Source organism: Alkalihalophilus marmarensis DSM 21297, assembly GCF_000474275.2.
Taxonomy (GTDB): Bacteria; Bacillota; Bacilli; order Bacillales; family Bacillaceae_D; genus Alkalihalophilus; species Alkalihalophilus marmarensis.
The window spans coordinates 1-56,243 of record NZ_ATAE01000018.1 but is presented as its reverse complement, the minus strand read 5'-3'; the positions used below and the strand labels follow the sequence as shown (position 1 = coordinate 56,243).

Here is a 56,243-nt window from a genome sequence, read left to right as displayed (position 1 = left end):
AATCATTCCGGTTCTTATCTCAGCTCTGAATCTTATCGTTTTTTTCGTGCTTACCTATAGCTTGGTAAAGATAAAAAAAGATGAAATAAAAAACATCCTTACCTGGCGTATAGCAGGTATTTTACAATTACTCATAGCTATTGCATTATTTCCTATGCTCACCGAGTTGGTTGGTGTACCCTGGCATACGGTTAAAGCTTTTGCTCCTGATTTCGCTTTTTTTATATACATGTTCTTTCTTCTTTTATTACTAAACTCATTTATACACATTTTCTATTCGATTAAGAAACCTCTAGAAACCTTTAATCTGAGAGGTTTTTAATGATAGTTAAAAATACAATTTCACTAAAAACAATATGGTATTTAATGTTAAAGTGCTAAGATAAAACTAACTCATTTAAGCTTACAAAGGAGAGGGTAACCAATGGATCCATTGCTAGCATTTATGTTGCTTTTCTTTTTCGGCGGATGGCTGGTTCTTATTTTAATAAAAAAGAAAATAGATAAGAGGGAAAGTTCAAATCCTGAACCTGTAGTTAGATGGATAATGGCGGTAACTGGCTGGGGAGTGATCAGTCTTTTTTTAGTATCATGGTGGTTTAATAAAACGATGTAACATTCTCAAACTTTTGATCTAGGATTTTTTTGTATAGATAGGAGCATTCTCCCGTCTTTTCATCGAAGTTTGTCGAATGTATTCGGATTGGCATGAAGATTTGGTATGATCTACGGTGGAAAGTGACTGCTAATCAGTGTGTAGTTTTCACACTTGTTGGCGCGGATATAGGAGGCACAATATAGAATGAAAAAAATAGTATGGATTACGGCAGCTGCGTGCATGTTAGCAGCCTGCTCAACGGAATCATCTGAAACACAAACGGACGAAGTGCAAGATATAGCTGTAGAAAATGAGGAGAGTGAACCATTAGAAGAAGGAACGACCGATAAAAGTATTCAAAAAACAAACGATTATTCATTTAATCAACCTGAAGTCCCTTATGTCCCAGAGTCTATGGAGGATGTGCTCACATACCCTGTGGGTGAATTTGCCCTTGTTGATCCTTCAGAGTCTGAAGAATTCCAAGACGTACTGGCAGAACTCCCTATCCTCGGAGAAGAAGCCACATCAGAAGAAATTCGTACATACATCATTCACTTGTCAACGTTAACATCACCAGCGTATCCCGACCCTCGCTTATTAGCGAATCGCTGGGAGCAATTAAGTTTCTTAGCCCCAAATGAAGAGGGAGAGTTAGGTCCAGAAGAAAAGGAATTGAATGTCGAGATTTTACTCGATGCAAGCGGCAGCATGAGAGATCAAGTCGATGGGATTGATAAAATGACTCTTGCACGAGAAGCGATTCAAGGGTTTGTAGAAGAGCTGCCTGACCAAGCAAATGTGGCGCTTCGAGTCTATGGACACGTAGGAGAAAGTCCTGAGAAGTCATGTGAAGGTATTGACCGTGTGTATGATCTTCAACCATATGATGAGAGCAGCTTCACGAGCGCGATCGATGGGGTGATGGCTAATGGCTGGACGCCTCTTGCAAAGGCAATCGAGGTGACAAGTGACGATTATCGAAATGGTTCAGAAGATGCAACAAATATGGTGCTAGTTGTAAGTGATGGGATGGATACGTGCGGAGGTGATCCTGTACAGGCAGTAAAAGATCTAAGTGAACTCGATGTGACACCGCTTATTTCGATCATTGGTTTCGATGTGCCTGCAAACGAGCAGCAGCAGCTAAGAGAAATGGCACAAGCTTCTGGCAGTGCGTTTGCTACGGTAAATGATCAAGCACAGTTAAGAGCGGAACTCGACCGAAGTGCCGAACTCGCAAAAGCATGGATGATGTTTCAAACCGACGCTAGAGTAGAAATTGAGGCAACACGTACCGAACAAGCTGTCGAAATTATGGATGAACGAGTTAAATGGCGCCTTTTAACTCAGGACGAACGTTTATACATGGTAGATCTAGTTAAATACCTTAATGATATCGATAAAGTCGCTCCAGTTCATACAATTGAAATATGGGATATTTTACTCGAAAGACAACAAGCTGCCTATGATATCGGTGAAGAAGTGTATGATGAACTGTATAACGCAAATGAAGAAAATAGAGAGCAGATGAGAGAAAAAATTGACGAGCTGGTCAATGAAAAGACAGAGTAATGAATGATAAAATAAAAAAGCTCATACTCTGAGCTTTTTTATTATGCATTTTGACGGCTTTTCGGAATCAACAACGTAAGAAAGACTCCTAAAAGTATAAATACAGCTGAACCTATGATTACTTTCGGTGGAGAAATCTCGTAGAAGCTTGGGTCTAGAATAATGGTTATATGATGAGGATCATTATGCTTCTCCGGTAAGGTCCATACCGACCACCAATATCCAGCAGCTGAGTGATGACTTGAAACGTACAACCATATTAAAAAGCCTAATACAGCAAACAAATAACCGATTATTTTACGATTCACAGCACTCACATTCTCACCTCAGCTCCTTTTATTTAGTAGCAGTAAGCTTCCGACTAATCTTTGAAAGCAGTCTAATCATTTCTGCTATTCCTAATAACAGCAGTCCCGCCACTAAACTCCCTACACTTACTAGCAAAATCAATCCGTCACTTGATGTATCAAACTGAACCTGAGCATAAACCCCGAAAAAGATTGCGCACAAAGCAGTGAAGTACAATAGAAGGGCGATTGTATTTACATTTTTCAAAAAACACCTCATTAAGAAATATTAGATATTTGGTTTATTAAGATCGTTATACCTTTCATTCGACATCAGTAAGTTAGTTAACCATTAGTCATGAACCAACCCTCACAAAAATAAAATGGAATGATCAGGTTTATTTTACCATATTTAGATCCCAATTAAGGGAATTTATGCTATATTAATAGAATCGTTAAGGGGCAGGTGAAGTATTTTATGGAAAAGGTACCAGAGAAAAGCATCGATATTCAAAATAAAAAAAGGCTTGAGCTCATTGCATTCATCACAGGCATTCTTTGCTTCAGTCTGGTTTTCATTCCTTTTACCAGAATCACGATGACAGGTCATGCGTGGGGGGATACGATTTCTATTACCCTTATGTTCATTGGGGTTACGTTATCAAGCATCTTGCTGAAAAAATATGGCCGCAGCCCGTTATTGATCTTTTCCATCATTCTATCTTTATCATTTCCAATCTACTTAGTTATTCTTTTCGTTGCATTATTTACGGGTTTGATTGAATTCGGACCTTAAGAGGGGAAACGTATGAAAATTTATTCCTTTTTCGTAGGTGTTATCTTTGTTTCTTGGGTGATCCTCTCCTTCTTATACCCAGAACCAAGCTGGTGGTCGATTTTCTCATCAGATCGATCGACTCACACGCCGATGGTTGAACAAGTATCACTCGTAAAAGTGACAATTGTTGCTTTTATTATTGCCGTTCCTATCCTTTTAAGGAGGCTTGGAAAATGAAGAAAACACAACTAAGTACAATCCTTTATGTATGCTCATTGATCCCTGTTATTTCAAACACCATGATCTATTATGTTTATAGAGGACCAACTATTGATATTTATTTTGTGATCTTAACATATGGGGTGCTTGCTGCTCTTGGAATCGCATTCGCTTCAGTTTCTTGGTATTTGAAGAGACGTCATTTATTATTTATCTTCAGCCTGCTGGGTAATGGCTTTTTTGTGGTTATAGCTGCATTATTACTGCTAGCTATGGGGATCAGTGAACCGTAATGAATAAGAAGGAGGATTTGAATGTTTAGAGTCGTAGATGGATTTAAAAATAGTTTTCTCGATCTATTTTCAATGGGAAAAGGGTTTCTTTATGGATTTGTCATGATCGGGTTGTTCATTGTGATTGGAACGACTCTAATATATGGAACGATATTGTTGTACAATCTATAATTTTAACAATTAAATAAGGCAGGAGTCGTTGTCGTGATTAAGTTTTTAATGTATGTCGTGATTTTCTTTGTTATTGGTTATAACTATGCAATTATTACAAAAGGTACTATATTTGATCATTTTTTAATTATGCTTTTAAGCTTGTTTGTATTCATATTCTTAGTTGAATGGTTATTTAGCATGATTAGAAAAAGAAAAATTCGGAATCAGAACAGTCAAATAGAAGAAAATGCAGAGAATGGAAAAGAGCAATCATTAGAAGATTTAATGCAAGAATTAAAAACAGAATTTAATAAGACATGGGAAATCCCATATAAAGACTACCAAATAAAAGTCGTCAATAAATATAATGAAGAACAGTTATATATAAACGATAAGCTTGTTGACTCTAGAAAGCGAACGTCTTGGTATTCATTTCTCATCCCCTTCCAGTCACTTAAGGCACCCATTGAAGTTGATCATCAACCGATGGACATCAAGGTGAAGTTAGGCGGCTTAGTAAGCTTGCAATGCAAAGTGTATATTAATAAAGAGTTAGTTTTCAAAGAGAAAATTAAGTACGACTGGTTAAGAGATAATATCAAAGAAAAGGATTGAGCATGAAATAAAAGGGATACCACTTACATACTTTACTACTAAGGTAAATCTTTCTTCCTACTAATGTTAAGCAATCCTTGTCGCTCCCTGGATTGGGGGGACGCTTTCCGCAGGCTTGCGCTGAACTAACGGCTTTGCCAGTGGATTTCAGCCTGCCCTCTAATCCTGCAGGAGTCGGCCGCCCACTCCCGTCCGCTTTAGTTTCATTTCTGGCTTAAGGCTTCTTCTCCTCTTAAGAATTCCAAACAACCCTTCAATAACTTACTACAATTTGTAAAAGGACTTCCGTTCCACTTTCCAACTTTTAAATCCTTTCCTTAAATCTATTTCCTTTTATTCCAACGTTTAGTAATCTATGTTACCATCGTAAATGTGTCTTTTTTTGGCACAGTCATTATTGCTTAGTTGGAGGGATATTTTTGGAGGTTTCACTTTACGTACCGATGAATGTGATTGATCTCATTGGTACGGTTTTATCGTGGGGAATTTTTATTTATTTCATTTATTATTTTTATCAAAAACAAAACAAGGCACTAAAGCTTTGGAAGGCATGTCTTGCCGCGTTTGTAGGGGTTATCAGCTTTAACATTAATACAACGATGTTGAACACCGATCTCAGTCTGCCTATTTTACCTATCGGTGTATGGCTGCTGCTTTGGTATGCCTCAACGAGAAAAAATGGCGCATGGGAGAGGTATCGTCCATTTGCCTGGCTTGGATTTTTAAGTAATTATGTAACGATTGTCGTTATGATTTTATCACTAGCAATACATAATTTGATTTACCCGAAAGATGATCTGACAACATTTATAGCTAACTATGAACATGCTGAATTGATGGCAACCCATCCCTCGGCAGATGAGGTTACGTTAGATATTGAGAGCTTAGAACGACAAATCCCTATGTTTGAGGAATCATCATTAATAGATTTGAGCTGGTACGAAGAAATAGCCTATGGGGAACGATCAGAACAAAACGAGCAATTTCCATACATGCTTACGGGCACAAATACGAAATGGGGAAGCGGACTGCCTGCAATACTATATGTGGAGAGAGATGGAAAAGGTATTTTAATTGAGTTGCCCGACGAGCAGAGATATTTCCGAGCGGATGACTCCGTGTTGAAGGGCGGGGGAATCGAATGATGAAGAAACTATGGATCTCACTTAGTGCCATCATAGCTATGGTCATTGTAGCTAGTGTATATTATAACTACTTTTCAAACCCGTCGGAGTTTTTATCAGAAGATGAAATGATCGACATCATAAATGAACCACAATATGGTTTTGACTCATTGGAGATTCTAGATACGATCTACTTAGATGATACACATGTGTTTGTACCATTTGCACAGGATCAAATTTACGGAACTAGCTTTTGGATATGGGAGAAACGTAATTGGGAAATGAAAGGATTTAATACAATGTCAGATCCATATTTATGGAAGCTTGATCCTAACGACCCGAACACCTTCTATGTTACCTGGAATCTTGATCCAGCCAATGACCTTTCACAAATCGATTTGTACCTCATGAATCGCAGGGGATTTAGATCAAGTGACTATTATCAAACAAATACCTATACACCCGGAGTCCAGCTGCAGCATCAGATTGAAACTAATCTTGATGAGGCATCTTACGGTGTAGAACGCCTGCCAGAAGAGTGGATAGCTTTTCTTGATTCGTATATAGAAGTTGAAGACGCCAAAAGCACAGATGACTTTTTCTCACAACACTTTCACGTAAGCAGCCTAAGCTATGGCTGGATTCCTCGTAATGAGCACGGCGTATTAAACGACCTCAACCTACAAAATGGTTATTCCAGCAGATCTGGAAGGTTTTATGGAGAAAGTATCTTCTCGATAAGTGAGGATGAATTGGAGTAAAACATTTCTTGAAAGGAGAATAATTGATGGATATGGTAGGAAGTTTGCTGATTAGTTTATTCATGTATATATGGTTTGGTGCATTGGCCGTTGTTGTGATAGCTGTCGGTGTTTACACAGGAATGCAAATGCATGTAAAAAAAGAGGAGAAGAAAAGAGCTAAGAAGAATCAATAAATAGTACATGCAGCTTGACATTGCAGGAGGATGATCAGATGAACACGGCCCCGACAATACATGGAGAGAATGTTCTTTTACGACAGCCAATTGAAAGTGATTTAAGGGATTACATGAATGTTGAAGAAGACAACGAGCTGAAAAAAATGTATGGCATTGAAGCAGTGGATATCACACCAAAAACCTTTGAAAGAGCGAAACGATTTATTGAAGCCATTGCTAATAATCAATGGGAATGGTGTGTTGTTTATCAGAACCGTTTTGTTGGCCAGGCAAGATTGACGGTTAATCAAACAGACAACCGTGCGCGCTATGCTGTTGGGCTGTTTGATCCTTCTGTATGGAATAAGGGGTTAGGAACAGAGGTAACGAACCTCGTTTTAGAATTTGCTTTTAAAACACTTAACTTACATAGAGTAGACCTACGAGTGCTTGAATATAATGTTCGCGCCATTCGATGCTATGAAAAATGCGGGTTTATAAAAGAAGGAATAGAACGTGAAGGCGCACTTATAAATGGAAAATATGAAACGGATCTCTTTATGAGTATCTTAGATCGCGAATATGAAGAAAAGTAAAAGAAGAGTTCACTTAAGTAAGTGGACTCTTCTTTTATTACTCATCTTTTACCTTAACTTCCGTTGGTACTTCAGAAAATATAAAATGCGTCACTGTGCGGGCATAGGGATTTACGTTTTCAATGAATTGTTCAGCATCTTGAAAGCTAGCAAAATGCAGCTTCATCATATAGCAAGCCTGACCTGCAATGCGGTAACAAAACTCTACATTTGAAAGAGACTGAATATAACGTTTAAAAGCATCATAATCTCCATTTTTAACCGTTGCCTCAATCATGCACTGAATAGGTTGTCCTAATCTTTCAAAGTCAAGATTAACGGTATAACCCTTAATAACCCCAAATGATTCCATTTGCCTTACGCGTTCTGTGACTGATGGGGATGAGAGGTTCACTCGTCTTCCAAGCTCGCTCATTGACAGGCGACTGTCCAGCTTTAATTCATCTAAAATCCTCCGATCAATCTCGTCAATTTTCATTTGAAGTAAACCTCCACTAACTCATTAAATTGCAAAAATTAATTAAAATAATACGTTCATAGTTTAATGTGAATCGACATCTTAACTTATTATAATGAATCATACAAGGAGGAGATCATTATGGCAAGGATTACAGAATCAAATACAGGATGCACACCGTTTGAACGGCTGTTAGGACATAACCCCGATGTGATGAAGGCATGGTCACAGTTAGGACGTGTGTTAGAACGTGAAGCAACCCTTTCTGCCCAATTAAAAGAGCAAGTCAGAAGAACATTAGCACAGGGCAACGGGTGTGAGTATTGTAAGGCAAAGGGAAAGCCGGACAATGTTCATTGCGATGAAAAAACATCCGTTGCAGTCGCGTTAGCTGAAGTATTTTTAAAGCAAAAAGGTACAATCTCAGATCCGCAGTTTCAAATACTCGAAGAATTTTTTACAGCAGGAGAAATAAGCGAACTGTTTGCATTTATTTCGTTTACGACCGCATCACAATATTTTGGAGCAATGATGATGTTGGAAGGTTGATGACTATTACTTAGAATACTCGGAACTAGTAGTAAGTGAAGCACCTTATTATATATTTTTAGATACAAATGGGGTAGTTTTTGAAACAAATGATGAACGAGAGGCAAGGAAATTTTCTATTGAACATATTCAATTCATTTAAATTGATATGCAAGCTAAGAGTAAATTGCTCTTAGCTTTTTTTGGATTAAGATGAAACCAATTTAGCAAATCCTTCGTAAAGGTATAAATTAGAAATAAAGTAAAATTTAATACCTTCAAGGAAGGAGCTGCGATGAAACGAATACATAATGTTTTAGTGTACACATTACTGCTTTTGTTCCTTGCTGGATGCATAGAAACTCAAACCTCCTCATTACCAACTTCAGAAGATTTACCAGCTGAAGCAGTGAAAACGCAAATAGACAAAGAAAGAGATTATTATCCTACGCAAAATTGGAAGATGAAATCTCCTGCTGAACTTGGTTTAAACGAGAATGTGCTAGAAGAATTAATTGAAGAAGTCCGTCAAGAAGATGTGTACAGCATGCTGTTAATCAAAGACGGCTATCTAGCTGAAGAATATTACAAATCGATCACCTTTAATGATTCAAGAACTCCTATCAATTCGATTGCAAAAAGTATCACCTCTTCGTTAATTGGCATAGCAATCGACCAAGGCTATATTGAGGGAATCGATCAGAAAGCCTCAGACTTCATCCCAGAAATACTTGAGCAAGAAGACATTCGTAAACATGAATGGACAATTGAGCATTTTATAACTTTAACAGATGGATTGTATTGGCCGGAGACAACCCGATGGAATGATATCATGTTCCCATTAGAGTCTAGTGATAACTGGGTGGATTTCATTATTTCTCGTGAGCTGGTAAATGATCCTGGAACTCAATTTAACTATAATACAGGGGCCTCTCATTTATTGTCTGTCATACTTGAAAGAGCTTCAGGTCAGTCAACAAAGCATTTTGCTGATAAGCATTTGTTTTCGCCGCTAGGCATTGGGACAATGGATTATTTCTGGGATATTGATTCAAATGGTTATTATACAGGTGGATATAAAATGGAAATGGTTCCAGCTGACCTCGCAAAAATCGGCTATTTATTTTTAAATGGAGGCAGGTGGGATGGAGTTCAGATCATCCCTTTAGAATGGGTGGACGCCTCAACCAGTTATCACACCACAACTGAATTAAATGAAGCAGGCTTTGGAGATTATGGGTATCAGTGGTGGGTCAAGACGCTGCAACTTGATTCAGGCGAATTAATTCATAGCTATTACGGGTCTGGCGCCTTTGGACAGAAACTGATCGTCATTCCTCATTTCGATTTTACAGCTGTATTTACAAGCAACTTGCCAAACGATTCGTATGGTCTGTATTTTGAACAAATTACGGAGCAATTTTTATTAAAGTTATTTGAAGAGTGATCGTACATATTTGAAACTAAAAGAAAGGAGAAGTTGAATGAAGCCTTTAAAAAGTACGAACCGTATGCTTATTCTCGTCGTATCTGCGTTAATTGTTTCAACGTTCATTTTTGTTGCGATGATTCGCTTGACTCCAGATACAGTGGCTCATGTAGATGAAGATCAGATCGCAATGGGCGTGGCAGCTACCCAGATTCTTTTACATGAAGAACAGCTTTCTTCTTATTTTGATCAACAAGTATATCTACCTCATATGTACAGCTATCCTCTAGGAATGATCTGGACTGCAGACAAAGAGATGAATGATGAGTTAACTGCTCCTAAAAATGCAATTATTGTGTACATTAACGATGCTATAGATGAACCTTTTATTAATGAAACTGAGCGTGAGTTCTTGATAGAAAATGGGGACTTTCTTTATCTCAATCATTTAAATGAAGAGGATGCTACAATCGTTATTCATATATCTGAATTTGATCCTAACCTCCCACTAAATGGAGAGAGCATTGAACTGGCTGGCACATCTGTAAAACATCAGCTAATTGAACAGGATAACCATAATATTAATAGACTAAGTTTCCAAGAATCTGGTATGGTTTATGATATAGATTTCCATTTGCTCGATTATAATTCCCGCGAGGAAGCCATTCATATGGTCGAAGCATTTGTTAAAAAAGTGACAACTAAGTAGAGAGAAACATAATAGAGGAGTGATTAATGTGACAAAGATATTTGAAGCAACGTATGAAGGACGTCAAATACGAGTGGAAAATAGCTGGTTTAACGGGGAAAAGCTGTATGTAGATGGGAAATTACAAGATCAGAACCTAGGTCTTGCTTTAAGGTCAACGTTACAAGGCCAGTTAAAAGCAGCAAACGGGGAAGTTAAAACGATTAAAGTAACTCTTGGCGGAACTGTAAAAATTCAATGCAAAATCTTTGTTGATCACAATTTAGTCTATCCTGAGGAACAGAAGTAATGGCAGACTGGCTAAATGTAGGGAGCCTCGTGCTTGGACTGACTGCGTGGTTTCTGCCCGTAATCAGTATTATGCGTGATAAAAGAAAGCCAAATAAAAATTGGGCTAGTTATTCGATCATGAGTTTAAGCGCGTGTGCCATCGCCCTTTTTTGTCAAATCCTGTATAGCTATCATCTTGTTAGAATTGAAGATATAAGTGCCATTTATGATACAGCTGGTGGTGTCGTGGTTGCTGCTACGGTGCTGCTTATCATCACATTTATATTAAATATAGTTAATGTGAGAATAAACCGCATTAAGGGGTAGATAATTGGCGCAATTAGTCAGGAAGTAGAGACAATTAAGCTTTTAACTGACGCATACTTGAAATGAATAGGCGCAATTGAGTTACATAAACGCATATCAACATTTAACTGACGCATTAAACCAATAGACCAGAGAAATAACGCTCTCAAGCAACGCAATTAACCTCTCAATAGGTGCAATCAACAAACCTAAAAAGAGCTGACACGCATCAGCTCTTTTTCTAATGCAAAACATGCTGATCCTTCAAGACTATTCCTTTGAATATCTAGTAGAGCTAACGTATACTATACTTATACTTTGCGCAAAGTAATTTTAACAAAGTAAAATAGACGTCCAGGGGGATTAAAAATGAGAGTAAAAGATAAAGTAGCGATTGTAACAGGTGGAGCATCAGGAATTGGAAAAGAGATTGTACGATTATTTCAACAGGAAGGTGCAACGGTAATTGCTGCTGATATCAATGAAGTAGCCTTAAAAGAAGTGGCAAAATGGGATCTTGTCCACGCGAAGGTACTTGATGTGTCTTCTGAAGAATCTTGGTCAGCACTCGCTTCGACGGTAGAGGATGAATTTGGTAGAATAGATATATTAGTTAATAATGCGGGTATCTCAAGTGAAAAGCCTTTAGAAGAAATTTCAATTAATGATTGGGATATAATGATGCGTATTAACAGCTTTGGTCCATTTGCAGGGATTAAGCACGTGGCACCTATTATGGAAAAACAAAAAACAGGATCAATCGTAAACATCTCTAGTTATACAGCTCAAATCGGACTCGGGTTGAATGCATATTCCGCTTCAAAAGGGGCGGTGAGAGCCTTATCTAAGGCAGCAGCTACTCACTACGGCCGCCAAGGAGTACGAGTAAATGCCATTTTCCCAGGAGTGATTGAAACACCGATGACCCAAGCGTTGCAATCATCAAGTCAAATGTTGAACCAGCTTATTCAAGCAACACCACTAGGCAGATTAGGAACACCAGAAGACATTGCTAATACCGTTCTATTCTTATCTTCTGATGAGTCATCCTATATTACAGGAGCTGAAATTGTAATTGACGGAGGTTTCTCTGCTCAATAATTTAAATAAGGGAATGTTCTTATGTCCATGCAAATTCTAGTGTTGGCTACACTTAAAAAGAAGCCGAATCACCCATATGAAATCAAACAAACGCTTTATAAAGATGGATGGAATAAATTAATCCTGATTACAGATGGCAACCTCTATCAAGCGATTCGAACGTTAACTAAATTAGAATGCATTCGTGAAGTGAAATCGGAAAAAGAGAATAATCGACCCAACCGCACGATTTATGAAATTACTCCAACTGGGGAAAAACATCTACAAGCATCTATTGTATCAGTATTTGAAAAGCAGCAAACAGACGCAAGAACCCTTTATCCAGCTCTCGCTTATATTGAGCATGCAGATAAATCAAACGTGCTGCAGCATATTGGAAGATGGATGAATGAATTAAGTGAAGAGTTGAATCAGCGCAAAGAGTACAATGATAAAATCAATCAATTGATTCAAGAGCATTATTATGAACAATTAGAGCTGCAGTACAATTGGTTGAAGCGAGTAAATGAGGTTCTAAGAGAGGAAGATTCTTAAATTAAATTAAATTAACAGGTAAATTAGTCACTCTTAAAGAAGCAACCGATAAAGATCTAGATGAGCTTTATTATTTGAAGTACGAAGAAACGTTTTCACAAGAAGAAATAAGCGTAGATATGAGTAGGCCACACTGCTCCCGCAATCAGATCGTCCTTATCGAACCTTTTGTAGGACGTAACGTAATTCAATAGAAATAACAACCTACCTCACCAACTGAGGTAGGTTGTTACTGTTGGAATAAGAAATTTCTTTGAGGGAAATGATTTTATTTAAATAGAACGAGCATATAAATTTAAAGGAATTGTTTCACTTATCTAGAAAGGTAAAGAAGAAGACCTCAAAAATTGATAGAAGGAGGAAGAGAATGTCGAATAGAGATGCGGTGATTGTTTCAGCAGTTCGAACGGCAATAGGTAAACAAGGTGGTGCACTAGCAGGTTTAGAGGCCCATCAATATGGAGCGGATGTGATTAAAGAAGCGCTTGAGCGGGTTTCTGTTTCAGCCGATATGGTGGATGACGTAATTATGGGGAATGTTTTAAGTGGTGGCGGTAATATCGCTCGCTTAACAGCTCTGCAAACAGGTTTGTCCTTAGAAATCCCTGGACTAACGATTGACCGCCAATGTGGATCTGGTATCAATTCTATTAATCTTGCAGCCCAAGCGATTAAAGCAGGTGATGGGGATGTGTTCGTTTCCGGCGGGGTCGAGAGCATGAGTCGGGCACCTTACTTAATGGATCGTCCAACGAAAGCCTATTCACCAGTTCCTCCTAAATTCCGTGCTTCTCAACTATCACCTAAAGAAATTGGCGACCCACCTATGGGAATTACAGCCGAAAATCTTGCAAAAAAATACCGTATTTCTAGAGAAGAACAAGATGAATTCTCTGTGCGAAGTCAACAAAGAATGGCTAGAGCTATGCAAGAAGGTTATTTTAAAGATCAAATTGTTCCGTTAGAGATCCCGGTTAAACGAGGGGAAAGTATTAGATTTGATACCGATGAGCATCCACGACCTTCAACCAGTCTCGAAGCTTTAACAAAGCTATCCCCAGCATTTCTTAAGGATGGGACTGTAACAGCAGGGAGTAGTTCTGGATTAAATGATGCTGCTAGTGCTGTTGTGATCATGTCTAGAGAAAAAGCAAAAGCTTGCGGGTTAGAACCTTTAGTGGTCATACGAGATTATGTGGTGAGCGGTGTCGACCCTACGATTATGGGGATTGGGCCAGTACCAGCGACCAGAAAGCTATTAAACAGAGCAGGAATTCAATTGAATATGATTGATTTAATCGAATTAAATGAAGCTTTTGCAGCACAGGTTATCGCATGTGATCGCGAATTAGAATTTGACCCTGAAAAATTAAATGTTAATGGTGGTGCGATTGCACACGGACATCCATTAGGGGCGACAGGAGCGATTCTTTTAACAAAGGCAATCTATGAATTACAAAGGAGAAATAAAGCAACTGCCATAATTACCGCTTGCATAGGTGGAGGGCAAGGTATTGCTACCTTGATTGAAAGAGAATAACAAAAAGGAAAGAGAAATGAACGTACGCAACTAAAACATACCAACTAGTAGGTATGTTTTAGTTGCAGAGGATATAAATGTGAGTGTTCAGAACACCATTATACTAAGGAGGCAGAAATGAAATTTGAAACCAATGTAAAAGTGCGCTTCTGTGAAACGGATGCCTTAGGTCATCTTAACAATGTCAGCTACTTTATCTATTTGGAGGAAGCACGTGTAGAATTTTTTAAAGCCCTCAATCCAGATATGACAATCGAAAATTGGAATATCATTTTAGCATCAACTTCATGTGACTTTATTAAACAAGTTTATTTTGACGAAATTCTTTCGATAGAGACGTCGGTTGAAAAAATCGGTACATCTAGCTTCCATATTGTCCATGAAGTGTTTAATCCCGCTAAAGAAGTTGTAGCGAGAGGCCGGGCAGCTGTGGTCCATTTTGATTTTCATTCGCAAACAACTCAACCACTACCAGATTTTATGAAAGAACGTTTAAATAAGTATTACCAAGAAAAGATATCATCCAACTAGAAGGCAACTTCCACGTGATGGACGAAAGCTTACGATCAGTAATCTTGAAACGACTTAATACAAGGAGGATCACTATGTCCATTTACAACGATAAGCCATGGTTATCGCTTTATCATGAAAGTGTAGAAGAAAGGGTTGAAGTAAACGATCTCTCGTTGAATGATTTATTTACCCAATCGGTTGAAAAATACAAGAACAAAACCGCTATAACTTTCTATGACCGAACCTTTACCTATGAGCAGGTTGATGGAATCACCAAGCAATATACGTCATCTCTTCATAGTTTAGGATTTACAAAAGGAGATCGCTTCGCTGTTATGCTTCCGAATACTCCTCACTATCTCTTTACGTTGTTTAGTGTGTCAAAACTTGGTGGCATCGGAGTTCAAGTCAATCCGATGTATATCGAAAGAGAGATTGAACATGTGCTCAAAGACTCGGGGGCAGAATACATGATTGTTTTAGATCAACTGTATCCACGCGTCAAACAAATTCAGAAGAAAACAAATCTGAAACATGTCATCGTTGTAAGCTTGGGGTCAGAAGTAACGGAAATAGAGGAGAATGATTTCTTTTTTAATGACTTCTTATCCTTAGGAACAGAGCAACCACCTCATGTAGAGATTGATCCAGTGGAAGATATTGCGATGCTTCAATATACAGGTGGTACAACAGGTGTGTCAAAAGGGGTTATGCTTACACATCGTAATTTGATGACGAATATAGAACAAATCTATGAGTTTATGTTTAAACCTATTGAGTACCCAGACAATCCGAAAATCATGAGTGTTTTACCTATGTTTCATATTTACGGCTTAACGTGTAACGTCTTTTTGGGATTCAAGTGTGGATGTAATCAAATTATTTTACCTCGTTTCGAGCTCCAAGAAGTCGTCGAAACGGTTAAACGAGAGAAGCCTTTCCAGTTTTCGGGTGTTCCGACCATGTATGTAGCATTAAATAGTCATCCGAAATTAGAAGAATACGGATTCGATCAAGTATCCTATTTTAATAGCGGAGGCTCAGCTATGCCTATTGAGCAGCTACAGACTTTTGAAAAAAGAACGAATTGTAATTTATGCGAGGGCTATGGTCTGTCTGAAGCCTCACCAACCACTCACTTTAATCCTCCAACGCGAGATAGAAAAGTGGGTAGCGTCGGGATACCACTTCCTGGGTTAGAATCAAAAATAATTAAAGAGACTGACCTTGGTCCGATTGACGTACCTGTAGGTGAAGTAGGTGAGTTACTCGTTAGAGGGCCACAGGTGATGAAAGGATATTGGCAGCGAAAAGAGGAGACAAACGCCGCATTAAAAAAAGGGTGGCTCTTTACAGGGGACTTGGCGCGAATGGATGAGGAAGGGTACTTTTATATCGTCGATCGCAAAAAGGATATGATTATTGCAAGTGGCTTCAATGTCTATCCTCGCGAAATTGAGGAAATCCTTTATCAACATCCTGCCATTCAAGAGGTGATTGTCGTCGGTGTTCCAGATGAATACAGAGGAGAAACTGTAAAAGCTTTTATTAACTTAAAAGCAGGTGAAAAGGCGACTGAAGGGGATGTAATTGCTCTTGCAAGAAAATTACTTGCTCCATACAAAGTTCCAAGCTTTGTAGAATTTCGTGATGAACTTCCAAAATCAGCTGTCGGGAAATTATTAAGAAAAAAGCTCCGTGATGAGGAAATAAACAAGGCTCGTTCATAAAGGTCTGCATCGTTCGTAAATCCATTAAGAAAAGCTAGATCCTTAATGGATTTATTATTATAGAATTAACGGAATGAAAATTAGAAAATTCAATCTTTTTATTGACATCGTAAACAATTCGATTTAGAGTAAATATATCAACATACTGACCGGTTAGTTTATCAATTAAATGAAAATGAAAGCGTTTACTTATTGGGGTGTTCTTTTCATCTAAACAAAAGTAATGATGACATTAGGGAGGTTGAAAGATGGGAAAAAAACGTACATACGGCGGAATTCAGCCAGGTGTTAAATGGGGACCTTTTACGATGCGGCTACCTGGGGTACATGTGGCTATTTCGTGGCCTGAAGCAATTCAAGGGGCATTTTTATCGCTTGCTACAGGGGGAGCTCTAGCACCGCTCATGATGCAATTTTTTGAAGTTCCTTTCGAAGTAGCATGGTCGATCTTAACGATTCAACTATTCTGGGTATGGTCGCAAACAGTACTATTTGGAGATGCTTATGCTGCTGGTTGGATCACCCCAGCGCTCCCTTTAATATTAGTCTTTTTAGGTGGTGTATCACCGGGATCTGAAGCTGTGCAAGCGATGATAGCGATCACTTTAGTAGTCTCCTTCTTATTTATTTTCTTCGCGATAACAGGACTTGGTCAAAAGTTTAATCAACTAGTTCCAGGACCCTTAAAAGCCGGAATAATCCTTGGTGCTGCCATAGCTGCATTTATGTCGGAGATTAATCGAGTACAAACATTACCCTTTACACTCATCACCTCATGGATTGTTGTATTAGTACTCATGTTTTCAATACCATTCGGGCGTTTACCAAATACGAAGGCAAAAGTGTTGATGGCATCCAATGCGATGCTAGTAGGTTTTATCGTTGCCGGGATTGTTGGAACATTTGCAGGGGAATTAACATTTTCCATTGAGTGGGGATTCTTCATCCCGCAATTTGGTGAATTACTGGCTACGGTTTCTCCATGGGGAGTCGGCATGCCATCATGGTCATTGATCGTATCTGCAGTTCCCATTTCCCTAATGATTTATGTTTTAGTTTTTGGAGACCTTCTTGTAGCCGATTCGCTATTAAAGGAAGCATCTAAATCGAGACAAGATGAAAAGGTTGATGTCAATCACACTCGTACGCACTGGGCGTTAGCCATTCGTAACGTTGGTCAAATGTTTACAGGCGGGGTTCTCATTCCCTTGCATGGCCCGATGTGGACGGGAATTCAAGTATTTATTATGGAGCGTTACAAGTCTGGTCGAAAAGCATTAGATTCCATCTACTCTGGTACCATAAGCTGGTATTTACTATCGTTACCATTAGGGTTTTTATTGCCAATTATCGGGCTCATCGTCCCGTTATTACCAGTTGCTCTATCTCTAACGTTATTATTAACAGGGTTTGCTTGTGCCTATGTTGCGATGTCGATGGTAAAAGATAATATCTCACGTGGATATGCATTAGCGATTGGGATGATCACTGCCTTTGTAAGTCCAGCATGGGGAATAGGGGCCGGTATCGTTCTATACTTGCTCTTAATCGGCAAAAATGGTGGTGCTATAGAAGGAACTGCATCAAAAGAGGATAAGCAAGTTTCATAAAGCTTCTATTTTAAAAGGCATAACATTCACTTATATGTGAGGTTATGTCTTTTTTTTTAGCTAAAAATGAATTTATATAAATTCACACTGACAAAAACAAAAACCGCTGCAAAGATAATCCATAATAATCCAAGAATAATTGACCCCACAAAAAAGTTATAAAAGCTCGTTTCAAGTTTTCCTATTGTTTTTCCTAATTCACCGTAAATAGCTCCTTCAAAACTAAGTGCGGCTCCAGCTATTAAAGCTAACAAATAAGTCATGTAACGCATTAATAAACCTCCATTTATATATATCTAGAAAGTACATGTTCCATGTATACCCTGCTTCTTAATAAACTAAAGGTCTTTGTAACCGATTTAAAATAAGGTTCAAGCCTCCTATTCTAATCATTACATTTGTAACTACTCGATTGATACATCTCCAATTTAAGATAATACTATCAAGGAACAGGAGGAGAAAAATATGGCCATTGTTCATATAGAAAATTTAGTGAAACGTTACGGCTCACATATAGCTCTAGATCATGTCGATTTAGATATAGGAGAAGGAGAAATCCTTGGTCTCTTAGGGCCAAATGGGGCAGGTAAAACAACGTTAATTCATGCTTTAGCCGGAATAGTAGGTTTCGACTCTGGAGAAATAACTGTATTTGGTAAAGAGCAGCAAAAGAATTTGATGGATATTAAACGGCAAATTGGTCTAGTCACACAGGAAATTACTTTGTTTACGGACTTAAGTGCGCGAGAAAACCTAGAGTTTTTCGGTAGCATATACGGCCTTAAAGGGGAAAAATTAAAAGACCGAATAGATGAAACGTTAGCATTGGTTGGGCTAACAGAAAATGCGAATAAGCTTCCTACGAAATTTTCCGGCGGGATGCAAAGAAGGCTTAATATCGCCTGTGCCCTTGTGCATCAACCCAAATTTCTTATTATGGATGAACCAACCGTGGGGATTGACCCTCAATCTCGCAATCATATTTTAGAGACGATTCGAAAATTAAACGAGCAAGGTACCACCATCCTTTATACGACTCATTATATGGAAGAAGTTCAAAGTCTTGCAACGCGAGTGGTTATTATGGATCAAGGACATGTCATTGCAGATGGAACTATGCAAGAGTTAGTAAACAAAATCCAACATGAAGAAAAAATAAAACTGGAAGTATCGGAGCCTTCGGACGAGTTATTAGAAAAACTACGGAAGCTTGAAGGAGTAAAACAAGTATTCATGCATCGGAAAGAAATATACATTATTTCACAAGTAGGTGCTGGTAATCTCGATCGTACCCTTACTGTCGCCAAGGATTTGGGTGGAATTCTGTCTGTGGCAGCAGAAAAACCCACCTTAGAGGATGTATTTTTAACCCTAACAGGGAAACGCCTCCGTGATAGGGAGGAGGACTAAACGATGGTCATAAGATCTAGTTATTTTATGTTTCGCAGATTGTTTCGTAATTATATTGGTATTTCGATTTTATTGCTACTACCGATCGCCTTAATTACCGTACTAGGATTGATAGCTGATGACGCCATAAGTGATACGTTGGGAATCCCAATGAAAGATCAAGTAGCTGTGACAATGATGCTAAGTTTCCTTTTATTCGGCGGATTTTTCACGATGGAATATGTCAAGGAAGATCTTCTTTCTTCTATGAAGTGGAGGATGAATTCCTTGCCGTATCCTGCTCATAAACACGCCTTTTCAATTTTAATTTCCTGTACACTTTTTAATGTACTGCAGAGCTTTCTCATCGTCCTTTACACACATTTTGTCTATGGCGTGAACTGGGGAAACTTAGGTTTCGTGCTTTTCGTCCTCATCGTTGTATCAACCGTTTGCCAATTCATATTTATTAACTTTGTTTTAGGGGTGAAAAATTATAAAACAGCAGAACGTTTAGGAACGGGGTTTGGACTGACTTGCCTTATGGTTTCTGAAGTATGGTTTCCTCTACCAGAAGGTGTCTTTTTCCAGCTTCTAACCACATATAGTAACCCATTTGCTCTTGGCCAAAACTTACTATTTACGACAATCACCGGTGAAAACATCAATACAGCCATCATTAGCTTCATCATTTTATTAATATCAGTTATTGTTTTGGCAATTTCAGGAGTGTATTTCGGAAGGCGGAAACTCTTATGACCGTATTTCGATTTGTTTTTAGACGTTTTTTTCGAAGGAAATCAAATAGTATCTTTTTACTCGTTCTCCCCATTGGAGCTATCTTTCTTCCAACGGGAGATTGGCCTCCCATTCCTCTAGGGTTTCACTATTATGGAATTATCATTATGTTCATGGCTTCACGTCTTGCAGCTATCATCATGGAGGACCGGTCAAATAAGACACTGATACGTCTGAGTGTAGCGCCCATTTCGCATTTTCAATACTTGTGGCAAAACATGTTGGCGTACACGACGATCATGACTGCTGTCAATTTGATGTTTGTGATTATAGGGACGATCGTTCACGGAGGTAATTTACCCTCACCAGTCTTCTTATTTATCATTTATACGGTTTTTACTATGACTGCGTTAGGCTTTTCCTTAGCCTGGTATGCCATATTCCGGAACAAGGAAGCTGCTTTTAGCGTTTTAGGAGGCATCATTATTCTCATGGCAATGCTTGGTGGTCTCTTGTGGCCAGTAGAAATAATGCCTGACTTCCTGCAACGTGCCGTGATGCTGCTGCCAACCTATTGGGTAGCGGAGGCAACAATTTTGCTATCTTATAATGCAGCAATAGAAGAACTTTTTGTCCCATTAGTAGTCATGATCCTATTCTGTATAGCATTTTTATTGTTAGGAAGCCGCAGGAAACTCACATAGTCCGTTTTAACACAAAAATTTAGGAATGTTCCCTAAGGATTTTGGTATGATAGAGGGATGAGTAGAAGGACGTGAGTATATGATGAACAAATGGGAGATATGGACTCCTGAAATGGCAATGACCATATGGCGTATTTTCGGATTACTTTTACTAAGCTTTCTGTGGCTTCTAGGCGGCGGGAACGAAGGGGGAGTAATCCTTCTCTTGTTTCTTGCAATCATGGCTTTGGCTCGTTGGCGATTTACGCTGCCGGGGTGGACTGTTCTCATCGAACAAACAGTATGTTTAATGATGACACCTATTTTTCCGTTTGCAGCCTATGCTTTGGCATTGCCTATATTTGAAAGCATGCTTAAGAGGCAGCCTTGGTTTGCTTTACCAACGTTCATATTTATAGTTATATATCCTGAAACGACTATTCAGATAGTTGTCGTTTTCATCCAAGCAGGATTGTCTGGGGCAATCCTTGGCGGGTGGTACCAGGATACAAATAGATACCAGAAGGAGTCAGATCAACAACGGCGCAATCACTACGAATTGGAAAATCTAAAAGAAGAACTTCTTATCGCGAATGTGCAAGGGACACGTTTGGCAGAGTTGACAGAAAGAAATCGAATCGCACAACAACTCCATGATGATGTAGGGCATGAACTCACAGCATCTGTTCTTGCTTTACAAGCCTTTGAAGAGCTTTGGAAAGTAAATGATCCAGATGCGGAAGAAATGTTTATCCAAGCACAGCGGCGTCTATCCAAAAGTGCCGTTTATTTACGAGAAACAGTTCATAACATGAAGCCTGTTAAGGAGCTAGGGATAGAGGGTCTTTATGAAATCAGTGACGAATTCAACCTATGTCCTGTGAAATTTAACATATATGGTGATACAGGCAGAGTTCCTGTCCATCTATGGAGTATTCTTTATCCAACGTTGAAAGAAGCGTTAACGAATGTTATTCGCCACGCCCAGCCAACACTGGTAGAAATTTCTTTAGACATTAGCCCTCACATTTTGAGATTATCCATTTCTAACGATGGGGTGACAAAGGATAAACGTGGTCGAGGTACAGGTGTAGGTTTAAGAAATCTTCGTCACCGGGCAAAGGCGGTGGGAGGGAGTATCTCGTTCGATACTAGCGATGGGTTCCTTTTAATCTGTGTCCTTCCTATAGAATTAACAGGATAACGGAGGTTTTCTTTATGAAAATTTTGATTGTTGATGATGATGGTTTAGTTTGTAAAAGTTTAAAAGTGCTCCTCTCCCGAGAAAAAGACATGGAAGTCATAAGCACTGCTACAAATGGTGCTGAAGCGATTAATGCCTGCCGAAAGGAACTACCAACCATTGTTTTAATGGATATCCAAATGCCGGTCATGGATGGTATACAGGCTACAAGGCAAATCAAGTCAGAATGGCCCAATGTACATGTGATGATGTTAACAACTTTTCAAGATGAAAAAAATATTCGCCTTGCCATTCAAGCAGGAGCCGCTGGATATTTAATAAAGTCCACAGAGGTAAAGAGTATGTCTCAGAAAATTAGGGCACTCGTTTCCGGTTCAACTGTATTAGATGCAGATGTACTAAAACAACTGACACAGCCTGCAGGAAGAGAAACACAAGAGAAACTGACTCCCAGAGAACGAGACATTGCTGCATTAGTAGCCCAAGGGCTCTCCAATCGAGAAATAGCAGATCAGCTCTATCTCAGCGAAGGGACAATACGCAATACTTTGTCTATCATTTTAGAGAAATTCCAACTTCGAGATCGAACACAACTAGCCATTTACTATTTGAAAAATAGTAAATAAGACTATGGCTTGATGATGGGGGACATATGAAAAAAACAATAAAAAGAATTAGCATATTAGTTATAGTTTTGATTGTCGTAGGTTATTTACTAAATGAATTATCACAATCAAGAACGTTCCAATTCTTTGGTGGTTTAGTTAATAGTGTAGATACAAACGAAAAAGTAGTAGCCTTAACCTTTGATGATGGTCCTGGAGTAAATACACATGAAATATTAGATATATTAAGTAAACATGATGTGAGAGGTACTTTCTACTTAACAGGTTATGAAATTGAACAGTATTTTGATGATGCTAGTAAAATAGCGCAAGAAGGACATGATATTGGGAACCATTCCTATTCCCATAAAAGAATGGTTTTTAAATCTCCATCTTTTATCAAAGAAGAAATCGATAAAACGGATGAGTTAATACGACAAATCGGTTATGAGGGAGAAATCACTTTCCGTCCGCCTTTTGGAAAAAGGTTAGTTTTGTTACCTTATTATCTATCCAAGCAAGATAAGAATACGATTTATATGAATATAGAGCCTGATTCTGATCCTGAAATAGCTGATGATGCAAATGAAATGGTAAACCATGTCGTAGAACATATAAAACCTGGTTCAATTATTTTATTGCATGTCATGTATGAAAGTAGAAGAGAGTCACTCGATTCAGTAGAAGGTATTATTACTTCGTTAAAAGAGGAAGGGTATACTTTTGTAACAATCTCAGAACTATTAAGATATGAATCACAAGAATGATATTATAATAATGTCTTCAACACATGCGTTTCTGTCAAAAGCAGGAACGTTTTTTTTTGCTTAATAAGAGCTATAGGGCTATATCATTTAAAATGACTTATTTGTCCTACGATAATGGCAAATGAATTATTTATCACCAGACGATCACTGTTAAGGTGGTCGTCTTTCAGATTTAACCTATTTAACGCCACAGTGGTTTTAAAGACGCACAAACTAATGTGCAAAATTTTATTTAAACAACGCAAACTTATCACCGTTGATCTAACCCATTTTAGTTGAGTTATTCATAGAATGAAGAGGGCAGCAACCTTGGGTAGTGTATGCATGGCTACTTGTTACGTAGATAAAGCCCTCCATTAACAGCTGTCGCTCTATACTAAATTTGTTCTAGCTCAACTTTTAAAGGTGGTGCATCTTTTTCAGTTGTATAGTGTCTTACTGCTAAGTGTCTAGTGTTGCAGGTGTGACAAGTAATGTTATATATTGTCACCTTATTAGTTGAATGTCTTAGGTCCGTTGACATTTGTTTTTCAATCAGATAACTAGATAAATCAGAGCTGTTTGATTGATATAAGTGGTGCAAAATTGCCCTCTCTTTTTCATATTCTTCAGGAAGAACATCGAATAATTTAGTAGTAAAATAATAGCCTGTCGTACAGGTTTTGCATTTATAAACATTTGCTGACAACAAAAACGGAATAGCTAAAGCTCCTCCTACATATCCAGCAACCTCCACCCATAGGGCAGGAACAATTAATACTTGATCTACAGGTATTAGATGTTGAAAGTTTCGATCTGAATAAAGATTATTCATAAATGAGAAGAAATCTACCTGCTGCCCGGCCATTAAAACCACACTCGGATTACTAATATGCGTTCCATCGCCGAAATAATTAATAAACCCATGATTAGAAATAAATGTCGCTTGATAATGGATAAAAAAGATCGCGATAAAAGTAAGAAGTGAAGTGAAACTAACAAATACTAAATCCCAGACCTGCCACTTTCTCTTCTTTCTTAAATAAATGAAATAGCCAAGTGAAGATAATAAGCCGAGTATAAAGGCACCTAGAGGGAACACCCACACTGCAAAAGAGTGAACAGGAGATCCTAATAAAAGCAAAAGAGAAGAAATCAATACTGTTCCGACGACTGAGACAAGCCCCCATATATACTTCATCATATTAATAAACACCACCTATCTTGGCATAATTATACCATATTATACTAACCTTTGATAAAAGTGGGTTATTACGTTAAAATAGTAGACTAATAGAGAATGGCTGGAGGATTATCATGATCAACATTTCAGGCAAGTTAGTCACTCTTAAAGAAGCAACCGAAAAAGATTTAGATGAACTGTATTATTGGAAGTACGAAGAAGAAGAACAAGCCTCTAAAAAGTGGAATGGACCCTACATACCTGAGCCTACTATTCCAAAACAGGAATTTAAGCGAGATTGGGAAATGAGTAAGGAACTCTTTCCTCAGATACCAAGTGCATTAACCATTCATGTTAATGAAAAGCTGATTGGCATTGTCAGCTGTTATTGGGTAGATAAACATACAAATTGGCTGGAAACGGGAATCGTCATCTATGACAAGGAATACTGGAATGGAGGCTACGGTACAGAAGCTTATCGTCTCTGGATTGATTATCTATTTACCACTACAGACTTGCATCGCTTAGGAATGTCTACTTGGTCTGGAAATATACGGATGATGAGAGCAGCTGAAAAGATCGGAATGAAAGAAGAAGCACGGATCAGGCAGGCTAGAACCGTGAACGGAGTATATTATGATGCGATTAAGATGGGGATGTTGAGAAGCGAGTGGGAGTTATTTTATAACACATCATCTACAAAAGAAGGAATATAATTATGAAGCACAATCAACAAGATGTAGTTCAAATGTTTAAAGGAATCACTATCTGGGAGATAAGCTTATTTGTACCTGCCACTCTATTATTTTTATATCTACCTGTAGATAACTTCTTTCACATCATCATAAATGTTGTCATATTTTTTCTTTGTGTGATTGGGATCTATTCCATTATCACGTATTTTAAATCACTGAAAAAGAAAAAGATGTAACCGCTTATAGCCATAAAAGGAAGGGACTGATCCTATTCAACGTCTCACCAAAAATATTCTCATAACGATTTACATAGCAGTAATCGTCCTTGCCGTCGTTCTTATTGTAACAAACAAGCTCAATCCAGTGGGGTTTAATTACTCCTTAAATGATGATTTAAGTGTGATAACGATTGAAGAGGGATACATTTCAAAAGAAGTGTACCAGTTCGAAGTGGAAACAAGCGATGCATTACGCATTGTTATGCCAATTACAGAAGCGAATCAACTATGGGAATTGAACATAGCCATCTTTGCTTTACTCGTAGCAACCTTTAACTTGATCTATGCAAAAGTTATTAAGCCCCAAACATATTCAAAGTGGATTACAGCGGGATTTATCATCTTGCTTATCGTATTAGCAGCCATACATTTAAATGCCCATCTAGAATTGCACCGTACGATTTCAGAAATGATCGATTCCATGCAGTAAGGGGGGCTTAATATGAAGGCTAACATAACGAAAATTATATCCGATATTCTAAAAGTAAATAACTTTTCAGGTTCGATTTTGGTTACAGAAAATGAAAATGTGTTGGTAGAAACGTCTTTTGGATATGCTAATCGCTCTGAAAAGCTTAAGAATGACACATCTACAAGGTACGGAATCGCATCAGGAAGTAAACTCCTAACAGCAATAGCCGTTTGCCAGCTAGTAGAGAACGGAAAGCTATCATTCGGTACAAAATTATCTGATTGCCTTAAAGTAGACTTTCCGCACTTTGATAAAGATATAACAGTACATCATCTATTAACCCATACTTCTGGTATTTCAGATTATTGTGATGAGGAACTAATGGAGGACTTTGAAGAGCTGTGGGCTGAATTTCCGATGTATAATTTAAGGAGGTTAAGTGGATTCCTCCCTCTTTTTCTAGATAAAAGGATGAAATTAAAAATGGGAGAAAGGTTTCACTATAACAATGCAGGATATATTTTGCTAGGATTAGTTATTGAAGAAGCAAGCGAGTTAACATTCACGGATTACATCCAAACGTTTATTTTTAATAAACTCGAAATGAAAAATTCGGGATACTTTGACTTAGATGCCTTGCCCCAAAATACAGCAATTGGTTACATTGATTTACCAGATGGAACGTGGAAGACAAATATCTATTCTATACCTGCAAAGGGTGGTTCAGACGGAGGAGCATTTATCACAGTTGGTGACATGACAAAATTATGGAACGCGCTTATGAATTACTCCATCCTAAGTGAGAAACACACCAAGCTCCTGCTTAACCCTCATGTCAATGTTGAAAAAGATGTTCATTACTACGGTTATGGTGTATGGATTAAGAAGAACCAAACATCTGTTGAGAAGTATCATGTAATGGGCTATGACCCTGGTGTATGTTTTCACTCTTCGTATTATCCACAAGCTTCTATTTCCATTGTTGTTTGTTCGAATCAGTCTGATGGAGCTTTTGATCTCGTTAAAGTATTAGAGGAAGAGTTGATTAGTAATCAGTTAGATTCATGAAATGCTTGATATTGACACGATTTGAGAAATGGAAATGTGAGGTGAACTAGCTTTGCATGATGATAAAGCTTATGTGTTAATTCAATATGTACATTCAATAGAGTTTGTCCAATCATTAGAACATGTAACTGACCAAGAGTGGCGTACAGCAATAAGTATTGGAAAATGGACTGTCGCAGAAATAGTTGGCCACCTCATTCCTTGGGATCAATTTGTGATCGACAAACGACTACCTTACCTCTTAACTAACAAGCCACTGCCAATCGGACCAGATGCCCATGCACTAAATGAGCAATCAGCAAGTTTAAGCAGGAGACTTAGTAAACAAACGATGATCAGCCAATTTATTTCTACTAGGAATCATTTGCATAACAAAGTACAGGATATTGCCAATGAATATTGGAAGACGTCCATCATTATAGGAACATCAACTCTCACTCTTAATGATTATTTAATAAGGCTGACACAACATGACTTACATCATTTTGCACAAATCAGATCTGCTCTAAGCAAGTGTAAGTTAGAAATGGAGGATCTTTCATGATTCGAAAAGCGAACGCAAAAGACATTCCTAGCTTAGCAAGTTTAATGGGTGAGTTGGGATATCCGACAACTAGTGAAGAGATGGAAACACGCTTTACTAAAATTCAAGCTAACCCTGACTACAATACCCAAGTTGCTGAAATGAATGGTGAGGTCATAGGCATGATTGGCATGATTTTGGGAACTCATTATGAAAGAAATGATCATTACATACGTATAGTCGCTTTCGTCGTTGCATCAAACTACAGGAATAGTGGCATTGGGGCTGCTCTGCTTAAAAAAGCGGAGGAATGGGCCATAGAAAATCAGGTTGTGAAATTAGTATTGAACAGCGGTAATCGTGACGAGCGAGACGGTGCTCATCAATTTTATACAAACAGAGGATTTGAAGGGAAAGCTACGGGTTTTTATAAGATTCTACACTAAGATTTTGACACAAACTAATAAAGAAAGAGTGGATAAAAAATGAATAATACATCTATTACACAACTATGGGAAAGCTTTCGAAAAAGTATTCCGAGTGCCCCTGAAGAATATGCAGCCTGGGCTTTCGGGGATTCAAAAGAAATGGCAGATGAGCTTGCTGTATTAGTCGTTGAGGGAGTGAAAAAAGCGACGGCATCAAACTTCACGCTGTATGAACTTGAAAACGAGGCTTTGCCGCAAGTGGGGCAGCTTAATATTATTCTAAACGGGGATGGAGATGCTGCAGCGATCGTGGAAACAACGTCAGTCGAGGTTATTCCATTTGATGAAGTGACAGAAGAACATGCGTATTTAGAAGGCGAAGGGGACCGGTCGTTAGCTTATTGGCGTGATGTGCATGAGACGTTTTTTAGAAAAGAGTTTGATGCAATAAATAGAGACTTTTCATACAAAATGCCTGTTGTATGCGAACGATTTAAAGTGGTACACACAAAATAAATTGAATTATTTATCTTTCTGTTCAGTTAAGGATGATAACTGCTTTTGCAACTGTTCTATTTGATTCTCTAAATTAGTGAAACGATCGTCTTGTTCTTGTTGAGATTTGATGTTATCGAAATTACTTGAGATCTCTTCATCTATCGCAATCCTAGCTGAATAAACAGCTAAAGCATCACCTATGGTCGTAATAATCCCTGCAATCAAGCCTAGTCTTAGGCTTAAGCTCACATTAAAAGGATTATCTTGTGGTGAAGGACCAGATTGGTTGTTAGATGGGAGCGTATTATTCGTATCATTGTCACCAAATATAGCAGGAATTTGCCTGTTCATGTCACCACCACCTAAATTAGAATCGTTAATTCATCTTATGTGAGTCAGATGCCTAGGTTGCTTGTATACACAAAAAAGCCTTTAGATGATAAGTGAAGAGATGCGCCCAATAATAATGGGCGCAATTAATTCTCAAGTAAATACAATATGGAACTAGACCCGAGCATATAGTATCAATACTGACGCAATAAGTGATGATTAACGCAATTACAATCCCAAGCGTAGCAATTAAGACGGACACCGACGCAATTGCACCGCCAAGCAGCGCAATAATCAGTTCAATAAATACAATTAATACATTCTAACCAATTAAATAAGCTGGACTTTACCTAATCCTTTTATAAAAGGAGATAAACTATGAGAGATAAATTAACTCCACTGCTACTCATCTTAGCAGGCGCAGGTGTTGGACTCATCGGCTATTTACTCTTTCAATATCTCTTCATTCCGAATTTGATGTAACTGAACACAGCAAGTTTCTACCGATCGTTCAATCGACAAAAAGGGGACAAATTCACAGTGAATCATCATACCAATCGATTCTCCAAGGTCTTCATCCTTTATCTATTATCCTTAGTTTTATTCGCATTTGATCCTCCATCCACCTCCTATGCAAATGAAACTGCTGCCACAGAGGACAATATAGAGGAGTATTTAAAAAAACACGATAAAGACATCGCTGGATTAGCCACAATCGTGATAGAAGAAGATAAAGTCATTTACAAAATGAAGGGTTACGCCGATATAGAAAATCAAATCCCCGTTACTGAGGATACAGTATTTGAATGGGGATCTGTGTCTAAAATTCTTATTTGGATCAGTGTCATGCAATTAGTCGAGCAAGAACAACTCGATTTAGAAACAGATATAAAAACGTTCTTACCAGATGATTTCCGCACCATAACCACGTATGAGGAACCAGTCACCCTCCGACATTTAATGAACCATTCAGCGGGATTTGATGACAGCTATACAGATTTAATGATTCATAATCCACCTGAAAAGCACACCTTAAAAGAAGTACTTGAAAATGCAGATATAAAGCAAGTATATCCACCTGGTGAAGTCGTTGCTTATTCTAATTACGGAAGTGGGCTTGCTGCATTTATTGTGGAAGAAGTGAGCGGAATAGACTACCATGAATACGTCCAGCAAAATATTTTCGAACCTCTTCACATGGCAAAAACAGCGATCGATCCCGAATTAGACGATAACGAATGGGTAAAAAAGGCGAGGGGAGAGGTGCAGGGTTATACATATGCCCGTCAGCTTATTGAACCTAATTTTTACTCAATCCCAATGTATCCAGCTGGCAGTGCGATAGGGACAGCTGCAGATTTACAAAAGTTCATACAAGCTTTATTAGCTGAAGATGATACCCCTCTATTTAAAAATAAAGACACACTGAATAAAATGTTTGAACCAACATTATATTATCCAGATACCACTATCCCAAGGATCGCAAATGGCTTAATTTATTTACCATCCAAAAGTCAGCATGTATATGGTCACGGCGGTAATTCTAAAGCCTTTAGCTCCTCTTTTTATGTAGATCGAACAGAGCGTATTGGCGTGATCGTGTTAACCAACATCAATAATGAAAGTACGTTTACAGCAGGAATCCCTGAACTGATTTTTGGTGAATATGCCAATGCTAAATATGAGGGGAATGCTGAGGACTCATCTAAATGGAATGGTGTGTATCAGCCAGCCAGGCTTCCTAGCTCTGGATTCAGCAAGGTGTACGGTTTATTGTTACGGGGAAAAACGACACAAAGTGAATCGAATCATTTAAACATAGGCGGCTTACATTATACCCAGCTAGAGCCGGGCATTTACAAAACAAAGGACAGCCCGAGCTTGTACAGTTTAGATGTGTATTCAGTACATCCCCAACACAAAAACGTGTTATCTAATACGTATTCTGATCTCCTTTACGTGCCTTATTATAAACATTTGTTAGAGTGGGGCGGACTCGTTCTCTGTGCAGCTGCGGTCCTGTTTTCGTTCATCTATGTCATGGTCACTGCTATTAGGAGGGTATGGACTAAACAACCTCTGCATCGATTGCTATTTACTCAAAATCTCTTAAATCTGCTTATATTCACAAATATTCTTTGGATCGCTTACAAGACAGCATCCATGGTCAGCTATGACTTTCTCAAGCCCTTTTTAACTCTGAACCTAATCTATATCGTGATCTCTCTTATTAATAGTGTATTTTTAAGTGTTAGGCTAAAAAGTCAATGTATAAGTAAACGTGAAAAACGATTTTGGATCATGACGATTGTTTTTACAATGATTCTATGTGTAAACATGCTGTACTGGGAGTTTTATTTCTAAGCTCCATAATAAGTGAGCGTTAATGCTGCAATGCCAGGGCAGTACTTTTCACGAAGTGCTGTTTTTTTGACGTTTGAATATGTTGCTAACTTAAATGTTACATATTATTTTCATCTCATTCATTTTGTATATTTAAACGAAAAGTATTACACTCTATACTAATCAAACGAAGAGAGGAGAAAAGATATGAAAGCTGTACAAGTAACAGGATATGGAGATGTAGATAAGTTAGAAATGGTTGAAAGGGCTATTCCTGAACCGAAAGACAATGAAGTGCTCATTAAAGTAAAGGCTTGTGCCATAAATAATACGGAAATCTGGATGAGGGAAGGGGCTTACGGAACTGGCTCTAAATCTGGCTGGCGGCCAGAAGGGGTAGAGTTTCCGCGCATCCCAGGCTCTGATATTACCGGTACCGTCGTTAAGGCCGGCAGCCTTGTAGATCAATCGATGCTCAATAAAAATGTCGTTCTTTTCCCGTTTAAATCAAGTGGAGAAGAAGGATTCGAACATATTTCAGATGATATGTCCTTTATCGGGTCAGAATTTGATGGGGGATATGCAGAATACGTCGTATGGCCGGCTGAGCTCTGCTTTGATATGCCGCTTGCCGATTATATCGAAAGTGCCGTTTTTTCAGTTAGCGGGTTGACGGCTTGGCATATGGTTGAACAAATTCAAGCTCAACCCGGCGAGACTGTGATGGTTACAGGCTCAAATGGCGGTGTTGGATCTCTTAATGTACAAATTGCGGCAAACGTTTTTGGTGCTAAGGTGATTGCAATTGTTGGCGACCTACGTTTGGAATCACAATTAAAGGAACTCGGAGCAACCCATGTATTATCTTATAAATCACCTAATCTGGCTCAAGAAATAATGGAAGTGAATGGTGGACCCATTGATGCGGTGTTAGATGTAGTAGGGGATGCATTGTTCCCAACTTCCCTCGAAGTACTGAAGAAAGGCGGGAAGTTCTGTATATCTGGTTCTGCTGGCGGTCAAAAGACAGACCTTGATTTTCGAACACTGTACTTAAAGCATATTACATTTTACGGCTCGGTTTTGGGCACCAGAGATGAGTTCAAACGCATGCTTCAAGCTATATCTGAAGGGAAAATCAAACCTGTCATTGATTGCACATTCCCTCTAGAACAAGCTAGAGAAGCTCAAACCTATTTTAAAAAAGCAGGAAAGCTAGGGAAGGTTGTCTTGCTTCCTGAAGAATAACCATAAGAATAAAAGCCTAATTCCTCTCTTTAGTGAGCAAGGATTAGGCTCTTTACGTTTTACTTTTCCGGCGTAATATAAGGGACCATCTCTGCAGTCACACCAACAGAGGCACCACGGATGAAATCTTTACCAACTAATGCTGCAAAATTCTCTGTCTGACCCGTCAGCATGACACCCAGCACCTCAACGTCATCCAGTGGTTTTTCCGCGTTTTCACTCAGAAACTCTTGAATCGCATCGTTGTACCCTCTGTCATCATACTCTTTTAGTGTCTCAACAAAATAGGCATAGGAGGCATCATCAGGCGACGAACCAGGAGCAAATCCGTAAACAGGCATCCCAGCCGGACCCATGCTTTCATCTCGAATTTCAGAGGTCATATACAACCAAACGATGTTTAAGTTGTCAGGAATACGTCCTTGAACCTCTGCAAATGTGTAGGGGCGATCAAACGACACAGCAACTTCAGCTACATAGTTTTCCATTTCTGAAACAGCTGCTAATTGATTTTGCACCCCATCATGGTAGTCTTCAATCAATGGATGATAAAAGGTTGCCACTTTTTGCTTTGTTTGCTTATCATACTCGTAAAACCCTGTATCAGAACTGTAAGATCCGGGTATTAGTTCATTAAAATCAATTTCCGTTTGGATCCAGCCATACGAGCTAGTTAGTGTACTCCAAGGAACAACATAGCCATTAATATTCTTTGAGCGATTCGTCACAATATTTCCGCCGAACATCGAGCGGTTGCTTGTCACTCGTGAATCCATTTGCACGTTCGGCTGAGAAATCACATGGTGCATCACTAGTGCATCATGGAGTCTCATCGTACTTTTTGCGGCAAAATAATTTCCCGTTCTATAAAAGACAGGCAGTAAAAGCATGACGACAAGGATAGAAATCATCGTAAATTTTAACATTTGTTTTCGTTTAGCTTTCGTTAATGCTTTTTTTAGTGAATGGTCCATCAGCGTTTTCCCCCGGTCTTTGAGTGAATGAACTTTCTAGCGCGGTACAACTTTTGTTTTACTGTATCTGTCTTCACACCTAACATTTCAGCAATTTCATCATAAGAAAAATCATAATAATACTTCAGCAAGAAAATTTCTTTATATTCTTTTTTGATCTCTTTTAAAAGGTAGAAGATCTCATCCTTATTCAAGATCGCGTCAAATTCACGGTCTGCATGAGCAAGTTTTGTATAAATGTCATCACTCAAATAAATATTTTGCTTCTCCTTTTTACGCATCAAATCAATATGTTCATTCAAAGCCACCCGAAAAAACCAAGGACGCAAGTTGCTTTCTGTTAAATCATCGAGCAGCGTATACACCTTATAAAACGTATTTTGAATAATATCCTCCGCGTCTTCTTTCACAGCACCTCTCACCTGTAACAACCGAAACACTTCCTCTCCCAATTGGATAAGATAGGAGGCAAGCACATCTTCTTTTTTCATTTCTTTATCCTCCCAACACTTATTCAACGAATCAGCATTGCAAAATGTATACAGTAAATCCAATTTTATATGAAAAGTAATCTTTGATGGCGACAAATTTAAAGACCTTGGCATTTTCTTCAATAATAATAATCAATGAATCTCAATAAAGAGATCTATGCTAAAATTAAGAGATAATAAAAATGTACATAAAGAGTGGATATTTCTATTGAAAGGGGAGCAGCATCGCAATGGCCTTCAGAATACGAACAACACATAAAACTATTACAAGAACTCCATTTACGTGTGTCAGAACCGATCAATTGGAAGGAAAAAGCAAGCGAAGCACCGCCATTTTCAATAGGTGAAATGGGGCCACACGAGACGGATGCACGAAGAGATGTCGAACAATATAAGCCGTCCTTTTTTTCGCGGTTACTAAAAAAAGAAGCGAAGGAAATGATTAAGCTTGAGGAAAAGCTGGGACATGCCATCTTAAAGGATAAAGAGAGCTATGCCGATTGGCTTAATAGAGTCAATAAAGCACAAACTCTTGCTGCTGGCGGAGTAGAAGTATACAAGGAATTACTCGATGAAACCGACCTTTTCCAAACAGCAGAAGAATATGGTACCGCAGTAGAGCTTGTGCCGATTGATAGAAATGAAGTAATCTTGACGTTCCTAGTAAACGATGATGTGATTCCTGATGAGACGTTTAGTTTAACGAAGACAGGAAAGCTTTCGAGAAAAGCACAGACGAAAACCAATTACTATCATTTATATCAGCAATTCATTTGTTCTCTTCTTTTAAAAGCAGCGCGAGACTGTCTACATGCATTGCCAGATGTCACGACGGTTCATTGTCATGTAGACGAGAACCGAATTGATCCAGCTGATGGTCATCATAAGGATATAAGATTAATAGAAGTGACATTTACCCGTGCTCAAATAGAGTCTAAACGGTTTGAACATATTGATGCCCAAGCTGCAGTAGCTGGGTATGATCCGGCATGGAAATTCTTAAAAACGAAGGGATTCCAGCCGATCCGTTAAAACAGGTTAATCACATGCATGAATAGTCACTCACGCCTATTGGGTTAACTTAAAAGTTAGGAGAGAATACTGGGAAAGCAACCGGCGCAATTATGGTGAAAGTTAATACAATCCAGCGCTAGACCAACGCATATCCGCTCTCAACTGACGCAATTCAAAGAGAGTGACGCAATTACTCGCTCAACCAACGCAATTAAGCCTAAGAGCCGCGCAATAAACTTTGGAAGCAACGCAATAAGTCGGTGAAAGAATACAATTGCTAATTAATGTAAGCTCCTTCACTTATCAAAATAAATTTCTTTCTTCATAAAGATTTTACTTTAGAGGCTTTTCTTAGATGTAATTATCATAGAACTCTTTTATTTTCTCCTATAAATAAATAATTCGTAAACTAGAATGTTAAAAATAACTACTTCACTCAATATGATAAGACTATTGAATGTAGGTAACTCAAACATAAGTATGAACAGTATAAAAATGAATGTGATTAATACCATCTGCATATAACCTTTTCTACGTTTAGTCATTGCATATCAATCCTTTCTACACTACTAGTAATCCTATTAGTTAAATTAAAAACACAAGAGCTGACCAATTCTGCTCTTGTGTTTTAATGTTTACGATTTAACTTTCTATCTACAAGTGTATAGCCGAAGTAAAAGATTAAACCAATTAATAGTACACGCATAAAAATACCCACCGCATATACCCATGTCCCTTTTTCTATCAAGAATATCTCCCCAACATAATAATGCAGAATCACAATGAACACAAATGAAAGGAAATACAGTAAATATCTCATCTTCTCACCATCATTTTTCCATTCATTATAAACCTAATAAACGTATGAAGAAAAGATTTTTTGGATTTTTATTACAATTCTTGTAGTATAATAGATTGGTAAATAACTAAGATAAGCATCTAAATAAGGGGTGTAACAATGTTTACGTTTTTACTCTTCTATTTACTTATTATCCCTGTTTGTGTATTACTGCATGAAGCAGGGCATGGTTTAGGGGTGATTCTACGATCGAACGCACAAGCTCATGTTTATTTGGGGCCGCTTGCGGACAATCAAGAAAACATAAAAATTGGAAGACTTCACTTTCACATCCGTTGGTCTTATTCTGGATTTTGTACTTGGAGCGAGGAATTAGTTCACTCACAAAAGGTCGCTGCCCTAGCAGGAGGTCCGATCATGTCCTTACTATTAGCTGGGTTAGCATCGATTTTGCTGCCATTTGTTGATGGGGATCTACGTAATTTTGTTGCGGGGATTATCGTCTTTAATGGAATGATGTTTTTGTTTACTGCCATTCCGATGACCTATCCTAAGTGGTTCAGGTCATACAGCGGACGACCGTCAGACGGCCTGCAGCTTCTACGGATATGGAGAGACATGAAGTGAACATCAATATAAAAGGCTGCATAAATGGCTAATATATTAGAAAGAGGCGTATAAAATGAGCGAAACAAAAGGTTATCTATTAGGCTCTTTATTCATCCTATCAGGCACACTGTTGCTTGGATTAATGCATCTAGCCATTGCTTTATACTTACCCCACCTTACGAGTTGGAGTAGTCCGCCTGGAAAGTTTGTTACCATGATGAATGATATGATGGGGTGGTTTCCATATCTCTTAGGTCTCATTCTACTCGTAGCAGGTGTCATGTTAGTATGTAGAACCTATTTTTTACATAAGCGTACTAACTAATAGAAAGGGTATAAATCTATAGCTCTTCAGCACTCTGTTCAGATTTATATGGAATTTAAGACACAAGCGGCTTTACCTTTATCTTTATAGGGGAAGCCTTTTTTAGAGCTATAGAGACCTTCAAAAGTAATTACCTTTCCATCTAAGAAAGATTTCCCGCATTTTACCTCAAATTACCCGTACCAAGTCTCTATCTATCAAAAACCTTTGCTATATCAGCATTATTACGATACTATATAAATCGTAATAATTACTATTTTCAAGAGCTGAGTTTAAATCTTGCGAGATATATAAGAACTCAAGTGAACTCATTTATACTATTGGATGGGTTTACTTTTTTTGTGAAAGAAAGGTGAATGGAATGCAAACGAAACGTAATTCCTTAGAAGATTATACAGTAAAGTCCGTAAGTCAGCGTCAATATTTACTATTGGCGATCCCTTTAATTATCTCAGGGATTTCTACTCCTATCTTGGGTGCAGTAGACACAGCGGTAATAGGTCGTATGCCTGATGCGGCTGCAATTGGTGGTGTAGCGATTGGCGCAGTAATTTTCAATACAATGTACTGGCTTTTAGGTTTTTTACGTGTAAGTACAAGTGGCTTTACCGCACAAGCAAGCGGGGCCAATAATTATCAGGAGATGATGTTATCTTTTATACGCCCAATGATTCTAGCACTTCTTTTTGGGTTCTTCTTTATCACTTTTCAACAGCCAATCATTAAAATCACTATATCTATTCTTGGAGGAAGCGAAACGGTCTCTGCCTTTGCAGAGAACTATTTCTCAATACGTATTTGGGGAGCACCCTTTGCGCTAGCAAACTATGTAATTATCGGCTGGCTGATTGGGATGGGGAGAGTACGCCTTTCATTAATTACACAACTATTTATGAATCTGCTAAATATCATCTTGGATTTAGTGTTTGTTTTAGGCCTAAATATGGGCGTTCAGGGCGTAGCCTCCGCCACCCTCATAGCAGAGGTTAGTGCAGTATTATTTGGTATTGGTCTCATCCTTTATACAAAAGATATAACCTTTTCTTCTATATCCTATTCAAAGATTATGGACGTGCATCCATTACTTAAGATGGCAAAGGTAAACAGGGATTTATTTTTACGTACGATTTGTTTGCTGATTATGACTGGAATCTTTACAGCTATGGGTGCGAGCATGGGCGAGGTTACATTGGCTGCTAACGCAATTCTTTTGCAAATCCATTATTTAATGGCCTATCTATTTGGTGGATTTGCTAATGCCTCAAGTATTCTAGTTGGTCGAGCAATCGGTGAAAATAATAAGGAAGTCTACAAACGGGCATATAAGTTATCAGCCCAATGGGGCATAAGTTCGGCAGTTATAATGGCTTTAGTTATGTGGCTGTTAGGTCCAGAAATTCTATCCTTATTTACAACTATTCCAGAGGTAAGAGCTACAGCCCATACCTTTCTTATATGGATGGTTTTATTTCCGATTGTAGGATTTTGGGGATTGCAGCTTGAAGGAATATTTTCTGGGGCTACAGAAGCCAAGTCGATTAGAAATTCTATTTTTTATGCCCTCATTGTCTTTTTACTGGTAATCTGGTTATTAGTTCCCGTCTTTTTAAACCATGGTATTTGGTTTGCTTTTATTATATTTAGTCTCTCTAGATCTATCTTTCTATCATTATTTATTCCGAAATTAAATAGAATGCTGTTTCATTCGCCACATAAACTCTAAGCAGTCCTATTGTTACGCCATGGGATTAGATTCGCGCTTCTTTATAAGGAGCGCTTTTTTATTACAAGGGCGATTAAGCATTCATTATAGAATGTTTTTTGTTTGGATAGACAAAGATTATAATTACATAAAAGGGGATTAATGTTAAAGTGATCAAGTAGAGTATAAGCTGGAAGGTCTAGTATTTAGGAAAGTATTTTCACATGAATGGAGAGATAGGTATGTCAGAAGAGATTAATAAAGAAATATTAAAAGAGCTTCAGAAATTAAATGAGAAAGTTGATCGATTAGAAAATCCTACATACGTGCCCCCGATGAAATTTATCCTAAACTGCATCTTAATTTTTTTTACCGTTTTAGCAGCAACAACTTTATTGTACCTTATTCCTATGTTTTTTTAGGGGAGATTAAATCAAGGAACTTGAGAAATTTTAGAATAGGTGTTTAATTTTATATAACCAGAGTTGTCGTATAGAGATATCAAGTGTTCTTTTAAATTGATTATACAAAGAAGGGGAAAGGTGGATCTTCAATCTACTATTTTCATATGATTTTATCAATGACAATTATCATCTTAGTTATCACATTTCTTAACAAAAAAGGGATTTCAGTAGGGGGATATAAGAAGAATTATCACTTGAAATTCTTTATAGGAATAGTGCTTTTAGGAGTGTCCTTACTAATTAGCGATTTATTTATTGAATACGAGTATTTATTTAAAGATACTGTTGAACCTACGATTGGGATCGTTTCAATCTATATAATTATGGCAGTTATTAATAGAAACGGTCTTTTAGACAATCTAAAGATTAATGATTTTGTTGGCGGGCTATTATTAGCTGGGGGATTTGTATTTATATTCTCTTTAATCGTTTTTAAAGCAGTGTAATTTGGAATCCTCTAAAAAGTGAAGTACATACAGAAGTACATACATATGATGAAAAGGGGAGAGAGGGTAACGTAGAGTGAAAGTATATATCATGCATGATCGCAAGAAGGAGCAGGACTGGGTAACAATAATTGGAGACTATGAACATTTCCGCATATTTTATTTAGCTCAGCAAAATAACATGTGGCTGATTACTCAACATACAAATGTATCCTATAAAAATACGTTTGCAGCTATTGATCTGATTAATGATTCAATCCTTCTACTTGCAGACCACGATGCCCAAGGTTTTTCGGTTTTGACAAATCACCCATCCTACCAACAAAAAGAACAAATACGCGCAATGATTCAAGATTGATGATCGCTAAGGGACATTTCAGCTTAGAATATGTGGATTAAAAGGAAGTGGCGTTAAATGAAATTAGTCATACAAGCATGTATAGCTTCCCTCATTATTCATGTCGTTTACTTTATGGGCACGCTCGGAATGGGGTACCTCCAAACAAAGGTATATGAGCCGAATCTAGAGAGCCAATGGGAGAACGTACATTACCTTCAAAGTGAAGTTGGTTTTGGAGTTGTTGTTATCCCACCCTTTTTATACGCGTTTACCTTTTTGGGAATGGCGATTATCTCTGGAGTCATTATTTTCTTCTTTAAGAGGTCTGCAACGAAAGAATAGCTTTTATTAATTTCCTATTAAACAATAGTTCTAACACATGAGTTTTAGTTATAATTAACACGGAACACTACATAGAGTAAGGGGAATTCAGATTGGAATTTAAAACAGTCAGGACATTCTTTATAGGTGGTCTTTGCTTGTTACTTGCTGCTTGTTCTTCTGCCACGCAGCCACTGATGACACAGGAAGAGTTAGTGAATCTTATTTATGAAGAAACTGGTGAGAAGATGTATCTCCCCGAATTTGAAGCGCTCGATGTATCTTATGTATACGTCCAATATGATGAAGCCGATCATGTGAAAAGCATTGATGTTCAGTATGCAGAAGGACGAACAAGTGAGATCATCGATTATTTTCAAAACCCAAGCAATACAGCAGCGTGGGAAGAACAACATCATGCAAAAAAATTGTATGGCCCCTATGAGGGAGAAGTAGCTTTTATGCTTTCTTATAGCAAGGAGGGAGTGACCTCTACGGAAGCTGATAAAGTGGTTGAGCTTGAAGAGGTAGAAGTGGCTATTCAAGAAGATATGTCGTTTACAATTCATAGCATTTCTTTAAGTGGAGAATATCGTTTAGTGTATAACAATGATTATGTGACGGAGGAAGAAGCTTTAGAGCATACTCGCTCATATTTGATGAATGTGGAGTAAGATAGAGAGCTTTCAAATGGGAAATGTTATTCCATGAATGAATCACGTATGGTTTTAATAGGAATGAGTATTTGGGAGGGTGAATGATATGAAAGAACAACAACTCGAACAATCCAGTAACTTAGCTGTCGAAGCAAAAGGGCTTGTTAAAGTATTTGGTGATCACCGAGCAGTGGATGGCGTAGATTTATCCATTCAAAAAGGCACAGTATATGGTTTTTTAGGGCCTAACGGGGCAGGAAAAACGACGACCATTCGCATGCTTGCTACATTGTTGCAGCCAGATGAGGGATCAGCTCGTATATTTGGTCATGACTTGGTTCAAGAAACAGAGGCCATAAAAAGCCGCATTAGCCTGACGGGTCAATATGCCTCAATTGACGAGGATTTAACCGGCGTTGAGAACCTCGTGATGATAGCCAGATTAATGGGTTATTCAAAAAAAGAAGCAAAAGGACGTGCAAATGAATTACTTAGTGCCTTTGGCCTCGAAGAAGCTTCAAAAAGACAAGTAAAGACTTATTCTGGCGGCATGCGTCGTCGAATTGATATTGCAGCGAGTATTGTAGTGACACCAGAGCTGTTATTTCTTGATGAGCCGACGACTGGATTAGATCCACGGAGCCGCAATCAGGTGTGGGATATCGTGCGTGCTTTAGTGAATGCTGGTACAACAGTGTTACTAACAACTCAATATTTAGAGGAAGCCGATCAATTAGCGGATCGAATTGCTGTGATAAATAAAGGAAAGATTATTGCCGAAGGAACGAGCAACGATTTAAAGGCTTCAGTCGGTACAGGAACGTTGAATGTATCGCTTCTTAATCCAGAAGATCGTCCAAGAGCCATTGATGTTTTGACACAAAAACTACAAGTGACAGTTTCCCCCGCTGGCGATGCCGCTTCTCTCACCGCTCAAGTTGCCGATGCTTCATTAGCAGCTGAGGCCCTTGGTGAATTAGCGAAGGAGAAAATAGCTGTACATAATTTCTCACTCGGCCAGCCTAGTCTAGATGAGGTATTTCTAACGTTAACGGATCAGTCTGTGGATGAAGCGAGAGAAAGTGAGGAAGCAAGATAATGAATAATCAACCAGCAGAGACAACTGAACAAAACGGCGCTGATGCCAAATTACTGGATGCGATTGCCTCTAGTAAACGCCCAAATCGACCAAGTGCCTTATCTTCATCTCTCACCTTTGCAAAAAGAGCTATGCTTCGGATTAAGCATATTCCCGAGCAGCTATTTGATGTGACTGTGTTTCCGATTATCTTTTTACTTATGTTTACGTATCTATTTGGAGGGGCGATTGCGGGATCGACGAGTGAATATTTACAATTCCTCCTTCCCGGTATTCTTGTCATGACTGTAGCGCAAATTACGATGTACACAGGAATTGACTTAAACAATGATATTAGAAAGGGGATTTTTGATCGATTCCGCACGTTACCGATTTGGCTGCCTTCAGCCTTAGTAGGTGCATTACTCGTTGATACTGTTCGTTACTCGATTGCCTCGGCCATTATGATCGGACTTGGTTTTCTGCTTGGTTTCAGACCGGATGGCGGGTTTATTGGGATCATTCAAGCAGTCGCGTTAATGTTATTTTTCTGCTTTAGTTTATCATGGATCTGGACGACACTGGGACTTATCATGCGCTCTGAGAAATCATTGATGATGGTCAGTATGATGGTACTCTTTCCGCTCACGTTCGTCAGTAATGTATTCGTAGATCCAGAGACGCTGCCAGGCTGGTTGGAAAAGTTCGTAGATGTAAACCCGATCTCACTTCTAGTGACTGCTGTTCGTGGGTTGATGCATGGGACGGCTACACTTGAACAAATTGGCTGGGTGCTCTTTGTCTCCGTTCTAATCATGGCTATATTCGCACCTTTGACGATGTATTTATACCGTAAAAAGTAAAAATGCTCAGAGCTTAACGACGAATCGTGTGTCGTTAAGCTTTTTGATGTTTACTCATAAAAAAGAGGAATATGCAGTAAATAAAACCATAAATAAGGAGAATTATGGTAAAGTAATAATAGTAAGACTTAGCAGGAATGGTGTGAGCGCAGCCTTATTGACAGGCAAGATGAAGGTGGCACAGAACGATGGAAATTGCTCTAGCAAACGTATCACATGTATCAGAAGTAATTACGTTCTTCAATGAAAATCTAGACACTAATAACAGTGCAGTTTATTCCGAGGAGTTTTTATGCCCTCTTGGAATGAAAGCAGCCATAAGAAGAAACCAAATGATGATTGCGACAGATCAAGGAAAAGTAGTAGGCGCCTTTCGTTTTTACCGAAAGAAAACGCAGAAGCAAATATCTTTATACCAATTTGCCATAAGTGATAGTCATCGGGGTCAATGTTTATTAATTGATATGCTTAAAACGATCAATGATCTTCCAATCCTTGTCTCCTGTCCGACTAGTTCCAACTTTAATGAGTACTATTATAAGGCAGGGTGGGTTCTACAAGAGCAAAATACCGAATTTAAAATATGGGCATTTAATAATAATCAATAGTAACAAATATAGGACACCGCTCCTGAAAGGGATTATATGTGAGGCAGAAAAAGATGATTAATCAGATACATATTATTGGCTCAGTCGGAAGCGGCAAAACCACTTTAGCCAGAGAATTATCTGCAATATTAAATCTCCCACATTTAGAGTTAGATAATGTTTCTTGGGAGAGAAGAACTTCAGGAGATAGAAGGCGGACAGATGAAGAATGTGCGGCCTTATTACATACCCTCGTTCAATCAGATAAGTGGATTATTGAGGGAGTACACACGAAAGAATGGGTTGATACTAGTTTTCGCAATGCGGATCTGATCATATTTTTGGATACACCAAACCACGTTAGAAAGTTTCGAATCATGAGAAGATACTTGTTACAGAAACTAAAAATTGAATCTTCAAATTATAAACCAACCAAAGAAATCTTGTTTAATATGTTTAAATGGAACGAGCATTTTGAGGATGTTGCAAAGCCAGAATTTTTTAAGAAATATGCTTCGTTACAAGATAAAATACTCATAGTAAAAAATAAAAGACCTGTAGACGAATATATGCAATCATTATCAGCTAAATAGATTAGGCTCCCTACAAGAAAGGACTTAAAAGTCATGTGGAAAAAACTTGAATGCATTGCGATTTATACAGAGGATATTAAGGAATCCGTCACATTCTATCAATCATTAGGTTTAACAAAAGCGTGGGAAGCATATCAAGATGAAGAAGAACAATGGATGCTCGTCGGTATGAGATTTCCTGATGGGGAATCTGAGCTGGTGTTAAAAAATAATCCCAGCTTAAATTTTGCTGAAACGGAAATCGTTTGTGATAACGTTATGCATACTTATGAATCAATAAAATCTAATCCCGAGGTTAAGTGGATTCGAACACCTTTCCCTAATTCATTAGGCGGACACGTCGCAGTGATGCAAGCACCAGATGGTAATGTATTTGTTTTAGTAGGAGGCTAGTTGATCAAACACTTTTATCTATTAAACAAGGAGGGACAGTGTGGAGAAAAGAATAATAAATTATGAGGATCTCCTTGTTATGCTCGATCACACTTTGAGAGACTCGCACTAAAAAAAGGGGGATACTTTGGCCTTGTTTGCTTTAATACAGCAGGCGCAAAAGATACACCTGATTGGGAAATATATAAACAAGGAAGCATGAACGGAACGGCGGCATTGGCTATAAGGAGGAAAGGTCAAAAGAATTGTTTAAGGACGACTTTACAATCAAAGAATTTAGAAAGATGAAAAAGGTCGCACATACAAACAAATTATTTGGTGAAGATTTTCTATGGACTAGTTTGATGCAGATAAAAAAATAACCTTTTCTATCTAAGCTCACTTCGCTCATAAAATCCCTTTCCGCAGCCACTAAGATAATTCTATTTCAGAGGTGATGTTGTGTCGATCAAAGGTATTAACCATTTATTATTTTCTGTATCGAATTTAGAACGATCAATAAATTTTTATAAAAGCGTCCTTAATGCAAAACTGCTAGCCAAAGGAAAACGCACGGCTTATTTCGATTTAAATGGAATGTGGCTTGCATTAAATGAAGAGAGGCATATCCCTCGAGCTGAGATAGAGCACTCTTATACACATATTGCTTTTACAGTGGAAGATGAAGACTTCGATGAACTATTTCAGAAGCTGCAGAAGCTGCAGAAGCTGCGCGTGACAATCCTTCCAGGCAGGCCAAGAGCTGAAGGAGATAAACGGTCGGTTTATTTTACAGATCCTGATGGTCACAAATTCGAATTTCATACGGGTACCTTACAAGACAGACTGAATTACTACAAGCAAGAGAAAACGCATATGGAGTTTTATTGAATAGTTATACGTTCGTAGTTTCCGTTCTTATCAGATAAAAAAGGGTGGCATTATGCTTATTAAAAGAATTTGCTGCACAGTTAAGGAAGGTTTTAAAGAAGAATTTCATCATCACCAAAGGCAATGGGATCAACTAAAAAACATCCAAGGATTTATAGGGCAAACAGGCGGATGGAATCTATCCAATTCACACTCAGCACTGATTTACTCTTTTTGGAGAAGTAAAAATGATTACCAATCCTTTATGCGTAATGAACATGATCAGATATTTGTAAATTCAGGACAAGAGAACACCTATTATTCTATTAAGGTGAGTGTATTTGAACAGAACCGAATGAATGTTGAAGTGAAGAATCACTTAAGAGATTTATTAATACATTCACATTCCATTAAGGTAGATTATAAACCCTGCATGAAAAATACAGAAAACCTTCCTCCATTTGATCTGAAATTGATTGGAAATGCAGTAAAATCAATAACAGGGCAATGTCCACGTGTGTTAGTACTAGAGGGATTAGAAAACAAAGATTATGAACATTATTTCTCAAAAGTCCGGTTTGAACGATTCAAAGTCGAAGAGGATTGGATTGTTTGATTAACATAGTTTTACCTACATTAAACATATCTTCATTAAGAGGTGATTTTTTGTATAAGACACGTTGGGCTACCACTGACGAGGTGCCGTATATGTCCGAATATTGGTGTTTAATGGCAAATGAAATGGCTGATATCGACGGTACGCCAAAACCTGATAATGAAAGAGTCACTCAAGTTAAAGAATTATTTGTAAACGAATATATGGCAGGACATTTAGTTTTTAGAGTAGCGGTTGATAAAGAGGATCGCATCATAGCATGCGCAGGTGGATTAATACGTACTGAGTATGCCTATCCTCTTGCAGAAGAACCAACGTTATTTGGGTGGATCATATCGGTATATACAAATAAAGCACATCGAAAGCAGGGGTTAGCTCACCACTTAATTAATGACATTTGCTTGTGGTTGAAAGAAAACGGAGCAAAAAGAGCAAAATTATGGTCGAGTTCTCTAGCTAAGAATATCTATAAAGATTTAGATTTTCAACCGATGATCGATCTGGAGAAAAAATTATAAAAAACCATCATTCATACTATGGCAGGGAATAAGAAAGGAAGAAAACTTTGAATAACCCATCCATCACACTATCTAAAGATATTAACCTGAACACGAAATCTATCGTATCACTTACTTTTGGGGTTACCGCATTGTTTGTCGGTTATTTTAGTTTAGCGGGCATTGCCATAGCTAGTATCGGTTTCATCCTTGCTTTTCTAAGTTTGAGAGAAATTCATTACACTGCACAGCGGGGAAGAGCATTGGCTGTTGCTGCACTCACCTGCAACGCTCTAGCTATTCTGCTCCCGCTCATAACAATAATGATTAACCTTATTCTATTTACCCCTGTAGATTTTAAGATGGTTGTATCTTAATAATAAAAAGAGAGAAAAACTTCACCAGTAAAAAATAACCGCCTCATTAGACGGTTATTTTTTTATGTTCAACTATACTTTAAGAAATATATCTCCTACATTAGGCTTCTAACCAGTCTTGTGACCATTTTTCGATTTCTCGCATGAAAGGCTCAAGTGAAATTCCTTTTTCAGTTAAAGAATATTCGATCCGAACTGGAGTTTCTGGAAACACTTCTCGTTTTACAATCCCTTCGTTTTCAAGGTCCTTTAACCTTTCTGAAAGGACTCTTCCACTGACACCGATTGCCGATTCAATACTGCAAAAACGCTGTGGACCAGTTAGAAGCTGGTAAATGATTAAACCTGTCCATCTTTGGCTCATTAAACCCATAGCTTTTTCAAATCTAGGACAAATCGACTTATCCAATTCAATCAACTCCTCACTTCACATATTATAAACTGCTTCGAGAAATAATAAAATTATTTTATATCAAAAAGTTACTTGACGTCATATAATTACAATTATATACTTACTTACATAAAGTAAGCCACTAATAAAACAAGTTGTCATTTAATAATTTGAAGGAGGTAATAAAATGAATTTTCATCGCGAACCTACTACTTATGTAGGTCAAGTAAACCTTAAAGTACAAGATTTAGACCGTTCTATCGCTTTTTATAAAGAAGTCATTGGGTTAAGAGTGCTAAACCAAACGCCAAGATCCGCTGCATTTACTGCGGATGGTACGACAGCATTATTATCCGTTGAAGAACCAGAACAAGTTGTTCCAAAACAAGCAAGAACGACGGGCTTATATCACTTTGCCCTCCTTCTTCCAAAGCGAGAGGATTTAGCTCAGATTATCCATCATTTTGTGAGAAATGACGTACAGTTAGGTTCCTCTGACCATCTGGTAAGTGAAGCTCTTTATTTATCAGATCCAGATGGAAACGGGATTGAGATCTATGTAGACAGAGACCCATCCGAGTGGTGCTGGAGAAATAGTGAGGTACAAATGGCAGTTGATCCGTTGAATTTCCCTGATCTTTTAACAACGCATAAACAACAGCAATGGAAAGGACTTCCGAAAAAAACAATCATGGGCCATATCCACCTACATGTATCAGAATTAAGAAAGACTGAAGAGTTTTATATCAAGGGTCTTGGTTTTGAGGTTGTCAATCGATTCGGCAGTCAGGCGCTTTTCATTGCTGATGGAAAGTACCATCATCATATCGGGTTAAATACGTGGGCTGGGGTAGGTGCTCCGACACCGCCGCCAAATAGTGTTGGACTCGAATCATTTGATCTTATGCTCTCAAGTGAGGAAAAGAGAAATCAAATCATTTCACAGTTAAAAGAAATCGGAGCAACCGTAATAGAAGACGACGGTTCTACTGTAACTGTAGACCCTTCAGGAAATCGTATCCGGTTAATAGCTAAACAATAGAAGGCTGTCTTTTGAAGTTAGAAAGTAAATAGTAAAAACATTGAAATCAAAGCTAGATTCAATAACTAAAATTCTATTTAAACGAAAATAAGAAACATAGAGGAGAATGAACAGTGGCACAAAAATATGAAGTAAGTCTATTAATAATCCGTGTCGTATTAGGAGTCACATTTTTAATTCATGGGATTGATAAGTTTCAAATGGGGCTTGGTAACGTAGCTGGATGGTTTGAAAGTATTGGTATTATGGGCTTTTTCGGTTATGTTGTTGCGATCATTGAACTTGTGGGTGGAATTGCCTTATTACTAGGAGTTGGAACTAGAATGATTTCTGCATTGATTGGATTCGTCATGCTAGGGGCGATCTTTATGGTCAAATTACCACTCGGTTTCATGGGTGCAGAAGCAGCAGGTTATGAATTAGACGTAGCTTTGTTGGCGATGGCAGCTGCGCTTGTTATTAGTGGCAGCAAGCTGCTTGCATTGGACAATTTATTATTTGGAAACAAAAACGAGAATTCTAGTACAAGAATAAGCGCGTAAAACTAGTTAAACCGACCTTTTAAATAGAAAAGGTCGGTTTCTTTCTAGTTTAATGATTTAAATATAAAGTCTTATATAATGGTTTACCCTCGTTCATTCAAAGGCTGAACCGGGCGGTGGTTCTCTTCATAAATCTCTTGGAATACTTGAATTTGTACCGCTGATTTTTGAATTGGCTCTTTGAATACAATCCATTTTACTTCTTCTGTACATGGCGGGGTAGTTAGTGATCCGTTGTAATGGAATGAGGATTGGTCTTCAGGCAAGAGGTTTTGAAGGTTGATAGGCTCCTCTAATGTAATGTCATTTTCCGTTTCCTCTTCCGGCAGCTCTCCCCATGCAGGCGCTAGTTCTTCGTTTTCCGCACCTTCTTCAATCATCACACCTAAGACTGCTAAATTGCCATTAATATCTTGGTGTACAAGATGCAGCTCCATGTCAAAATGCTCCCCGTTAAATTGGTGTTCACTTGGTGTATGGAAATGAAATTGAACAAGCTGATATTCTTGCCCATCTAACGTGATCGCATTATTCTCATCAACTGCATTCTTTTGAATCGTATGTCCATTGTTAACGAGTGAAAAAGAAGCAGGTTCGTACTGAATATTAATCTCCTCTATTTGTTGACTGGCCTCCATTTCAGCTAAATCAATGTTAATCGGTGATTGTTCACTTCCATCAACACATGCCGAGTAAGAAGCGTGTAAATGACCCCAATGCTCAGGTCCAGATTCTCCGTCATAAGACCATTCCGTAAGTTCCTCAGTAGATTCCTCCTGAGATTCCTCACTAGGTCCCGGCGAGTCAGTTGTGGTTGGTGCTGTTTCTGCAGGCTCCGTTTCTGTTTGTTCTGCGCAAGCCGCTAATGCCAAACACGCAGCGACTAATAGGTAAATAGATTTCCTTTTCATCATTCGCTCTCTCCTTTTCTCTGTTAATACTCCCAGCAACTACCATACTAAAAATTGAAACGGAATCATGTGAAAAATCTATGACAGATAAAGTAAGTAAGAACCGCCTAAAAGCGTACTAATAAAGACTGAGACCATAGAGGGAGATAGGGCAGGTAGGAGGGACGCAATTATATCAAAAGTCTATACAATTCCTCACTGAACGGACGCATATGCTCATGCATCAGACGCAATTTCAACCGACAGGCGCAATTAGCCGTTCAACCAACTAAATTAAGCCGAATAGCCGCGCAATAACTCCTGCAGTCAGCGCAATAACCTGCCGCATTAATACAATTAACAGCCTCTCAACATAAAAGGGGAAGGCCGGCACTATGCCAGCTGCCCATTTTACTGTTTATTCCAAAAATCACTTGCAACTCTCCACCTGCATATGATAATCTAATTTTACAGATTGATGATCTAATTTATTAGATCGGGAGGAGAACGGATTATGTCAAACCAAAAAAAATCACTCGACATTTCAGTGGAACAGGCGAAATTACTAGGAAACGCGCTGCGTGTGAAGATCATGAAGCAGCTGCTAAATGAGCCAAAGACATCGAAGCAAGTGGCAACTCAGCTTGGACACTCGCCAGGAAATGTGCATTATCACCTGAAGAAGCTGCATGAAGGCGGCCTCGTGGAATTAGTGGAAGAAAAGCAATTTGGCGGAGTGGTGGAGAAGTACTATCAAGCCGTAGCCAGCCGGTTTAATTCACCAGGAGGCGCAATAGATCCCGTTTTACAAGAGGGATTTAACTCACGTGATTCCTCGCTCATCAGTATTCGTTTAGAACTGACTGCCAAGCAGCGGAAAAATCTGCAGGAAGAATTTTTAGAGTTTTTGGAATCATGGGTCGAGAAATCTTCCCATACTCAAGCAGATGAGAAAACAGAAGAGTTCAGTGTCGGTGTGAAAATCGTCTCAACTGAACCAAAGGGGGAAGAAGAATGAAACTGTTCTTAAATCGTAACTTTGCCTGCATGTTTTTTGGCCGAATTTTAACAAATGTCGGTGACAGTTTATATGCTGTTGCCGCGATGTGGCTTGTATATGATCTAGGCGGCTCGACATTTTATACCGGCCTTGCTGGCTTTTTAACGATTCTTCCTAGAATGATTCAGCTGCTCGCAGGGCCGATTATTGACCGTCTTCCTATTAGAAAACTCCTCATCACGACACAGCTCACACAAGCACTTCTATTACTCATCATACCCGTCGCTTCCTACTATGGATTTCTCACTGTGACGCTCGTATTAATCATTTCTCCAATCCTAACAACGCTGAATATGTTTGTGTATCCAGCCCAGATGGCTGCACTTCCGTCCCTTGTTGAAAATGACGACTTAACAAAAGCAAATTCTTATTTTACCGTGGCCTATCAAGGGATCGAAATTGGCTGTAACGCGATTGCTGGTGTGTTGATTGTAGCGATTGGTGCGGTATCCATTTATGTGTTAGATTCTGTGATGTTTTTGATTGGAGCCATTTTGTTTTCATTATTAAGAGTACCAGCAGCTCCTAAGATAACGAGCACGGAAAATAAAAACCTCCAAACCTTCATACGAACGTACGTAAGTGAGTTAAAAGAAGGAGTAAGTGTCCTTTTCAACAAAACCTTATCTAAACTTTTGATTGGTGTGATCGGAATTAATCTTGTCGGAGGCGCAACCTTTGTCGTTCTTCCAGCCTTCAGTGACTATAAAGGAGGAGTAGAAATTTACGGGCTTCTTCTTATGGCTCAAGCAGCCGGTAGTCTGACAGGTGCTCTCTTAACACCATACTTGAAACTTGAGCGGTTTGGGTTGGGAAAGGTGTATGCCTATGCGTTCATCGTGAGCGGGATTTTATGGTCGGTTGCCATTTTCAGTCCGTGGACGTGGCTTGTGGTCACTCTTTATGGCTTAGCATGGCTGCCAGGCGGAATCACCAACATTCTCATTAACACCGTTCTGCAAAAAGGGATCCCTAAAAAGCTGTTAGGACGCGTGTTCTCTGCTGCCTATAGTGTCTCAGGCATTGCACTGCCACTCGGCTCTATGGCAGGCGGGGTGCTAGGGGTGTATATCGGCAGCCAGTATGTGATTGCGTTAAGCGGAATTGTTGTTCTATGTGTCGGGCTAGGATGGCTGATCGACAAGCAAACGCGAAGCCTTCCAAAAATCAACGAAATTAACGAGAGTACCTTTATAAAAGACCAACCAAAAGATATGATGTTAACTGAGACGGTATAGAAGGAAGGTCTAGGTTATGAAACGATCAGTAGAAACTGTGACTATTAATGATTTAACAATGGAGTACTCGATTATAGGTGAAGGCGCACCTATTGTTGTCATGCACGGCGGTCACTCCAATTGCCTAGAAGAGTTCGGCTACCAAGCATTAATAGAGGAAGGCTATTCTATTATTACTCCGTCAAGACCAGGTTACGGAGCAACCTCTAAGGAAATTGGCGAGAGTTTAGCAGTAGCATGTGAACATTATGTTTCATTAATTCGGCACCTCAAGCTCGGTAAAGTGCATGTTATAGCCATGTCTGCTGGGGGTCCTAGCGGAATTTATTTCGCAGCGGCTTATCCAGAATATGTAAAGTCATTAACCCTGCAATCTGCTGTAACTAAAGAATGGCTGCAGCCAGAAGATAAAGAATATAGAGCAGCTAAAGTTTTGTTTCATCCGCGAGCAGAAAAATATACATGGAAATTGATTTCGAAGATGAACAACTCCTTTCCACAATTCATTTTTAAGCAGATGTTTTCCTCCTTCAGCATTTTAAATTACAACGAAGCTCGTGACAAATGGAGCGAGCACGACATTGAAGCTGTGCGAAAGATGAATAATCGGCAACGTTCGGGTAGCGGCTTTTTTATTGATTTAGCACAAGTAAATGATTTAACGATTTCGGACCTTAAGAGTGTGCAGTGTCCAACACTCATTATGCATAGTGAACATGATGGATCTGTACCAATCGACCATGCTCACTATGCAAAGAAACATATTGAGAATTCTGAACTATGTGTACTTAATTCATGGGGGCATCTAATATGGCTGGGACACTCATCTGAGTACGTTCACCGCAAATTCATGCATTTTCTAACTGATTATAATTAATCCAACCGATAGGAATGATATAATAAATGAACAATATGAAACAAAGGAGCTCTCTTAATGACGACAACAAACAAAGAATTAACAGCTGAACAACGTGACGAATTACTAACGAATTTAAAAAAACGCTTTGAGAAACATATGAACCGTCATGAAGGAATTGAATGGGATGCTGTCCAAGCGAAAATCGACGCGCGCCCAGATAAACTTTGGACACTGTTTCAAATGGAAGAAACAGAAGGCGAGCCGGATGTTGTTGCTTATGATACGGAAGCTGACGAATATATCTTTTATGACTGCTCAAAAGAAAGCCCTAAAGGCCGCAGAAGTGTCTGTTACGACCGTGAAGCATTAGAATCGAGAAAGAAATACAAGCCAGAAACAAGTGCGATCGATTTGGCTGCTGAACTAGGGATTGACCTCTTAACGGAAGAAGAGTACCGCTACCTGCAGACGTTAGGAGAATTTGATAAAAAGACATCCAGCTGGGTTATGACGCCTAGCCATATCAGAGATCTTGGTGGAGCCTTATTCTGTGACCGCCGTTATGACACGATTTTTGTCTATCATAATGGAGCTGATTCTTATTTTGGCGCACGAGGATTCCGCGGATCCGTTAGAATTTAACGTTGAAATAATTGCACTACTAACGTATAGTAGATAGTAACTAATGAGAGGAGGGTTGTTAAAAATGATGCATGCAGGAAGATTACGCCACGAAACTTTGAACACGAAGTAATTTCATAGTTCAAAGGCTCTGTTTTCATAAAAGCAGAGTAAACGGGAGTAGTCTGCACATTTTTAATAATCCTTTACGGACAAATGTACATTTTTGACGTGAAGAAGGCAGATACCTATCTGTCTTTTTTTCGTCTGCTTTGATAGTTGAGACGTCTATTTGTGATCGCCTCGTTTACTCTAACACACAGACTCAAGCCCAGAAGCCCGTCTGTGTTTTTTTTATGATCAGATCCTTTATCATTAAAACCACGAGGAGGAAATAAACATGAATACACGTAAACTCAAACAATTAGCAGAGCAAAACGGATTATCTATTTTAGAAGACTCAATAAAAATCAATGAATCAGGTGTAGACTTTCAGGTCGCACACGCAGAAGATGAAAAAGGGGATAAATGGATTCTTAGAATCCCGCGAAGACCTGAATCAATGAGACATGCCGATAAAGAGAAACATGCGTTAGACATCATGAAAAAAGAGGCATGCTTTCAAGTTCCAGACTGGTCCATTTACTCAAATGACCTCATTGCCTATAAACAGCTAAAGGGAGCACCAGCAGCGACTATTGATATGGAGGTACAAGCATATATCTGGAGCTTCGATGAAAAGAATGTACCTGCAAGTTATTATGAAACACTAGGAAAATCTCTTGCAAACCTGCACAATTTGCATGATTCTCCGTTTATGAATACCGGCATCGAGATCATTGAAGCTAGTGAGTTAAGGAAGTCAATGAAGCAGCGTATGGAGAGAGTAAAGCAAACCTATAAAGTGAATTCAGATCTATGGGATAGATGGCAGGCATGGCTCAGTGAAGATTCATTGTGGCCAAAACATACAGGGGTGAGACATGGTGATATGCACCCTGGACATATTTTAATAGATACAAACCAACGTGTAACAGGCTTTATTGACTGGACCGAAGTTGGGATAGGAGATGTATCGATCGACTTTATGTCACATCAAATGCTGTTTGGTAAAGAAGGACTCCAAAAGATCCTAGCTGCCTACGATAACGCAGGGGGCAGAACGTGGTCTAAAATGGAGGAGCATATAACCGAGCTATTAACGACAAGCGGCATTACCGTTGCCGAGTACGCTGAAGTGTCGGGCTTAAAAGAAATGCATGAGACGGCCGTACAGATGTTAGCAAGTGAATGATACGCCATTGGAGATTAGCTGCTTTAACAGGTACCCCTTAGGTTAGTGGGAACAAATGAATGAACAAACCAAGTGAGGACATCATTCACACACGAATTGATGTCCTCTTTTTTGTTTCTATAGCACTGCTTTAACAAATTCAGCATACCAATTTGCATATCAGTTTCCATACAATCACGAAGACAGCATAATATTTTATGAGGTATTTTTAACCTACGTGCTCAAACAGAGTATTTTGACCTCTAGTATGCAACTCAATTTTTCAAAGGAGTTGGATATTTCATGGTAAAATAAACTAAATATTGTTAAAGATTTCACTTCAACTAACGGCCAGGTTAGAGTTTTATGGACAACTGAAGAAATAGTAATCTGTTTTTATGGAGGTGTATCATGTCTTTCTCTACTTCAATCATTGACACCATGCGCAGACGCCAGTCGATTCGAACGTTTGATGATAATGATCTTTCAGCAGGAGACATCAATAAGTTAACGGCATATTTAAATGATGAAAGCAACTTGATTGGACCTTTCGGCGCAAAAGGCCGGATTGATCTCGTATTGGTTCAAAAAAATGTGACAGACAAAGGAATTAAGCTTGGAACGTATGGATTTATTAAACATCCTAAAGCGTATTTAGTCGGATCATCAGTGAATGCTAAGTATCCACTGATCGAGTATGCTTACATTTTTCATCGAATGACTTTATTTGCAACACAGCTCGGCATAGGTACGTGTTGGATGGGCGGGACGTTTACCCGAAACTCATTTGAAAAAGAAATACAGTTGTATGAAGACGAATTCATTCCATGCGTGACAGCACTCGGGTTTCCAAAAGAAAAGCAGCGTGTCTTTGATAAGGCCTTGCGTTTTGTCGTGAGGGCCGATAATAAGAAGCCGTGGGAGAAATTGTTTTATGATGAGACTTTTGCCGCTCCATTACAACGCGATAACGCTGGCTCATTAGAAATCCCTATAGAAATGGTTAGATTAGGACCTTCCGCCTCCAATAAACAACCGTGGCGACTCGTTCTCTCAGAAAACCGAGAGACTTGTCATTTCTACATCGAACATACACCGAATTACAGTAAGACATTAGGCTATCAAATGCAGCTGTTAGATATGGGCATTGCGATGTGCCAATTTGAATTGGCTTGTGATGAGCTAGGTATCAGCGGGAATTGGGTCATAGACGAACCTGGGTTAGAGAGACTAAATGAAAACATTGAGTATGTCGTTAGTTGGAACCAACAATAAACAGCCTCTGCCAAATCGATAGAGGCCTATTTGAAAGCTCATATAGATGTTACTCGCTCGAGATGGTGCTTTGAGCGACAACTAACCTCAAAGACTATTACTTTGAGGTTAGCAGTTCAATAAGAATTTTAACCCTACCTAAACTCGCCCCTCTCATACTTATCCAACAATACCATCCTTACGTATTCCCTACATGCACTTGATAGGCTGGATCGTTCGGGATGAATGATGTCTCCGTAAGGTCTACCTCCGAGAAATTTGACCTCTCCAGTAAACTTCTTTTCTAATATGGCATCGTATCCATTAAATTGGACAAATATCGATTGGTGTTCTGTTAGTTGGAAGTCCATTATACTTACGATATGTTGGGGTTTTTGAGTCATATTGGCTATTCTCCTTTTTAGTCGTTCACTCTATCAAAAGCTGAAAGCGAACAGATGTCAAGTGACTCAGTCATAAAACATCGAATAGCATAATAAGAGTCCGCATAAAATTAACAGGTTCGGTTACTGGGGGAAACATTAAATAACAACCTAAATGAAGCCATCATTCGCATATGAATTGGTGCCCTCTTTTTTGTTGTTGTATCAATAACTTATTTAGCATACTAATAAGCAGGTCAGTACGCATCCATTTTAAAACTGGTGCTAATTAGGAGTTTTTTTTGAAGATTAGTGGAAATTTTATGCTAGTATTATAGCGAGTTTGTGATGAGTTATTCTTAACTAAACCAGCTAATAGTTTGTCAATATTTTTCAATAAAAAAGTTAAAATACAAATGATATACTAAAAATGAGTGCACT

73 protein-coding genes and 1 pseudogene (1 of these 74 running past the window's edge) are annotated in these 56,243 nt (G+C 38.6%); 64 read left to right on the top strand and 10 right to left on the bottom strand.

Annotated features, from left to right (window positions below):
* The 3 genes from A33I_RS06705 to A33I_RS06695 all read left to right on the top strand — a co-directional run.
* A protein-coding gene (locus A33I_RS06705) for a serine hydrolase domain-containing protein (RefSeq protein ID WP_022627722.1) crosses the window boundary here: on the top strand, window positions 1-322 show its 3' portion. Its footprint begins 1,136 nt before the window's first position; the window shows 322 of its 1,458 coding nt (coding positions 1,137-1,458); its start codon lies off the left edge, out of view; the stop codon is at window positions 320-322.
* Between the two features lie 102 nt (window positions 323-424).
* Window positions 425-616, top strand: a complete 192-nt coding sequence (locus tag A33I_RS06700; protein WP_022627721.1) for a hypothetical protein — start codon at window positions 425-427, stop codon at window positions 614-616.
* A gap of 186 nt (window positions 617-802) precedes the next feature.
* On the top strand, window positions 803-2,173 hold the full coding sequence (locus A33I_RS06695; protein WP_022627720.1) for a vWA domain-containing protein: 1,371 nt from the start codon (window positions 803-805) through the stop codon (window positions 2,171-2,173).
* A gap of 41 nt (window positions 2,174-2,214) precedes the next feature.
* Here the strand turns inward: A33I_RS06695 and A33I_RS06690 are convergent, their stop codons facing one another.
* Window positions 2,215-2,481, bottom strand: a complete 267-nt coding sequence (locus tag A33I_RS06690) for a hypothetical protein (protein WP_152976449.1) — start codon at window positions 2,479-2,481, stop codon at window positions 2,215-2,217.
* 28 nt (window positions 2,482-2,509) lie between these two features.
* The gene (locus A33I_RS06685; RefSeq protein WP_022627718.1) at window positions 2,510-2,728 is read right to left on the bottom strand and encodes a hypothetical protein; all 219 of its coding nucleotides are present in this window, start codon (window positions 2,726-2,728) and stop codon (window positions 2,510-2,512) included.
* A gap of 210 nt (window positions 2,729-2,938) precedes the next feature.
* Between A33I_RS06685 and A33I_RS06680 the strand changes: the two genes are divergently transcribed.
* The 9 genes from A33I_RS06680 to A33I_RS06650 all read left to right on the top strand — a co-directional run bounded on the left by A33I_RS06680 (window position 2,939) and on the right by A33I_RS06650 (window position 7,157).
* Window positions 2,939-3,256: a hypothetical protein gene (locus A33I_RS06680; RefSeq protein ID WP_022627717.1), complete on the top strand. Its 318-nt coding sequence runs from the start codon at window positions 2,939-2,941 to the stop codon at window positions 3,254-3,256.
* A gap of 12 nt (window positions 3,257-3,268) precedes the next feature.
* Window positions 3,269-3,475 carry a hypothetical protein gene (locus A33I_RS06675; RefSeq protein ID WP_022627716.1) on the top strand — a complete coding sequence of 69 codons (207 nt, stop codon included), beginning with the start codon at window positions 3,269-3,271 and terminating at the stop codon, window positions 3,473-3,475.
* The gene (locus A33I_RS06670; protein WP_022627715.1) at window positions 3,472-3,750 is read left to right on the top strand and encodes a hypothetical protein; all 279 of its coding nucleotides are present in this window, start codon (window positions 3,472-3,474) and stop codon (window positions 3,748-3,750) included. The genes A33I_RS06675 and A33I_RS06670 overlap by 4 nt, the downstream gene beginning before the upstream one ends.
* A gap of 21 nt (window positions 3,751-3,771) precedes the next feature.
* Window positions 3,772-3,921 (top strand): hypothetical protein, encoded by a 150-nt coding sequence (locus A33I_RS21065; RefSeq protein WP_022627714.1) that lies wholly within the window; start codon window positions 3,772-3,774, stop codon window positions 3,919-3,921.
* A gap of 33 nt (window positions 3,922-3,954) precedes the next feature.
* Complete coding sequence (locus A33I_RS06665; RefSeq protein ID WP_022627713.1) at window positions 3,955-4,518, top strand: hypothetical protein; 564 nt, start codon at window positions 3,955-3,957, stop codon at window positions 4,516-4,518.
* Window positions 4,519-4,937: 419 nt separating this feature from the next.
* Window positions 4,938-5,663 carry a hypothetical protein gene (locus A33I_RS06660; RefSeq protein WP_022627712.1) on the top strand — a complete coding sequence of 242 codons (726 nt, stop codon included), beginning with the start codon at window positions 4,938-4,940 and terminating at the stop codon, window positions 5,661-5,663.
* On the top strand, window positions 5,660-6,403 hold the full coding sequence (locus A33I_RS06655) for a hypothetical protein (RefSeq protein ID WP_022627711.1): 744 nt from the start codon (window positions 5,660-5,662) through the stop codon (window positions 6,401-6,403). Before A33I_RS06660 ends, A33I_RS06655 begins: the two co-directional genes overlap by 4 nt.
* 26 nt (window positions 6,404-6,429) lie before the next feature.
* A complete protein-coding gene (locus tag A33I_RS20805) occupies window positions 6,430-6,579 on the top strand; it encodes a hypothetical protein (protein WP_022627710.1) in 150 nt (49 codons plus the stop codon).
* A gap of 38 nt (window positions 6,580-6,617) precedes the next feature.
* Window positions 6,618-7,157 (top strand): GNAT family N-acetyltransferase, encoded by a 540-nt coding sequence (locus tag A33I_RS06650; RefSeq protein WP_022627709.1) that lies wholly within the window; start codon window positions 6,618-6,620, stop codon window positions 7,155-7,157.
* Between the two features lie 37 nt (window positions 7,158-7,194).
* Here A33I_RS06650 and A33I_RS06645 read toward each other — a convergent pair whose 3' ends face one another.
* Window positions 7,195-7,635 carry an Lrp/AsnC family transcriptional regulator gene (locus A33I_RS06645; protein WP_022627708.1) on the bottom strand — a complete coding sequence of 147 codons (441 nt, stop codon included), beginning with the start codon at window positions 7,633-7,635 and terminating at the stop codon, window positions 7,195-7,197.
* Window positions 7,636-7,755: 120 nt separating this feature from the next.
* On the opposite strand from A33I_RS06645, the gene A33I_RS06640 reads away from it, so the two are divergent.
* The 11 genes from A33I_RS06640 (at window position 7,756) to A33I_RS06590 (ending at window position 17,884) form a co-directional block, all read left to right on the top strand.
* Window positions 7,756-8,163: a carboxymuconolactone decarboxylase family protein gene (locus A33I_RS06640; protein ID WP_022627707.1), complete on the top strand. Its 408-nt coding sequence runs from the start codon at window positions 7,756-7,758 to the stop codon at window positions 8,161-8,163.
* A gap of 274 nt (window positions 8,164-8,437) precedes the next feature.
* Entirely contained in the window at window positions 8,438-9,589 is a 1,152-nt protein-coding gene (locus A33I_RS06635) for a serine hydrolase domain-containing protein (RefSeq protein ID WP_022627706.1), read from the top strand.
* Between the two features lie 37 nt (window positions 9,590-9,626).
* Window positions 9,627-10,280: a hypothetical protein gene (locus tag A33I_RS06630; protein ID WP_022627705.1), complete on the top strand. Its 654-nt coding sequence runs from the start codon at window positions 9,627-9,629 to the stop codon at window positions 10,278-10,280.
* Between the two features lie 28 nt (window positions 10,281-10,308).
* Window positions 10,309-10,569, top strand: a complete 261-nt coding sequence (locus A33I_RS06625) for a hypothetical protein (RefSeq protein WP_022627704.1) — start codon at window positions 10,309-10,311, stop codon at window positions 10,567-10,569.
* Window positions 10,569-10,877 (top strand): hypothetical protein, encoded by a 309-nt coding sequence (locus A33I_RS06620; protein ID WP_022627703.1) that lies wholly within the window; start codon window positions 10,569-10,571, stop codon window positions 10,875-10,877. Before A33I_RS06625 ends, A33I_RS06620 begins: the two co-directional genes overlap by 1 nt.
* Window positions 10,878-11,225: 348 nt before the next feature.
* Entirely contained in the window at window positions 11,226-11,957 is a 732-nt protein-coding gene (locus tag A33I_RS06615) for an SDR family NAD(P)-dependent oxidoreductase (RefSeq protein ID WP_022627702.1), read from the top strand.
* A gap of 21 nt (window positions 11,958-11,978) precedes the next feature.
* Window positions 11,979-12,491: a PadR family transcriptional regulator gene (locus A33I_RS06610; protein ID WP_022627701.1), complete on the top strand. Its 513-nt coding sequence runs from the start codon at window positions 11,979-11,981 to the stop codon at window positions 12,489-12,491.
* A gap of 367 nt (window positions 12,492-12,858) precedes the next feature.
* Window positions 12,859-14,031: a thiolase family protein gene (locus tag A33I_RS06605; protein WP_022627700.1), complete on the top strand. Its 1,173-nt coding sequence runs from the start codon at window positions 12,859-12,861 to the stop codon at window positions 14,029-14,031.
* A 117-nt stretch (window positions 14,032-14,148) separates the two neighbouring features.
* Window positions 14,149-14,562: an acyl-CoA thioesterase gene (locus A33I_RS06600; protein WP_022627699.1), complete on the top strand. Its 414-nt coding sequence runs from the start codon at window positions 14,149-14,151 to the stop codon at window positions 14,560-14,562.
* Between the two features lie 74 nt (window positions 14,563-14,636).
* Window positions 14,637-16,274, top strand: coding sequence for a long-chain-fatty-acid--CoA ligase (locus A33I_RS06595; RefSeq protein ID WP_022627698.1), 1,638 nt, complete (start codon window positions 14,637-14,639; stop codon window positions 16,272-16,274).
* Window positions 16,275-16,522: 248 nt separating this feature from the next.
* Window positions 16,523-17,884, top strand: a complete 1,362-nt coding sequence (locus A33I_RS06590) for a hypothetical protein (RefSeq protein WP_022627697.1) — start codon at window positions 16,523-16,525, stop codon at window positions 17,882-17,884.
* Between the two features lie 110 nt (window positions 17,885-17,994).
* Here A33I_RS06590 and A33I_RS06585 read toward each other — a convergent pair.
* Window positions 17,995-18,156 (bottom strand): annotated as a pseudogene (locus A33I_RS06585) (DMT family transporter); the annotation flags it as partial.
* Window positions 18,157-18,349: 193 nt separating this feature from the next.
* Here A33I_RS06585 and A33I_RS06580 point away from each other — a divergent pair.
* The 6 genes from A33I_RS06580 (at window position 18,350) to A33I_RS06555 (ending at window position 23,270) form a co-directional block, all read left to right on the top strand.
* On the top strand, window positions 18,350-19,294 hold the full coding sequence (locus tag A33I_RS06580) for an ABC transporter ATP-binding protein (protein ID WP_022627695.1): 945 nt from the start codon (window positions 18,350-18,352) through the stop codon (window positions 19,292-19,294).
* A 3-nt stretch (window positions 19,295-19,297) separates the two neighbouring features.
* On the top strand, window positions 19,298-20,032 hold the full coding sequence (locus tag A33I_RS06575; protein WP_022627694.1) for an ABC transporter permease: 735 nt from the start codon (window positions 19,298-19,300) through the stop codon (window positions 20,030-20,032).
* Window positions 20,029-20,715: an ABC transporter permease gene (locus A33I_RS06570; protein ID WP_022627693.1), complete on the top strand. Its 687-nt coding sequence runs from the start codon at window positions 20,029-20,031 to the stop codon at window positions 20,713-20,715. The genes A33I_RS06575 and A33I_RS06570 overlap by 4 nt, the downstream gene beginning before the upstream one ends.
* Window positions 20,716-20,794: 79 nt before the next feature.
* Window positions 20,795-21,898, top strand: a complete 1,104-nt coding sequence (locus tag A33I_RS06565) for a sensor histidine kinase (protein ID WP_022627692.1) — start codon at window positions 20,795-20,797, stop codon at window positions 21,896-21,898.
* Between the two features lie 14 nt (window positions 21,899-21,912).
* Window positions 21,913-22,524: a response regulator transcription factor gene (locus A33I_RS06560; protein WP_022627691.1), complete on the top strand. Its 612-nt coding sequence runs from the start codon at window positions 21,913-21,915 to the stop codon at window positions 22,522-22,524.
* Window positions 22,525-22,550: 26 nt separating this feature from the next.
* Window positions 22,551-23,270, top strand: coding sequence for a polysaccharide deacetylase family protein (locus A33I_RS06555; protein WP_022627690.1), 720 nt, complete (start codon window positions 22,551-22,553; stop codon window positions 23,268-23,270).
* A 376-nt stretch (window positions 23,271-23,646) separates the two neighbouring features.
* On the opposite strand, the gene A33I_RS06550 is transcribed toward A33I_RS06555, so the two are convergent.
* Window positions 23,647-24,453, bottom strand: coding sequence for a hypothetical protein (locus A33I_RS06550; RefSeq protein ID WP_022627689.1), 807 nt, complete (start codon window positions 24,451-24,453; stop codon window positions 23,647-23,649).
* A gap of 113 nt (window positions 24,454-24,566) precedes the next feature.
* Between A33I_RS06550 and A33I_RS06545 the strand changes: the two genes are divergently transcribed.
* From A33I_RS06545 to A33I_RS06515, 7 genes are all read left to right on the top strand, one after another.
* Window positions 24,567-25,148 (top strand): GNAT family N-acetyltransferase, encoded by a 582-nt coding sequence (locus A33I_RS06545; RefSeq protein WP_022627688.1) that lies wholly within the window; start codon window positions 24,567-24,569, stop codon window positions 25,146-25,148.
* A 2-nt stretch (window positions 25,149-25,150) separates the two neighbouring features.
* On the top strand, window positions 25,151-25,363 hold the full coding sequence (locus A33I_RS06540) for a DUF6007 family protein (RefSeq protein ID WP_022627687.1): 213 nt from the start codon (window positions 25,151-25,153) through the stop codon (window positions 25,361-25,363).
* A gap of 163 nt (window positions 25,364-25,526) precedes the next feature.
* Entirely contained in the window at window positions 25,527-25,835 is a 309-nt protein-coding gene (locus A33I_RS06535; protein WP_022627686.1) for a hypothetical protein, read from the top strand.
* Between the two features lie 12 nt (window positions 25,836-25,847).
* Complete coding sequence (locus tag A33I_RS06530; protein WP_022627685.1) at window positions 25,848-26,885, top strand: serine hydrolase domain-containing protein; 1,038 nt, start codon at window positions 25,848-25,850, stop codon at window positions 26,883-26,885.
* A gap of 52 nt (window positions 26,886-26,937) precedes the next feature.
* Window positions 26,938-27,429, top strand: coding sequence for a DinB family protein (locus A33I_RS06525; RefSeq protein WP_022627684.1), 492 nt, complete (start codon window positions 26,938-26,940; stop codon window positions 27,427-27,429).
* Complete coding sequence (locus A33I_RS06520) at window positions 27,426-27,854, top strand: GNAT family N-acetyltransferase (RefSeq protein WP_022627683.1); 429 nt, start codon at window positions 27,426-27,428, stop codon at window positions 27,852-27,854. Before A33I_RS06525 ends, A33I_RS06520 begins: the two co-directional genes overlap by 4 nt.
* Window positions 27,855-27,893: 39 nt before the next feature.
* The gene (locus tag A33I_RS06515) at window positions 27,894-28,352 is read left to right on the top strand and encodes an ASCH domain-containing protein (RefSeq protein ID WP_022627682.1); all 459 of its coding nucleotides are present in this window, start codon (window positions 27,894-27,896) and stop codon (window positions 28,350-28,352) included.
* 6 nt (window positions 28,353-28,358) lie between these two features.
* Here the strand turns inward: A33I_RS06515 and A33I_RS06510 are convergent, their stop codons facing one another.
* Window positions 28,359-28,685, bottom strand: coding sequence for a hypothetical protein (locus A33I_RS06510; protein WP_022627681.1), 327 nt, complete (start codon window positions 28,683-28,685; stop codon window positions 28,359-28,361).
* Window positions 28,686-29,204: 519 nt separating this feature from the next.
* Between A33I_RS06510 and A33I_RS06505 the strand changes: the two genes are divergently transcribed.
* Together A33I_RS06505 and A33I_RS06500 are read left to right on the top strand one after the other, a co-directional pair.
* A complete protein-coding gene (locus A33I_RS06505; RefSeq protein ID WP_022627680.1) occupies window positions 29,205-31,028 on the top strand; it encodes a serine hydrolase domain-containing protein in 1,824 nt (607 codons plus the stop codon).
* A gap of 186 nt (window positions 31,029-31,214) precedes the next feature.
* On the top strand, window positions 31,215-32,255 hold the full coding sequence (locus A33I_RS06500; protein WP_022627679.1) for a zinc-binding dehydrogenase: 1,041 nt from the start codon (window positions 31,215-31,217) through the stop codon (window positions 32,253-32,255).
* A 59-nt stretch (window positions 32,256-32,314) separates the two neighbouring features.
* On the opposite strand, the gene A33I_RS06495 is transcribed toward A33I_RS06500, so the two are convergent.
* Both A33I_RS06495 and A33I_RS06490 read right to left on the bottom strand, forming a co-directional pair.
* Window positions 32,315-33,229: a sigma factor regulator N-terminal domain-containing protein gene (locus tag A33I_RS06495; RefSeq protein ID WP_022627678.1), complete on the bottom strand. Its 915-nt coding sequence runs from the start codon at window positions 33,227-33,229 to the stop codon at window positions 32,315-32,317.
* A complete protein-coding gene (locus A33I_RS06490) occupies window positions 33,229-33,720 on the bottom strand; it encodes an RNA polymerase sigma factor (protein WP_022627677.1) in 492 nt (163 codons plus the stop codon). Before A33I_RS06490 ends, A33I_RS06495 begins: the two co-directional genes overlap by 1 nt.
* Window positions 33,721-33,915: 195 nt before the next feature.
* Here A33I_RS06490 and A33I_RS06485 point away from each other — a divergent pair, with 195 nt between their 5' ends.
* The 18 genes from A33I_RS06485 to A33I_RS06395 all read left to right on the top strand — a co-directional run bounded on the left by A33I_RS06485 (window position 33,916) and on the right by A33I_RS06395 (window position 46,249).
* Window positions 33,916-34,752, top strand: a complete 837-nt coding sequence (locus tag A33I_RS06485; protein WP_022627676.1) for a hypothetical protein — start codon at window positions 33,916-33,918, stop codon at window positions 34,750-34,752.
* 940 nt (window positions 34,753-35,692) lie between these two features.
* Complete coding sequence (locus tag A33I_RS06475; protein ID WP_022627674.1) at window positions 35,693-36,160, top strand: hypothetical protein; 468 nt, start codon at window positions 35,693-35,695, stop codon at window positions 36,158-36,160.
* Window positions 36,161-36,215: 55 nt separating this feature from the next.
* Window positions 36,216-36,467 carry a hypothetical protein gene (locus A33I_RS06470; RefSeq protein WP_022627673.1) on the top strand — a complete coding sequence of 84 codons (252 nt, stop codon included), beginning with the start codon at window positions 36,216-36,218 and terminating at the stop codon, window positions 36,465-36,467.
* A gap of 361 nt (window positions 36,468-36,828) precedes the next feature.
* Entirely contained in the window at window positions 36,829-38,190 is a 1,362-nt protein-coding gene (locus A33I_RS06465; protein ID WP_022627672.1) for an MATE family efflux transporter, read from the top strand.
* 221 nt (window positions 38,191-38,411) lie between these two features.
* Window positions 38,412-38,591 carry a dynein light chain family protein gene (locus A33I_RS06460; protein ID WP_022627671.1) on the top strand — a complete coding sequence of 60 codons (180 nt, stop codon included), beginning with the start codon at window positions 38,412-38,414 and terminating at the stop codon, window positions 38,589-38,591.
* A gap of 158 nt (window positions 38,592-38,749) precedes the next feature.
* Window positions 38,750-39,079, top strand: coding sequence for a hypothetical protein (locus A33I_RS06455; protein ID WP_152976448.1), 330 nt, complete (start codon window positions 38,750-38,752; stop codon window positions 39,077-39,079).
* Window positions 39,080-39,155: 76 nt separating this feature from the next.
* Window positions 39,156-39,437: a hypothetical protein gene (locus A33I_RS06450; protein ID WP_031311478.1), complete on the top strand. Its 282-nt coding sequence runs from the start codon at window positions 39,156-39,158 to the stop codon at window positions 39,435-39,437.
* A gap of 57 nt (window positions 39,438-39,494) precedes the next feature.
* Window positions 39,495-39,761 (top strand): hypothetical protein, encoded by a 267-nt coding sequence (locus A33I_RS06445; protein ID WP_022627668.1) that lies wholly within the window; start codon window positions 39,495-39,497, stop codon window positions 39,759-39,761.
* Window positions 39,762-39,853: 92 nt separating this feature from the next.
* A complete protein-coding gene (locus A33I_RS06440) occupies window positions 39,854-40,414 on the top strand; it encodes a hypothetical protein (protein WP_152976447.1) in 561 nt (186 codons plus the stop codon).
* Between the two features lie 88 nt (window positions 40,415-40,502).
* Entirely contained in the window at window positions 40,503-41,495 is a 993-nt protein-coding gene (locus A33I_RS06435; RefSeq protein ID WP_022627666.1) for an ATP-binding cassette domain-containing protein, read from the top strand.
* Entirely contained in the window at window positions 41,495-42,337 is an 843-nt protein-coding gene (locus A33I_RS06430) for an ABC transporter permease (protein ID WP_022627665.1), read from the top strand. Before A33I_RS06435 ends, A33I_RS06430 begins: the two co-directional genes overlap by 1 nt.
* Window positions 42,338-42,525: 188 nt before the next feature.
* On the top strand, window positions 42,526-42,945 hold the full coding sequence (locus A33I_RS06425) for an N-acetyltransferase (RefSeq protein WP_022627664.1): 420 nt from the start codon (window positions 42,526-42,528) through the stop codon (window positions 42,943-42,945).
* A gap of 53 nt (window positions 42,946-42,998) precedes the next feature.
* Window positions 42,999-43,517: an AAA family ATPase gene (locus A33I_RS06420; RefSeq protein WP_031311476.1), complete on the top strand. Its 519-nt coding sequence runs from the start codon at window positions 42,999-43,001 to the stop codon at window positions 43,515-43,517.
* A gap of 33 nt (window positions 43,518-43,550) precedes the next feature.
* Window positions 43,551-43,910 carry a VOC family protein gene (locus A33I_RS06415; RefSeq protein ID WP_022627662.1) on the top strand — a complete coding sequence of 120 codons (360 nt, stop codon included), beginning with the start codon at window positions 43,551-43,553 and terminating at the stop codon, window positions 43,908-43,910.
* Between the two features lie 441 nt (window positions 43,911-44,351).
* A complete protein-coding gene (gene fosB / locus A33I_RS06410) occupies window positions 44,352-44,780 on the top strand; it encodes a metallothiol transferase FosB (RefSeq protein ID WP_022627660.1) in 429 nt (142 codons plus the stop codon).
* Between the two features lie 52 nt (window positions 44,781-44,832).
* Window positions 44,833-45,375, top strand: a complete 543-nt coding sequence (locus A33I_RS06405; RefSeq protein ID WP_022627659.1) for a YdbC family protein — start codon at window positions 44,833-44,835, stop codon at window positions 45,373-45,375.
* Window positions 45,376-45,425: 50 nt separating this feature from the next.
* Window positions 45,426-45,893, top strand: coding sequence for a GNAT family N-acetyltransferase (locus A33I_RS06400; protein ID WP_031311474.1), 468 nt, complete (start codon window positions 45,426-45,428; stop codon window positions 45,891-45,893).
* A 47-nt stretch (window positions 45,894-45,940) separates the two neighbouring features.
* A complete protein-coding gene (locus A33I_RS06395) occupies window positions 45,941-46,249 on the top strand; it encodes a DUF4190 domain-containing protein (protein ID WP_022627657.1) in 309 nt (102 codons plus the stop codon).
* 100 nt (window positions 46,250-46,349) lie between these two features.
* On the opposite strand, the gene A33I_RS06390 is transcribed toward A33I_RS06395, so the two are convergent.
* Window positions 46,350-46,658: a winged helix-turn-helix transcriptional regulator gene (locus A33I_RS06390; protein WP_022627656.1), complete on the bottom strand. Its 309-nt coding sequence runs from the start codon at window positions 46,656-46,658 to the stop codon at window positions 46,350-46,352.
* 169 nt (window positions 46,659-46,827) lie between these two features.
* Here A33I_RS06390 and A33I_RS06385 point away from each other — a divergent pair, with 169 nt between their 5' ends.
* Together A33I_RS06385 and A33I_RS06380 are read left to right on the top strand one after the other, a co-directional pair.
* Window positions 46,828-47,682, top strand: coding sequence for a VOC family protein (locus tag A33I_RS06385; RefSeq protein ID WP_022627655.1), 855 nt, complete (start codon window positions 46,828-46,830; stop codon window positions 47,680-47,682).
* 113 nt (window positions 47,683-47,795) lie between these two features.
* Window positions 47,796-48,224: a DoxX family protein gene (locus tag A33I_RS06380; RefSeq protein ID WP_022627654.1), complete on the top strand. Its 429-nt coding sequence runs from the start codon at window positions 47,796-47,798 to the stop codon at window positions 48,222-48,224.
* 83 nt (window positions 48,225-48,307) lie between these two features.
* On the opposite strand, the gene A33I_RS06375 is transcribed toward A33I_RS06380, so the two are convergent.
* Window positions 48,308-49,138, bottom strand: coding sequence for a carbonic anhydrase (locus A33I_RS06375; RefSeq protein WP_022627653.1), 831 nt, complete (start codon window positions 49,136-49,138; stop codon window positions 48,308-48,310).
* 490 nt (window positions 49,139-49,628) lie between these two features.
* On the opposite strand from A33I_RS06375, the gene A33I_RS06370 reads away from it, so the two are divergent.
* The 6 genes from A33I_RS06370 to A33I_RS06345 all read left to right on the top strand — a co-directional run bounded on the left by A33I_RS06370 (window position 49,629) and on the right by A33I_RS06345 (window position 55,440).
* Window positions 49,629-50,132 (top strand): ArsR/SmtB family transcription factor, encoded by a 504-nt coding sequence (locus tag A33I_RS06370; RefSeq protein WP_022627652.1) that lies wholly within the window; start codon window positions 49,629-49,631, stop codon window positions 50,130-50,132.
* On the top strand, window positions 50,129-51,412 hold the full coding sequence (locus tag A33I_RS06365) for an MFS transporter (protein WP_022627651.1): 1,284 nt from the start codon (window positions 50,129-50,131) through the stop codon (window positions 51,410-51,412). The genes A33I_RS06370 and A33I_RS06365 overlap by 4 nt, the downstream gene beginning before the upstream one ends.
* Window positions 51,413-51,428: 16 nt before the next feature.
* Window positions 51,429-52,289, top strand: coding sequence for an alpha/beta fold hydrolase (locus A33I_RS06360; RefSeq protein ID WP_022627650.1), 861 nt, complete (start codon window positions 51,429-51,431; stop codon window positions 52,287-52,289).
* Between the two features lie 57 nt (window positions 52,290-52,346).
* Window positions 52,347-52,913, top strand: coding sequence for a DUF4256 domain-containing protein (locus tag A33I_RS06355; RefSeq protein ID WP_022627649.1), 567 nt, complete (start codon window positions 52,347-52,349; stop codon window positions 52,911-52,913).
* Between the two features lie 379 nt (window positions 52,914-53,292).
* A complete protein-coding gene (locus A33I_RS06350) occupies window positions 53,293-54,186 on the top strand; it encodes a macrolide 2'-phosphotransferase (RefSeq protein WP_022627648.1) in 894 nt (297 codons plus the stop codon).
* A 390-nt stretch (window positions 54,187-54,576) separates the two neighbouring features.
* Window positions 54,577-55,440, top strand: a complete 864-nt coding sequence (locus tag A33I_RS06345) for a nitroreductase family protein (RefSeq protein WP_022627647.1) — start codon at window positions 54,577-54,579, stop codon at window positions 55,438-55,440.
* Window positions 55,441-56,243 lie beyond the last annotated feature (803 nt).

Coding starts and splice junctions, on each gene's coding strand:
- A33I_RS06630 (WP_022627705.1), top strand. CDS start 9,627: ATGAAGCCTTTAAAAAGTACGAACCGTATGCTTATTCTCGTCGTATCT.
- A33I_RS06465 (WP_022627672.1), top strand. CDS start 36,829: ATGCAAACGAAACGTAATTCCTTAGAAGATTATACAGTAAAGTCCGTA.
- A33I_RS06470 (WP_022627673.1), top strand. CDS start 36,216: ATGAGCGAAACAAAAGGTTATCTATTAGGCTCTTTATTCATCCTATCA.
- A33I_RS06550 (WP_022627689.1), bottom strand. CDS start 24,453: ATGATGAAGTATATATGGGGGCTTGTCTCAGTCGTCGGAACAGTATTG.
- A33I_RS06530 (WP_022627685.1), top strand. CDS start 25,848: ATGAAGGCTAACATAACGAAAATTATATCCGATATTCTAAAAGTAAAT.
- A33I_RS06670 (WP_022627715.1), top strand. CDS start 3,472: ATGAAGAAAACACAACTAAGTACAATCCTTTATGTATGCTCATTGATC.
- A33I_RS06405 (WP_022627659.1), top strand. CDS start 44,833: ATGCTTATTAAAAGAATTTGCTGCACAGTTAAGGAAGGTTTTAAAGAA.
- A33I_RS06580 (WP_022627695.1), top strand. CDS start 18,350: ATGGCCATTGTTCATATAGAAAATTTAGTGAAACGTTACGGCTCACAT.
- A33I_RS06600 (WP_022627699.1), top strand. CDS start 14,149: ATGAAATTTGAAACCAATGTAAAAGTGCGCTTCTGTGAAACGGATGCC.
- A33I_RS06455 (WP_152976448.1), top strand. CDS start 38,750: ATGACAATTATCATCTTAGTTATCACATTTCTTAACAAAAAAGGGATT.
- A33I_RS06355 (WP_022627649.1), top strand. CDS start 52,347: ATGACGACAACAAACAAAGAATTAACAGCTGAACAACGTGACGAATTA.
- A33I_RS06490 (WP_022627677.1), bottom strand. CDS start 33,720: ATGAAAAAAGAAGATGTGCTTGCCTCCTATCTTATCCAATTGGGAGAG.
- A33I_RS06575 (WP_022627694.1), top strand. CDS start 19,298: ATGGTCATAAGATCTAGTTATTTTATGTTTCGCAGATTGTTTCGTAAT.
- A33I_RS06415 (WP_022627662.1), top strand. CDS start 43,551: ATGTGGAAAAAACTTGAATGCATTGCGATTTATACAGAGGATATTAAG.
- A33I_RS06610 (WP_022627701.1), top strand. CDS start 11,979: ATGTCCATGCAAATTCTAGTGTTGGCTACACTTAAAAAGAAGCCGAAT.
- A33I_RS06540 (WP_022627687.1), top strand. CDS start 25,151: ATGAAGCACAATCAACAAGATGTAGTTCAAATGTTTAAAGGAATCACT.
- A33I_RS06515 (WP_022627682.1), top strand. CDS start 27,894: ATGAATAATACATCTATTACACAACTATGGGAAAGCTTTCGAAAAAGT.
- A33I_RS06430 (WP_022627665.1), top strand. CDS start 41,495: ATGAATAATCAACCAGCAGAGACAACTGAACAAAACGGCGCTGATGCC.
- A33I_RS06620 (WP_022627703.1), top strand. CDS start 10,569: ATGGCAGACTGGCTAAATGTAGGGAGCCTCGTGCTTGGACTGACTGCG.
- A33I_RS06605 (WP_022627700.1), top strand. CDS start 12,859: ATGTCGAATAGAGATGCGGTGATTGTTTCAGCAGTTCGAACGGCAATA.
- A33I_RS06510 (WP_022627681.1), bottom strand. CDS start 28,685: ATGAACAGGCAAATTCCTGCTATATTTGGTGACAATGATACGAATAAT.
- A33I_RS06495 (WP_022627678.1), bottom strand. CDS start 33,229: ATGGACCATTCACTAAAAAAAGCATTAACGAAAGCTAAACGAAAACAA.
- A33I_RS06590 (WP_022627697.1), top strand. CDS start 16,523: ATGGGAAAAAAACGTACATACGGCGGAATTCAGCCAGGTGTTAAATGG.
- A33I_RS06435 (WP_022627666.1), top strand. CDS start 40,503: ATGAAAGAACAACAACTCGAACAATCCAGTAACTTAGCTGTCGAAGCA.
- A33I_RS06560 (WP_022627691.1), top strand. CDS start 21,913: ATGAAAATTTTGATTGTTGATGATGATGGTTTAGTTTGTAAAAGTTTA.
- A33I_RS06520 (WP_022627683.1), top strand. CDS start 27,426: ATGATTCGAAAAGCGAACGCAAAAGACATTCCTAGCTTAGCAAGTTTA.
- A33I_RS06475 (WP_022627674.1), top strand. CDS start 35,693: ATGTTTACGTTTTTACTCTTCTATTTACTTATTATCCCTGTTTGTGTA.
- A33I_RS06360 (WP_022627650.1), top strand. CDS start 51,429: ATGAAACGATCAGTAGAAACTGTGACTATTAATGATTTAACAATGGAG.
- A33I_RS06595 (WP_022627698.1), top strand. CDS start 14,637: ATGTCCATTTACAACGATAAGCCATGGTTATCGCTTTATCATGAAAGT.
- A33I_RS20805 (WP_022627710.1), top strand. CDS start 6,430: ATGGATATGGTAGGAAGTTTGCTGATTAGTTTATTCATGTATATATGG.
- A33I_RS06460 (WP_022627671.1), top strand. CDS start 38,412: ATGTCAGAAGAGATTAATAAAGAAATATTAAAAGAGCTTCAGAAATTA.
- A33I_RS06680 (WP_022627717.1), top strand. CDS start 2,939: ATGGAAAAGGTACCAGAGAAAAGCATCGATATTCAAAATAAAAAAAGG.
- A33I_RS06425 (WP_022627664.1), top strand. CDS start 42,526: ATGGAAATTGCTCTAGCAAACGTATCACATGTATCAGAAGTAATTACG.
- A33I_RS06500 (WP_022627679.1), top strand. CDS start 31,215: ATGAAAGCTGTACAAGTAACAGGATATGGAGATGTAGATAAGTTAGAA.
- A33I_RS06635 (WP_022627706.1), top strand. CDS start 8,438: ATGAAACGAATACATAATGTTTTAGTGTACACATTACTGCTTTTGTTC.
- A33I_RS06345 (WP_022627647.1), top strand. CDS start 54,577: ATGTCTTTCTCTACTTCAATCATTGACACCATGCGCAGACGCCAGTCG.
- A33I_RS06385 (WP_022627655.1), top strand. CDS start 46,828: ATGAATTTTCATCGCGAACCTACTACTTATGTAGGTCAAGTAAACCTT.
- A33I_RS06375 (WP_022627653.1), bottom strand. CDS start 49,138: ATGATGAAAAGGAAATCTATTTACCTATTAGTCGCTGCGTGTTTGGCA.
- A33I_RS06555 (WP_022627690.1), top strand. CDS start 22,551: ATGAAAAAAACAATAAAAAGAATTAGCATATTAGTTATAGTTTTGATT.
- A33I_RS06700 (WP_022627721.1), top strand. CDS start 425: ATGGATCCATTGCTAGCATTTATGTTGCTTTTCTTTTTCGGCGGATGG.
- A33I_RS06570 (WP_022627693.1), top strand. CDS start 20,029: ATGACCGTATTTCGATTTGTTTTTAGACGTTTTTTTCGAAGGAAATCA.
- A33I_RS06370 (WP_022627652.1), top strand. CDS start 49,629: ATGTCAAACCAAAAAAAATCACTCGACATTTCAGTGGAACAGGCGAAA.
- A33I_RS06650 (WP_022627709.1), top strand. CDS start 6,618: ATGAACACGGCCCCGACAATACATGGAGAGAATGTTCTTTTACGACAG.
- A33I_RS06445 (WP_022627668.1), top strand. CDS start 39,495: ATGAAATTAGTCATACAAGCATGTATAGCTTCCCTCATTATTCATGTC.
- A33I_RS06640 (WP_022627707.1), top strand. CDS start 7,756: ATGGCAAGGATTACAGAATCAAATACAGGATGCACACCGTTTGAACGG.
- A33I_RS06350 (WP_022627648.1), top strand. CDS start 53,293: ATGAATACACGTAAACTCAAACAATTAGCAGAGCAAAACGGATTATCT.
- A33I_RS06675 (WP_022627716.1), top strand. CDS start 3,269: ATGAAAATTTATTCCTTTTTCGTAGGTGTTATCTTTGTTTCTTGGGTG.
- A33I_RS06565 (WP_022627692.1), top strand. CDS start 20,795: ATGATGAACAAATGGGAGATATGGACTCCTGAAATGGCAATGACCATA.
- A33I_RS21065 (WP_022627714.1), top strand. CDS start 3,772: ATGTTTAGAGTCGTAGATGGATTTAAAAATAGTTTTCTCGATCTATTT.
- A33I_RS06615 (WP_022627702.1), top strand. CDS start 11,226: ATGAGAGTAAAAGATAAAGTAGCGATTGTAACAGGTGGAGCATCAGGA.
- A33I_RS06695 (WP_022627720.1), top strand. CDS start 803: ATGAAAAAAATAGTATGGATTACGGCAGCTGCGTGCATGTTAGCAGCC.
- A33I_RS06655 (WP_022627711.1), top strand. CDS start 5,660: ATGATGAAGAAACTATGGATCTCACTTAGTGCCATCATAGCTATGGTC.
- A33I_RS06545 (WP_022627688.1), top strand. CDS start 24,567: ATGATCAACATTTCAGGCAAGTTAGTCACTCTTAAAGAAGCAACCGAA.
- A33I_RS06645 (WP_022627708.1), bottom strand. CDS start 7,635: ATGAAAATTGACGAGATTGATCGGAGGATTTTAGATGAATTAAAGCTG.
- A33I_RS06420 (WP_031311476.1), top strand. CDS start 42,999: ATGATTAATCAGATACATATTATTGGCTCAGTCGGAAGCGGCAAAACC.
- A33I_RS06365 (WP_022627651.1), top strand. CDS start 50,129: ATGAAACTGTTCTTAAATCGTAACTTTGCCTGCATGTTTTTTGGCCGA.